The following is a 56,571-nucleotide window of genomic DNA, read 5'->3' on the forward strand; positions in this document are numbered from 1 at the left end:
CCGTGGCCGGCGCGGTGATCTCGACCTTCGTGGTGCCGTCGACGGGGTCGATGCCCGCGGGCGGCACGCAGTGGGTGGTGTACGACACCTCGGCGGCCTGCGCGGGCCCGGCGGCCACGCCGAGCAGGACGCCCGCCCCGGCCAGCAGGAAGGCGGCGCTCGCGGCGCCCGCTCTCGATCCGCGTCCGGCAACCGGTGTGACTCTCCTTCGCGTTCTCACGTGGGTCCCTTCGTGGTGGGAGTCGTAGGACTCGTCGGGCTGTCGTGGTGCGGTGCGGAGAGCCGACCGGCCGTGCCCGGACCGGAGTCCGGGGTGAACCACGGCAGGGCCGAAGTCGTGGAAGTCGGCGTGGCCGTACGGTCGCCGGTGCGCAGCCTCGGGAGTCGCCACCTGAGTGGCAGGAAGTCCCGGACCGGCCGGCCCGCCCGTCGCGGCCGGACACGGTCCACCACGGCCATCCCGACGCGGAACACCGCGGCCGGCACGACCAGGCAGAGCAGGATCCAGAACAGGGTCACGCCCCAGGGCCGGCCCACGCCCCACGGCTGCTCGGCGAGGACCCGGCCGCCGTACTTGAGCGAGACGGTGTAGTCGCCGTGCGCCCCGGCGGTGAGCTCGACCGGCAGTCTGATCTGCGCCTTCTTGCCGGGTGCGATGCTGCCGCGCCACTGCTGGTCGTCCCACTGCGGGGCGAACACGCCGTGCGAGGTGCCGACCTGGAAGACCGGGTTCTTCACCGGCTCGGAGCCGACGTTGCCGACGGTGAAGACCAGGGTGCGTGAGGGCGGGGCCCCGAACCAGGTCAGCAGCCCGCTCGAACCGTCGAGCCGGGTGTCGGTGAGGACGGACAGCCGTCCCTCGGCCGTCTGCGCGGGCAGCGGCTGCACCGCGTGCCCGGCCACCTGGAAGACGGCGTCGGCCTGCGCCGTCGCGCCGGTCACGGTGGCGACGTGCACCACACACGGGCATGGCACCGGCGGCTCGGCCACCGGCAGCTTCCGGCTGAAGCGGCCCTTCGCGTCGGTGGTGACGGCCCGGCCGTCCGCGTTGGCACAGGAGTTGGTGCCGCCGATCACGCCCCGCGACGGCTCGGACTGCCCGCAGATCAGCAGCATCAGCAGCGCGTGCGACCGCCAGCCGCCGCTCACGGTGATCGAACCGCCGGTCCCGGCCTGCGACTTGGACAGCTCGACGGTGGGCCCGTCGGCCGCCACCGCGGGTCCCGTCAGGGGCAGCACGAGCAGCGCCGCCACCGCCACCAGCGCCGAAATCCGCAACCTGCCGCTCACCGCACCGCTCCCGTCAACTCGACGTCCGTGAGCGGCTCCCCCGCCACAGGACGATCCGCCATGCGAAGCCTGCGCCGCCACCCGACGAGGAAGCCGGCGCAAGCCGCTCCCGCGGCCCCCGTCCCCGCGACCGCGTCCCACGGCACGAACCGCGCCGACGCGCTCGCGGTGTCCCGCGCACCGCCCGCCGCCGTCACCGTCAGCCGTACGTCCACCGCGTCGAGGGCGGGCCGGCCGGGCCAGGGTTCGCTGAGCTTCAGGCGGCGGCCCGGCGCCAGTTCGACGGGCAGGGCGCGCGGGGGCCGGTCGAGGAGGCGGCGGCCGAACACGCCGTCCGCGCGCACGGCGAGCCGCGGGGCGAGGACGGTGGTACCGCGGTTGACCAGCTCGTACGTGATGCGGTCGCCGCGCACGGCGACGTGTTCGACGGTCACCGCGGACAACTCCGCTCCACCGACGCGCAGTCGGATCGGCACGGTCGCCGTACGGCCGTCGGCGTCCCGCACGACGATCGCGCCGGTGCGGTCGCCGGGGGCCGCATCCGCCGGGACGGTCACCGTGAAGGGGACGTCGGCGCGGGTGCGGGCGGGGATCCGTACCGCGGACCCGGCGAACGTGACCGGCACGCCGGTGCCGCGCAGCCGTACGGCGACCGTCCGCCCGCCGCGGTTGGTCAGGGACACCGTGTCCTGCAGGACGGTACCGGGCGTGCCCTCCGCGTAGAAGGACGGGCGGCCGGCGCCGGAGGGCGCGGCCGACCAGTCACCGGCGGAGGGGGCGGCGCCCAGCAGCAGGAGAACGGACAGGGGCAGGACACGGGCGGCGTACGACATCGGCGGCTCCATCAGGCAGGGGCGGCGCGGAGCGCCTCGTTGCGGGGTGGCGGCCGGGCGACGGGCGGGCGGCGCGACGTGCGGTCAGCGGCCTGCCCGCGCCGCCTGGTTCCTCCGCGTCAGCCACAGCGCGCCCGCCGCGCCGGCGAGGAGCACCGTGCCGCCGAGCGTGCCGAGGGCGATGACCGAGTCCTCGGGTCCGGTCTGCGGGAGTGCCGCCCCGGAGCCGCTGTCACTGCCGCTCTGTGTGCTGCCGCCCGCCGCCGTCACGTCGAGGGTGAGCGACGGTCCGGGGCTGTTGGTCGGCGTGCACGTGGTGGTGGTGCCGAGCGCCTTGATGGTGAGCACGCCCGCCGTGAAGGTGACCTTGCCGGTCTTCTTCGGGGTGTACGTGCCGCTCAAGTCGTTGATTTTGATGGGGGTGTCGGCCGGGATCGCGGCCTGGTTGGCGGAGCCGGTGACGGTGAAGGTGCCACTGTCGGCGCCGCCCAGCTTGACGGTGGCGCTCGGGTTCATCGAGCCCTTGCCCAGTTCGACCGGGCTGGACGAGACGCCCTTCTGCCAGGACATGGTGATCTTGTAGCCGCTGCCGCTCTTGACACCCTTGATGTCGATGGGCGAGACGGCACTCTTGTCGCCGATGGGCGTCTTGCAGTGGTAGTTGACGTTCACGACCTCGGCCCGGGCCGCCGGGGCGGCGAGCAAGACCGCCGAGCCGGCCAGGGCCGCGGCGGACGCGAACACGGCGGTTCGTTTCTGGTACGACACGGTCCCCTCATTCCTGACGGCACATCAGATCGGCCGTCAAGGTACGCCCGGGGCCGCAAGGAGGGAAGACAAGGCGCACACCGGAGTTGTGACGATCCGGCGCGCGCTGACGGGGCTTCGGGTGGAGGCGTGGACCTGAGGGTAACCCCGGGTAACGTGCGGGCGGTTCCTCACCGGCTCACGCCGGTGCCCCCAGTTCCGCCCATACGGTCTTGCCCGCGACGCCCGGTGTACGGACGACCCCCCAGTCCAGGCACAGCCGCTGCACGATGAACATGCCGTGTCCGCCGGGGCGGCCGGCGCGGTGCGGGGTACGCGGGGCCGGCTGGCCCGCGCCACGGTCGGCGACCTCGACCCGGATGGCCTTGTCGTCGCAGGCGAGCCAGAGCGACTCCGGTCCCTCGGCGTGCAGACAGGCGTTGGTGACCAGCTCGGACACGACGAGCAGCACGTCCTCGGCGGCCGCCCGCTGGTCCGCGGTGGCGGCCGGCAGCCAGCCCCACGCGTACAGCGCCTGACGGGCGAAGTCGCGGGCGAGCGGAACGACACCGCTCTGGCCGTCCAGGGTCAGCCGGCGTACCTGACGACCCGTCGGCGACGCGGCCGCGCCCTCCCCGGACGCACCGGCACCTGACGCGCCCCCCTCGGACGCCCCTGAAGCACCGCTCGGCTCCGGGCCGCGGTCACCCGTCGAGCAGGGCCGGGTGGTGCTCATCAGCGCTTCACCTCACCGATTCACCAGTTCACGATTCAAGAGTCAGTACGTAGATCGACGGGGGATCCGTCGACGTGGCGCCGACACATTCAGGATGTCTCCTGCCCGACCGGACCGACGGAACACCCCCTGTTGGCGCGGGCGATGTCACACGGGGGCTGACGCACGGACGGGCGGGCGGTTCACTGCAGGAGGGACGGCCGGGAGACGAGGGCCGGGACACGACGACCAGCGGACGGCGGACCTGTTCAGCCCGATTCGCCGGCCTCCCCCGCCACGCGGCCGCCGCCTGTGTCCCCCGCCACACCGCCACCGCCGTCACCGCCGTTCGCGTCATTCACGCCGTTCGCGTCATTCGCATCGTCCGCGCCGTCGTCGGCCAAGGCCGCCTCGACCGAGTCGTGGACGGTGAAGACCGCCTCCGCCCCAGTGATCTCGAAGACGCGCGCCACCACGGGCAGCATCCCCGCGAGGTGCACTCCGCCCCCGGCGGCCTCCGCCTTCAGCCGCGCACCGAGCAACACGTTCAGCCCGGTCGAGTCACAGAACTCCAGACGCGAGCAGTCCACGACCAGTCGGCTGAAGCCCCTGGCGAGGCAGTCCTCGAGTGGCCCACGCAACAGATCGACGGTGTGGTGATCGAGCTCACCCGCCGGAGTCACGACGGCACTGGAGCCCTCTTCCCGCACCTCCACCAGAAGCCGGCCCGACTGTGCGCTGCCGACCGTCCCGCGGTCCATGCGTCTCCCACTCCCGAGATCGTGACTGCTGACAGATGCCCTCGAACACTACGCCGTCCCTACACACTCTGACACCCGAACAACCACCCACAAACGGACATTTGCTAATGAAACGGACTTGCGGTCAGCTCCGTAAAGCGGGTAGGGCTAGTAGGGACACGTACTCGACACGGCCGGCTTTGGAGGCGCCGCACACCGCTGTGCAGCAACTGGCTTCGGCAGCCATATGCCGAGAACGATGGAGGACATCATGTCACCCCGGCTCGACGCCTCGCATACCCAGCAGGCGACGTCGACACCCCTTCCGGAACATCTGGATCCCATCGAGCAGAACAACGGCGTACGCGCTCCACAGGACGACGTACTCGCCGGGCTTCCGGAGATACCTCCGTACGAAGAGGTCGGCCCCGTCGACGCGCGGGCCCTGTCCAAGACCCTCTTCGAGCGCCTGGAGTCGCTCGAGGAAGGCACGCACGAATACTCGTACGTCCGCAACACCCTCGTGGAACTCAACCTCGCCCTGGTCAAGTTCGCCGCCTCCCGCTTCCGCTCCCGCAGCGAGCCGATGGAGGACATCATCCAGGTCGGCACCATCGGCCTGATCAAGGCGATCGACCGCTTCGAACTCACCCGCGGCGTCGAGTTCCCCACCTTCGCGATGCCGACCATCATCGGCGAGATCAAGCGCTTCTTCCGCGACACCTCGTGGTCCGTGCGCGTCCCGCGCCGGCTGCAGGAGCTCCGGCTCGACCTGGCGAAGGCCGGCGACGAACTGGCCCAGCAGCTCGACCGCGCCCCGACGGTGGCGGAACTGGCCGAGCGCCTCGGCATCACCAACGACGAGGTCGTGGAGGGCATGGCGGCGTCGAACGCGTACACCGCCTCGTCGCTGGACGCGCAGCCCGAGGAGGACGACGCCGAGGGCGCGCTCGCGGACCGCATCGGGTACGAGGACCACGACCTCGAAGGCGTCGAGTACGTCGAGTCGCTGAAGCCACTGATCGCCTGTCTCCCGTCCCGGGACCGGCAGATCCTCTCCCTCCGCTTCGTCGCCAACATGACCCAGTCGGAGATCGGCGAGGAACTCGGGATCTCGCAGATGCATGTGTCGCGGCTGCTGTCACGGACGCTGGTGCGGCTGCGGAAGGGTCTGACGATCGAGGAGTGACGGAAGCGTGGGAAGTCGGCGCCAGCCGCCGGTCCTCTCTGCTTTCGGATGTCACGGAGACCTTCCGCGGACTTTTCGATTACCCGGAGATAACCCTTTCCCCAAAGGCCCTCCTCCCTCACCACGGGCACCCCAAACTGGCCGGTACGTCAGGAAAGGCGGGCGACCGCAGCGGTGTGAGGAGGCCGGAGGATGACTCAGGGCGGCGGTGTGCACACGGGGGCGTCCGACGCCCGGCTGACCGAGCTGCTGCGCGCCGACACCGCGACCGCGTACCCGGCGCTCCAGGAACTCCGCGCCCGCCACCGTCCGTCGGTCCTCGCCTACGCCCGTCTGTCCACGACGAGCGAGTCCACGGCACGGCAGCTGACGGCGCAGACGTTCACCGTCGCGGCCCGCGAGACGGCGCGCGGCACCGACCCGGATGTACCCCTGCGGCACCGGCTCCTGCTGCTCACCGGCCGGCTGGCCGCGGCCTGGGCCGCTGAAGAGCGGGCCGCCGGCCTCGACGCCGCGCTGCTCCTCGTCCTGAACACGGCCGGGCCCGACGGGCCGGTCCCGCCCATGCTCGCCGCGTTCCGTTCCCTGCCGTCCCGTGCGCAAGGCCTGATCTGGTACGGCATCGTGGACGGGGAGCCCGAGGACCGGACGGCCGGCTTCCTCGGCCTCACCCGCCCGGACGTGCGGCACGGCACACCCCAGGCACTCCAGACCATGGGCCAGGCCTGTCTGCGGTCCCGCCTGGCCGCGTCCGACGACCCGCGCTGCGGGGACTTCCGCCGCCTGATCGAGGAGTCCGTACGGCCGCACAACCCCCGCTACAGCGCGGACCTGCACGCCCACATGGCACGCTGCGCGCACTGCACGGCCGCGTACGAGGAACTGTCCGCCCTGCGCGACAACCCGCGCACCGCCCTCGCCGAGGGCCTGCTGCCGTGGAGCGGAACGGCGTACGTCAGGACCGACGCAACCGCTACGCGCGTCAAAGGGCTTCCGGCGCAGCAGACATGGCCCCGGTCCCGGCGCCTCGTCCTGGCCTCGGCGGCGCTGGGCGTGGCCCTGGCACCGCTCCTGCTGTTCCTGCTGTCGTCGGGCGGCTCGCAGGGCCGGCAGCAGTCGACGGGCGCGGCAGGCACCCCGCCCAACCCCCCGGTGACGGTGACGGCGACCGCCACGCTCTCCCCGCCGCCCCCATCCCCCTCACCCACTGCTGATTCCCCTTCCCCCACCCGGAGTTCGTCCCGCCCGAAACCGACCACCCGGAAGCCGACCCCGACCCCCTCCCCGACCCTGCACCCGCCGACCGCCGCCTACGCCCAGGTCGTGAACGTCTCCACGGGCCGCTGTCTGGACGTCGCCGGTGACTTCGACAACGGCACGGACGTGGTCACCGCCCCCTGCACCTCCGCCTCCACCCAGCGCTGGCGGGTCGACTCGGGCCGCGGCGTCCTGCAGTCGTACGCCGACCCCGACTTCTGCCTCGACAGCCGCGGCGACGTCGACAACGGCGTCGGCATCTGGAACTGCGGCTCGATCGACGGCGACCACGGCGAGAACCTGCGCTTCACCGTGGATGCCGACGGAGTCATCCGCCCGGCGATCGCGATCGAGACCGGACTGACTCCGGCGGGCGGCGGTGACGGGGTGTCGCTGGAGTCGCTGAGCGGGGGTGCGGGGCAGCGGTGGCGGGCGGGGGGCTAGGGCCTCTCTTTCGGATCTTGTCGGGGTCGCGGGGTGTGGCACGCTGACAACTCCCGCGGACCGGAGCCGGCCTGATCTGAAAGAAAGGCCCTGGTGCTGCGCTGCGGAAATTCCGTGGCGCAGCACCAGGGACCGGCAGCCAGGGGCCCCGAGGGAACTCGCCGGGGGCGACGGGCGAAGGAGAGATGAAAGCCCAAGCCTTCGAAGCGTTCCCCAGGACAAAAGGAGCCCCGATGACCGTCGAGCCAGGCATCCGCACGGGGGCGGAGAGAGATGCCTCGGTAATTGCGCGGTCCCGGGATGAACCCGAGGCATTCGCCGTGCTCTTCGACCGGCACGCGGATGCGGTACACCGTTATCTGGCCCGTAGGCTCGGCGGCGAACCGGCCGACGACCTCATGGCGGAGACCTTCACCACTGCTTTCCAGCAGCGGCACCGGTACGACCCCGCGCGGGCCACGGGCGACGACGCCCTGCCCTGGCTGCTCGGCATAGCGACCAACCTGGTCAGCCGGCACCGTCGGGCCGAGGCCCGCCGGTTCAAGGCCCTGGCCCGCATCCCGGCTCCCGCCGACCACGAGGAGCCGCTGGCCGACCGGGCTGCGGCCCGGGTAGGGGCACAGGCCGTACGCCGCGAGCTGGCGGCGGCACTGGCCGCACTGCCCGCGCGGCACCGGGACGTGCTGCTGCTGGTGGCGTGGGGCGGTCTCGGCTACGAGGAGGTGGCCCAGGCCCTCGGTGTCCCCATCGGCACGGTCAGATCACGGCTGCACAGGGCTCGCAGCAAGCTACGCGAAGCGTTGGGCGGATCCGATCCGACGACACTGCGAGAGGTATCCGGCCATGACTGACGAACTCGAACTCCTGCGGGACTGGAACGCGGACGCGTCCCCGCTCACCGAACCGACCCGAGCGCAGGCCCGCCACCGACTGCTCAACACGATTACGCGCACGGAGCGACACCCCGACGCCGCACCCAGCCGCCGCCACGCGCTGCGCCTCGCGACAGCCGCGCTGGTCACCATGGCGGTTACGGGCGCGGCGGTACTGATCACCGAGGACGGAGCCGACGAGGGCGGCCGCACCAACCGCGCGGGCACGAACGCTCCGCAGATGCGCAACGCCGCCGCCGTGACGGTGCTGAACGGAGCGGCAGCGCGGGCGAGTAGGCACGAGAAGCCCGTGGCTCCGCGCGACGACCAGTTCATCTACTCGAAGCGGATCATCAAGGAGACGGAGCGGAAGACCGGCGCGGTCAAGACCTATGTGGACGTGAACTGGGACTCGGTGGACGGCTCCAAGCGATCTTTGACCATGGAGCTCGGCCGGGTGATCTGGGAGGAGCCCATGGGGAAGAACGAGGGCGTGTGGCCGCCTCGGGAGTGGAGCAAACTGAAGAAGCTGCCCACCGACCCGGAGAAGCTCATCCAGGGCATCATCGGCGTCGGCACGTCCGACAAGTCGATCGACGCCTTCACCGCGTGGGACTGGTACGAGGCCTACTTCATGCTCGGCGAGCTCCTGAAGTGGCCGGTGCTGCCCGAGGGACTGCGCCCCGCCGCGTACGAGGCGCTGGCCCTGGTGCCCGGGGTCAAGGCGACCCCGGGGATGAAAGACTCCGCCGGGCGCACCGGGGTGGGGATCTCCTACCCCAAGCGCGCGTCCGAGAAGGGCAAATACCTCATCTTCGACCCAGAGTCGTATGAATTCCTGGGCTTCCGCGCCGAGCGGACTTCGCGTTCCGGGAAGAAGACGTACATCCAGCTGTCGCACGTGGCGGACTGGGCGATCGTCGACCGCTTGAAGCAGCGCCCCTAGGCTCGTTTGGATTGGTCGGTCGTTGGTCCGGGTGTGCCGCTAACAGATGCACAGTGGGCGCGGATCGAGCCGTTGCTCCCGGACCGGACGCCGAAACGTGGTGGTCGGTGGCGGGACCATCGTGAGGTGATCGATGCGATGTTCAGCGCATGACCGCCCGTGCACCCCGCCGCCACACCTCGCTGACGAGCGGAACCCCCGGCCGGTAGGCCAGATGCACATGGCTCGGCGCGTCCAGGAGCATCAGGTCGGCATGCGCCCCCGGCGTGAGGCGACCGATGTCCTCCCGACGCAGCGCCCGCGCCCCACCCGCCGTCGCCGACCACACCGCCTCGTCCGGCGTCATCCCCATGTCCCGTACCGCCAGCGCGATGCAGAAGGGGACCGAGGAGGTGAAGGACGAGCCCGGGTTGCAGTCCGTCGACAGGGCGACCGTGACGCCCGCGTCGAGGAGGCGGCGGGCGTTCGGCCACTCGGCTCGGGTGGAGAACTCGGCGCCGGGGAGCAGGGTCGCGACCGTCCGACCGCTCGCCAAGGCATCCACGTCGGCGTCGGTCAGGTGCGTGCAGTGGTCGGCGCTCGCCGCGTCCAGTTCGACGGCCAGCTGGACGCCCGGGCCGTACGACAGCTGGTTGGCGTGAACGCGCGGGTGCAGGCCCTTCGCCTTGCCCGCCGTGAGGATCGCGCGGGCCTGGTCGCCGTCGAAGGCGCCCTTCTCGCAGAAGACGTCGATCCAACGGGCGTACGGAGCACAGGCGTCGAGCATCTCGCCGGTCACCAGGGCCACGTACGCGGCCGGGTCGTCGGCGTAGTCGGGCGACACGATGTGGGCGCCCAGGTACGTCACCTCGTCGGTGTGCCGGGACGCGATGCGCAACGCGCGGGCCTCGTCCTCGACGGTGAGTCCGTAGCCGGACTTCGTCTCGAAGGTCGTGGTGCCCTGGCGGAGGGCCTCGTCGAGGTAGCGGGTGAGGTTGCGCTCGAGGTCCTCGTCGCTCGCCGCCCGGGTCGCCGCGACCGTCGTACGGATGCCGCCCGCGCTGTAGGCCCGGCCGGACATACGGGCGTTGAACTCCTGCGTGCGGTCGCCCGCGAAGACCAGGTGGGAGTGGGAGTCGACGAAGCCGGGCAGGACCGCGCGGCCGCCCGCGTCGACGCGATTGTCAGTGGCGGGTGCTTTGCTTGATTCACCGGTCCACACGACGCGGTCGCCGTCGATGACGACGGCCGCGTCCTGGACCAGACCGAGGGGGGAGCCGTCACCGAGGGAGGGGTCGTTGGTGACCAGCGTGGCGATGTTGGTGATGACGGTGCTGCTGCTCATGGTGTCCTCGTGGGTGGCCGAGTGGGGGGCGATGGCCGGGGTGGTGGCCGTCAGGCGCGCAGGGCTTCGACCGCTGCCGCCAGCGCCTGCGGGACATCGGGGACGAGCGTGTGCGCCCCGTCCCGTACGACGTGCCGCCCACCGACGATCGTGTGACGTACGTCCGCTGCCGTCGCGGCGAATACGGCCGTCTCGGCGCCGAGCCGCGGCACGGGTCCCGCTGTCCTGACCGAGTCGAGGGCGATCGTCGTGAAGTCGGCGAGCGCACCCGGTTCCAGAAGGCCCGCGCCGTCCCAGCCCAGGGCTGCGTGACCGTCCGCCGAAGCCGCGCGCAGCAGCGCCGCGGCCGTCCAGTGGCCGCGGGTGCGGGTGCGCAGGCGCTCGTTCAGCTCCATCGCGCGTGCCTCTTCGAGCAGGTCGATGACGGCGTGGCTGTCGGAGCCGAGGGAGAGCGGGGAGCCGGCGCGCTGGAGGGCGACCGCGGGGCCGATGCCGTCGGCCAGGTCGCGTTCCGTCGTCGGGCACATGCAGGTGCCGGTGCCGGAGCCGCCGAGCAGCGCGATGTCGGTGTCGGTGAGGTGCGTGTTGTGCACGCCGGTGGTGCGCGGGCCGAGCACGCCGTGGTCGGCGAGGAGCTGGGCCGGGGTGCGGCCGTGGGCAGCCTGGCAGGCGTCGTTCTCGGCAGTCTGCTCGGACAGGTGCACATGCAGCGGGGCCCGCCGCGCCTCGGCCCACCGCGCCACCGTCGCCAACTGGTCCGCGGGCACGGCTCGTACGGAGTGGATCGCGGCCCCGATCCGTGCGTGATCCCGTTCCTTGAGAACTGAACAGCGTTCGGCCCAGGCGTCCGCGCTGCCGTCGGAGAAGCGGAGCTGGTGGGTGTTGGGCGGCTGTCCGAAGCCGGAGGAGAGGTAGGCGGTGTCGAGGAGGGTGATGCGGATACCGGCTTCGGCGGCGGCCGCGATCAGGGCCTCGCCCATCGCGTTCGGGTCGGCGTAGGGGGTGCCGCCCGGGGCGTGGTGCACGTAGTGGAACTCGCCGACCGCGGTGATGCCCGCCAGCGCCATCTCGGCGTACACCGCGCGGGCGAGTGCGTGGTAGGTGTCCGGGGTCAGTTGGTCGGCGAAGGCGTACATGAACTCGCGCCAGGTCCAGAAGGTGCCGGAGCCGACCTGGACCGTGCCGCGCAGGGCGCGGTGGAAGGCATGGCTGTGGGCGTTGGCGAGGCCGGGGAGGGTGAGGCCGCGGAGGATCTCGGCGCCGGGGGGCGGGGAGTCGACGCCCTTACGGACGGCGCTGATACGGCCCTCGGACACCTCCAGGGCCACGCCTGGCTCGACATGGGTGTCGAGCCAGGCGTGCTCCAGCCAGTACGTCCGCGTGTGGGTATGCGCGTCGGTCTGCGCGTGGGTCTGCGTCACCTGCGGGCCAGCCCTTCCAGTACGTCGGCGAGTGCGCTCACCCCGGCCACGCAGTCGTCCTCGGCCGCGAACTCGGCCGGGGAGTGCGAGACGCCCGTGGGGTTGCGCACGAACAGCATGGCGGTCGGGATGGTCCCGGAGAGGATCCCGGCGTCGTGTCCCGCCCCGGTACCGAGGACGGGGACCTTGAGGTCGGTGTCGTTGCCCAGGATGCGGGCGAGCTCGTCGCGCAGGGCGTGGTCGAACTCGACGACCGGCGTGAACGACTCGCGGACGACGTCCAGGTCGATGCCGTGGGCCGCCGCGTACTCCCGGGCCGCCCTCTCGATGCCGGTGACCACGGTGTCGAGGGTCTCCTGCCCGGCGGCGCGGGAGTCGAGCCAGCCGCGCACCAGGGAGGGGATGGCGTTGACGCCGTTCGGCTCGACGGAGATCTTGCCGAAGGTGGCGACGGCTCCGGCGAGTTCGGCCTCGCGACGGGCGGCGAGGACGGTCTCGGCGTACGACAGCATGGGGTCGCGCCGGTCCACCAGGCGGGTGGTGCCGGCGTGGTTGGCCTCACCGCGGAAGTCGAAGCGCCAGCGTCCGTGCGGCCAGATGGCGCTGGCGATGCCGACGCGGTCGCCGGACAGGTCCAGCGCCCGCCCCTGCTCGACGTGCAGCTCGACGAAGGCGCCGATGCGGGCGAGCCGCTCCGGGTCGGGGCCGATGGTGTCGGGGTCGTAGCCGGCTGCCTCCATGGCCTGCGGCAGGGTGATCCCGTCGCCGTCGGTGAGGCGGTGCGCCTGCTCCACGGTGAGCTGACCGGCGGTGAGCCGGGAGCCGACGCAGGCGAGCCCGAACCGGGCGCCCTCCTCGTCACCGAAGTTGACGAGGGCGAGGGGCCTGCTGAGCTGCGCGTTCCTGTTCCGCAGTTCATCGAGGGCCGCGAAGGAGGACACCACGCCCAGGGGCCCGTCGAAGGCCCCGCCGTCGGGCACGGAGTCGAGGTGCGACCCGGTGACGACGGCGTCCCCCTGGGCCGGGTCCCCGAGCCAGGCCCACTGGTTGCCGTTCCGGTCGACCTCGTAGGTCAGCCCGCGGGAGCGGGCCTGCTCCTCGAACCAGGCCCGGCACTCGGCGTCGGCGGCGGTCCAGGCGAACCGGCGGTAGCCGCCGGAGTCGGGGTGCCGGCCGATGGGCAGCAGGTCGCGCCACATCTGGTGGAAGGACGCCGCGGCCGGACCCGTGGCCGTCGCCGGGGCGCCGGCTCCCACCAGGGAGTTGCCGCCCGACGCCGCCTCCGTGCGCTGCGTCACGCGTCGTCACCCTCGCGCATGGGAACCCGCACGCCCCGCTCGTCCGCGACCGACTCCGCGATGTCGTACCCGGCGTCCACGTGCCGGATGACGCCCATGCCGGGGTCGTTGGTGAGCACGCGGCGGATCTTCTCGCCGGCGAGCTTCGTGCCGTCGGCGACGGAGACCTGGCCGGCGTGGATGGAGCGGCCCATACCGACGCCACCGCCGTGGTGGATGGAGACCCAGGACGCGCCGGAGGCGACGTTCACCATGGCGTTCAGCAGCGGCCAGTCGGCGATCGCGTCGGAGCCGTCGAGCATGGCCTCGGTCTCGCGGTAGGGCGAGGCGACGGAGCCGCAGTCGAGGTGGTCGCGGCCGATGGCGAGGGGGGCCGCCAGTTCGCCGCTCGCGACCATGTCGTTGAAGCGCTCACCGGCCTTGTCGCGCTCGCCGTAGCCGAGCCAGCAGATACGGGCGGGCAGGCCCTGGAAGTGGACGCGCTCGCGGGCCATCTTGATCCAGCGGTGGAGGGACTCGTTCTCCGGGAAGAGGTCCAGGATCGCCTTGTCGGTCTTGGCGATGTCCGAGGCCTCGCCGGACAGGGCCGCCCAGCGGAAGGGGCCCTTGCCCTCGCAGAACAGCGGGCGGATGTAGGCGGGGACGAAGCCGGGGAAGGCGAACGCCCGGTCGTACCCGGCGAGCTGGGCCTCGCCGCGGATGGAGTTGCCGTAGTCGAAGACCTCGGCACCGGCGTCCATGAAGCCGACCATGGCCTCGACGTGCCTGGCCATGGACTCGCGGGCGCGGGTGGTGAAGCCGGCCGGGTCCTTGGCGGCGGCGGACGCCATGTCGTCGAAGTCCACACCCACCGGCAGGTACGACAGCGGGTCGTGGGCCGAGGTCTGGTCGGTGACGATGTCGATGGGGGCGCCCTCGGCGAGCATGCGGGGCAGCAGTTCGGCGGCGTTGCCGAGGAGGCCGATGGAGAGCGGCTTGCGCTGGTCGCGGGCCTCGACGGCGAGCTGGAGGGCGTGCTCCAGGGAGTCGGCCTTCACGTCGAGGTAGCGGTGCTCGATGCGGCGTTCGATGGCGCGCGGGTCGCAGTCGATACAGATCGCGACGCCGTCGTTCATGGTGACGGCGAGCGGCTGGGCGCCGCCCATGCCGCCGAGGCCGGCGGTGAGGGTGATCGTGCCGGCGAGGGTGCCGTTGAACTTCTTCGCGGCGACGGCTGCGAAGGTCTCGTAGGTGCCCTGGAGGATGCCCTGGGTGCCGATGTAGATCCACGACCCGGCGGTCATCTGCCCGTACATGGTCAGCCCCAGCTGCTCCAGCCGCCGGAACTCCTCCCAGTTGGCCCAGTCGCCGACGAGGTTGGAGTTGGCGATGAGGACGCGCGGGGCCCACTCGTGGGTCTGCATGACGCCGACCGGACGGCCCGACTGGACGAGCATCGTCTCGTCCTGCTTCAGCGTCCGCAGCGTCCGCACCATCGCGTCGAAGGAGCGCCAGTCACGGGCGGCCTTGCCGGTGCCGCCGTAGACCACGAGCTTGTCGGGGTGCTCGGCGACCTCGGGGTCGAGGTTGTTCTGCAGCATCCGGAGGGCGGCTTCCTGCTGCCATCCCAGGGCGCTCAGTTCCGTACCACGCGGGGCTCGTACGGGGCGGGGTCCTGACATGGTCTGCCTCCTAGCGGATTGTTGCTGCCGTTATTCACATCCTGACTACCTGAATAGAACTAGTCAATACATGAGTCCGTCCGCGCGAGCAGGTCGTGGGTGTTTGGCTGGATATATGGGCGCGGACATCGACATGACGGGGGATGTTGTGGGCAACGGCAAAGACGGCACCAGCGGGACCAACGGCATCGACAGCAGCAGCGGCAGCCACGGGAGCGAGTCCCGGAGCGACTCCGGCGCCGAGCGGGCCGCGCGGCGCGACGAGGCGGTGCGGGCCGCCGTGGAGCAGGGGCTGCTCACACCCGGTGCTCCCATCGTCGGGCTGCTCGACGTCATCGGCATCCGCGAGTCGGCGGCGGAGCTGCGTGCGGCGTTCGACGCGGTCACGGCACCCGGCACGCCGGTGCTGCACGCCTTCGCGGTGAAGGCGACCCCGCTGGTGCCGGTGCTGCGGCTGCTGCGCGAGGAGGGCATCGGCGCGGAGGTGGCGAGCCCGGGCGAGCTGGCGCTGGCGCGGGCGGCCGGGCTGCCGCCGGCCCGTATCGTGCTCGACTCGCCCGCGAAGACCCCGGCCGAGCTGCGCGAGGCGCTGGCGCTGGGCATCGCCGTCAACGCGGACAACCCGCAGGAGTTGGACCGCATCGACGGTCTCATGCGGTCGGCCACCAGCCGCTCCCCGCTCGGCATCCGGGTGAACCCGCAGGTCGGGCCGGGTTCCATCGAGGCGCTGTCCACGGCCACGGAGACCTCGAAGTTCGGGGTGGCGCTGCGCGACGAGGGGGCGCGCGAGTGGGTCGTACGGGCGTATCTGGACCGTCCATGGCTGAGCCGTCTGCACGCGCACACCGGGTCACAGGGCATCCCGCTGTCACTGATGGTGCGCGGCGTGGCGGAGACGTACGCACTCGCCGAGGAGATCAACCGGCGGCTCGGGCGGCCGCAGATCGACACGATCGACATCGGCGGCGGACTGCCGGTGAACTTCGGCTCGGACGTGACGGCTCCGACGTACGCGCAGTACGCACGACTGCTGAGCGAGGCGGTGCCCGGGCTGCTCGACGGGCGGTACGGACTGGTGACCGAGTTCGGACGGTCGCTGCTGGCCAAGCACGGGACGGTGGTGGCCCGGGTGGAGTACACCAAGAGCGCCGGCGGGCGGCCGGTCGCGGTCACGCACGCGGGCGTGCAGGTGGCGACGCGGACGGTGTACGCGCCGGCGTCCTGGCCGCTGCGGATCGCCGCGTACGACGCGAAGGGGCGGCCCAAGGAGGGGCCGGCGGTCGTGCAGGACGTGGCCGGGCCTGCCTGCTTCGCGGGCGACCTGCTCGCCCAGGGCCGCCCGCTGCCGCTGCTGGAGCAGGGGGACTACGCGGCGGCGCTGGACACGGGCGCGTACTACTTCGCGCACCACTACGCGTACAACTCGCTGGCGCGGCCGGGGATTTACGGCTTCGCCCCGGACGGCGGCGGTACCGTCTTCGCGACGGTGCGCGAGCCGCAGACGATCGAGGAGATCGTGGCCGAGTCGGGAGGGGCGCATGCGTCGGCGCTCACCACTCTGCGCGCGCCCGGCCGCCATTGACGCACACCGGCGGACATGCGGGTCATCTGATATGAGAACCAGCACAGCCGACCCACCTTAGCCATCCGCCGCATGTTCCACCGGAAAATGCCAGAACCCTCACCCGTCACCCACACGGTGCGTAGTTTCGGCGTCACTCAGCCGGACCCCAGGCGGGAGGGGAGCGACGGTGCCCGGAATCGACGAGTGCTTACTGGAAGCGATGCGGCTGCCCGGTGCCCGGGGCGCGGCGTTGGTGGACTGGACGAGCGGACTGGCCCTGGGGGTGGTCGGCGAGTCACCGGGCGGCGACCACGAGGCGGCGGCCGTCGAGGCCGCGGAGCTGGCCCGGCTGGCCGCCGAGCACGGCGCGTTCGCGCCCGGTGACGGCACGGGCGGAGGACCGGACGACGGCACGGCCCCGCCGGTCGAGGATCTGATCCTTTGCAACCGGGACAGCTACCACCTGCTGCGGTTCGTGCCCACGTCCTTCGACAGCAGCGTCTTCCTGCACGTGTGGCTGGCCCGGGCGGAGGGCAACCTCGCGCTGGCCCGCATCCGGCTGGGCGAGATGGCCGGACGGCTGGTGCTGGGATGACGGTGGTCGGCACCACTGAGCCGCCCCGGCTGCCGGTGCGGGACAAGGCGGCGGCCCGCGAGGGGGCGGGCGGCGAATGGGCGGGCGGCCTTTCTCCGATGCTGACCCGGCTCGCCGCCGAGCGGGCCACCGGCGTCCTCGTCCGCGAGCACGGCACGCTCCACCTCGCCGAGGGCGAGGTCGTGCACGCCGAGAGCCCGTACGCGCCCGGTCTCGACGTGCTCCTGACGGCGCACGGCACGGTCGACGCCACGGTCTGGCAGGAAGCACTGACCCGGACCGACAGCCGGCCCGGCGTGAGCCGGCTGGTGGTCGACGGCGGCCGGCTCAGTGCGGGCGCGCTGGAGCTGTGCCAGTTGGGGGCGCTGTACGACGCCGCGTACTTCGCCCTCGCGCCGAGCAGTACGCCGGGCCGCTTCCGCTACGGGAGCGGGCATCCGCCGGCCCCCGTCCGCCCGGTCGCCGTGGCCGCGGTGGAGCGCGAGACGCTCCGCCGCCGCGAGCTGCTGCGGCGCGTCTGGCCGGATCCGCTGACCGACAGCGCGCCGCTGGTCCGGGCCGACCCGGCCGCGGCGCCCGCGGTCACCGCCCGGCAGGCGGCCGTGCTGGCCCGGGTGGACGGTGTGCGCACCGCGACCGACATCGCGCGGGAGCTGGGCAGGCAGGCGTTCCACACGCTGGTGGACGTACGGCGGCTGGCGGCGGCCGGGCTCGTGGCCCCGCACCCGCCGCCCGCGCGGGTGTCGTCCTCGGCCGTTCCCTCCGTTCCCTCCGTCGCCTCCGTCCCTGATCCCGACATCACGCTGCTGAAGAGGCTCAGGGATGCGCTGGAGGCCCTTTGAGCGGCAGAGCCCGCGGCAGCGAACCCGCGCCGAGAGGAGAGAGCTGATGGCGGCCGAGCCCGACATACGCGAGGAGCTGCGCCGGCTGAGGGCCCGTGTGCCCCAGCTGACCGGCGCGCTCGCGACGAGCGTGGACGGCGTCGTCCTCGCGCAGGACACCCCCGGCGTCGCGCCGGAGACCGTGGCCGCGCTCACCGCCACGGCACTCGACGTCGCGGCGCGGCTGGCGGACGCGACCGGTCAGGGCGACCTGCGCGAGCTGCTCGTGCGCGGGGTGTACGGCTACGTCGCCACGTACGCGGCGGGCCGCACCGCCGTACTGACGCTGCTCGCCCAGGACCGCGTCAACGTCGGCCGACTGCACCTGGAGGGCCGCCGGGCCGGCACCCGTATCGGCGAGCTCGTCGACGCGGAGGCGGCGGCCGCGGCCGCTGCCCCTACCGGAGCACCTGCCGAACCACCGGCTGAACCGCAGGCCCCCGAACTGCAGGTCTCGAAACCACAGGCCTCCGAACCGCAGGTCTCGGAACCACAGGCCCCCGAACCACAACCCAAGCCACAGCCCAAATCACCGGCCGCCAAGTCCACGGCCGCACGCGCCAGAACCCCCCGCGCGCCACGCACCACTTCCACCAACGCGCGCACCACCACCGAAAGTTGAGAGAACGAGGAGACTCAGCCATGACCAACACCGAGACCGCACTGAAGGAAGCGCTCGCCTCCATCGAGGGTGCGACCGGGGTCGCGCTCGTCGACTACACCAGCGGGATGGCGCTGGGCACGATGGGCGGCAGCAAGGGCTTCGACCTGAATGTCGCGGCCGCCGGCAACACCGACGTCGTGCGCGCCAAGATGCGCACGATGGAGCACCTGGGGCTCAAGGGACAGATCGAGGACATCCTGATCACCCTGTCCGACCAGTACCACCTGCTCCGGCTGATCAGCGGGCGCGGCGGCAACGGCCTGTTCCTGTACCTGGTGCTCGACGCCAAACGGGCCAACCTGGCGATGGCCCGCCACCAGCTGAAGAAGATCGAGGAGGACCTCGAAGTCTGAGCCCGGGTGCCCGGGCGCGTGTGAAAGACCCGCTACACCCGCTAGATCGGGTGGATCCGCTGGATCCGCTACACCAGCGCCGCGGTGTGGCGGCGGGCCCCGCCCGGGGCCGCGTCGCCCGCCGCGATGCCGGTGCCGCGGTAGCCCTTGACCGCCTTGCCCGCCGGACGCCCGCCGCGCGCGTCGAGCCAGTCGACCCGCACCCACAGCAGCGCCTCCTCGGCCCGCTCGCGCCGCCCGAGCCAGGCGGCCTTCAGCCGCAGCCCGGTACCGGCGCCGGCCAGCAGCATCCCGCCGGCCGCGGGCACCGCGAGGGAGCTGCCCAGCGCGACCACGAAGGCCAGCAGCAGCCACCAGCGGTGGCCGTGGCGCCAGTTCCGTACGGTCACCGCGCGATCCTGGAGCACATCGTGCTTGCCGGCCCGGGCGGCGCCGCGGGCGAGGGCGGTGTAGCGCCTGCGGCGACGGTACGACACGACGGCGGCGGCGATGATGAACAGCGCCGCCCCCGCCATGACCCCGATCCGGCGGCCGGTGATGCCCGGCACCAGCACACCGACACCCGCCGCGAACACACCGGCCCACCACAGCGGCGCCGCTCCGGCCCGTACGACGACGGCCACCCGAGCCAGCCCCTGACCTCCGCGCGCCACGTCCCGCCTCCTCGTCACCCGGCACAGTCCCGTAGTGCGGACACGCTAGCGAGCGAACGTGAGACGAATCTGAGAGCACCCGCACGCGCCGGGCGGCTCAACTGGCGGGCTCATTCCACGAACAGCCCCCGCGCCGCCGCCCGCGCGTCGAACTCCTCCAGCCGGGCCTGCGCGTCGGGCAGGTCGTCGCACATGGCCTCCAGCAGCACCCGCCCGAGCAGCATCGGCGCGCACGCGGTGTCGAACGCGAGCCCGGTACCGACGGCGGCGGGCAGCAGCAGGTCGGACACCTTGGCGACGGGCGCGAACGCGGAGTCGGCGACGCTCACCACGGTCAGGCCGGCCTCCTTCGCGTAGGCGAGGGTGTCCACCACCTCGCGCGGGTGCCGCGGCAGCGCGAAGCACAGCAGCGCCGAGGCGCCCGCCCGTACGGCGGCGTCGATCCGGTCGTGGATCATCGTGCCGCCCTCGTGCAGCAGCCGTACGTCCGGGTGGACCTTGGCGGCGAAGTACGCGAAGCCGTACGCCTGGGAGGCGGCGGCGCGCAGCCCGAGGACGAGCAGCGGACGCGAGGCGGCGAGGATCCGGCCGGCCTTCTGCACGGGCCGCGGGTCCGCGAGCACCTGGGCGAGGTGCTTCAGGTTCTCGATCTCCGCCTCGACGGCCTGCTGGTACTCGTTGTACGCCCTGGAGTCAGCCGTCTGTTCGACGGGCGCGACCTCGCGCAGGTGGCGACGGAGGGCGGGGTAGCCGTCGAAGCCGAGGGCGACCGCGAAGCGGGTGACGGACGGCTGGCTGACCCCGGCCAGTTCGGCCAGCTCCACGCTGGACAGGAACGGCACGTCGGCGGCCCGCCGCACCATACTGTGCGCGATGCGCCGCTGGGTCGGCGTCAGCCGGTGCCCCTCGAAGAGCGCCTGCAGCCGCGCGGCGGGACTGTCCGGCACGCCCGCCCCCTCGTCCGCGCTCGTCTGCGCACCCCTGTCCGCACTCGCGTCGGCGCTCATCCCCGCACCCCTGTCCACACTCGTCCCCGCGCTCACGTCCGCACTCGTCTCGGCGCTCGTCCCCGCACCCCTGCCCGCACTCGTCCCCGCACTCTCGTCCGTGCTGGCGTCCGCACTCGTCTCGGCGCTCGTGTCGGCGGTCATCACTCGCTCCCCCTCCAGATCTGCGTGAACCGGTCGAGCAGGCGGGCCGCCGCCGTCACGTCGTTCGTGAGCGGCCGGTCGGCCATGTCCTCGTCGAGCACCGACTCGGCGAACGCCAGCGCCCGGCCCACCGGAAGCTCCGGTTCGGGCCGGAGGTCACGCAGCCGCAACGCTCGTACGGCGGCGACGAGTTCGCAGCCGACGACGAGACGGTACGCGCCGCAGGCACGAAGCGTCTGCCGGGCGGCGAGCGAGGCGAAGCTGGCCTGTTCCTCGACGCCCCGGGAGAGTACAGCGTGGCCGAGCGAGGCGGGTGCCGAGCAGGCGCGCAGCTCACCGAGGGCGGCTGCGGCGGAGTACTCCAGGATCATCACGCCGGACGAGGCGGGCTCGTGGTCGGCGAGGAAGGGCTGGAGGCGGGTGAAGGCGGGCTCGTTGAGGGTGGACAGCCGGGACGTCGACAGCCGGGCCACCTGGGTCACCGCCAGCCGGAAGTGGTCCAGGGCGAGGGCCAGTTGGGTCATGTAGAAGCCGCCGTGGTGGTAGGCGGCCATGCCCTCGGGGGAGATGAGGGGGTTCTCGGCGGCCACGTTGAGCTCGAGGGCGAGCACCTCCTCCAGCGCGTCGGCCGCGTCCTGGGCGGGCCCGTGGATCTGAGGCAGGCAGCGGAAGCCGTACGGGTCCTGGATCCGGCCGAGCGGAGGCGTCGGCCGGTCGTCGGCGCCGATCAGCTCCCGCATCCGCCGGGCGACCTCGCCGGACCCCCGGTGCGGGCGGGCCGCGTGTACGGGTGCGGCGTACGGCTCGTGCGAGCCGTCGACCGCGAGCAGCGAGAGACCGGCGACGACCTGGGTGGCCTCGATCAGCCCGCGCAGCTCGTGCAGGGCGAGCGCCGACTGGCCGAGAGTGAGGGCGTTGCTGCTGATGAGGGCCAGCGCGTCGTTGTTGTCGAGGGGCTGGGCCTTCGGCGCGCCCGCCCCCCGCCACGGGTGCTCCCCCGCGAGGGCCAGCCCGAGCTGGGCCAGCGGCGCGATGTCGCCGGTGCCGACCGAGCCGAACTCGTTGACGACCGGGTAGGCGCCGCTCTCCAGCGCCTCGCACAGGGCCGTGATCACGCTGGGCCGCAGCCCGGCGCCGCCCGCCAGCAGCTGGTTGGCGCGCACGGCGAGCATCGCCCGCACCTGCCGGGCCGGCAGCTCCTCGCCTATGGCGCCGGCGTGGCTGCGCAGCAGGCGCAGGCCGTGTCCGGCGGCCGCCTCGGTGGGCACGGCCTCGTTCCGGTTCGCGCCCACACCGGTCGAGCGACCGTACACGCGACCGGTCGCCGCGATCTGCCGGGCGGCGTCCCAGGACGCCTCGGCCCGCCGCATCGCCTCGCTTCCGGGGACCGGCCGGGCGGTCCCGTCGGCGAGGCGTACGACGTCCTCGATGCCGAGGCCGACCCCGTCGAGGACCACGAGGCTGGAAGGCCCGGAGCGCACAGCATCCGACGCGTCCACGATCCGAGACGACATAAGGCCCCAAACTCCCCTCAATACGGACACTCGATCTTGACTGTCAGTAATCAGTAACCTCGGATTAACGCCCGAGCATTGACAACCTATTCAGACACCAAGAACTCTGCATGACGTTATACAGCCGGGCAAGGGACATCTCATGATCCAGTTCGACACGGTCCACAAGCGCTTCCCGAACGGCACGACAGCGGTCCACGATCTCTCCCTCGAGATGCCGGAAGGCGGCGTCACCGTCCTGGTCGGATCCTCCGGTTGCGGCAAGACGACCACTCTGCGGATGATCAACCGGATGGTCGAACCGTCCTCCGGCACCATCCGGGTCGGCGGCAAGGACGTCACCGCGCAGGACGCCGCCGAGCTGCGCCGCTCCATCGGGTACGTCATCCAGCAGGCGGGCCTCTTCCCGCACCGCACGGTGCTCGACAACATCGCCACCGTGCCGCTGCTGCTGGGCTGGGGCCGCAGGAAGGCACGGGCGAGGGCGGCCGAGCTCCTCGAGACCGTCGGTCTCTCCGCCGACGCCGGGAAGCGCTATCCCCACCAGCTCTCCGGTGGCCAGCAGCAGCGCGTCGGTGTCGCCCGCGCGCTCGCAGCCGACCCGCCCGTCCTGCTCATGGACGAGCCGTTCGGCGCGGTCGACCCGGTCGTGCGCACCCAGCTCCAGGACGAGCTGCTGCGCCTCCAGAAGGAGTTGAGCAAGACCATCGTCTTCGTCACCCACGACGTCGACGAGGCGGTCCGCCTCGGCGACCAGATCGCGATCTTCCGCACGGGCGGCCATCTGGTGCAGTGCGCCTCGCCGGCCGAGTTGCTGGCCCGCCCCGCCGACGACTTCGTGGCCGACTTCCTCGGCGCCGAGCGCGGCCTGAAGCTGCTCTCGCTGAAGACCCTCGCGGACGTCCCGCAGGCCCCGGCCCCCGAGGGCGGCACCTGGACCCTCGTACTCGACGCGGCGAACAAGCCCCTGCACTGGGCCTCGAAGGCATCGGAGGCCTCGAAGGGCACAGAGCTTCCCGTACGCCCGCTGAGGGACTCCGACTCCCTCCTGTCGGCCCTGAACGAGTCGATCGCCTCGCCCACCGGCCTGATCGCCCGTGTCGACGCGGCCGGAACCCTCACCGGCGTCTCGTCCCGCGACGACATCCACGAGCACGCGGGCCGGGCGCACGCAGCCGCAGGGGTCGCCGCATGACCATCGACTGGTCGTGGATATCCGGCCACACCGACGACCTGACCACCCTCACGATCTCCCACCTCCAGGCGGCCCTGACCGCCGTCTTCCTCGGCCTGTTGATCTCCCTCCCGCTGGCCGTGGTCGCCCACCGGGTCCGCCCCCTGCGCGGCTTCCTCCTGGGCCTGTCCAACGTCCTGTTCACGATCCCGTCGATCGCGATCTTCGTCCTGCTGCTGCCGATCTCCGGCCTGACCCGCACCACGACCGTGATCGGCCTGACGGTCTACACCCTGGTCGTCCTGCTGCGGAACACCGTCGAGGGCCTCGACTCCGTCCCCGCGAGGACGAAGGAGGCCGCGAAGGCGATGGGCACGCGCCCGCTGCGCACGCTCCTCACCGTCGAACTCCCCCTCGCCCTCCCCGTGATCATGGCGGGCGTCCGGATCGCGACGGTCATGTCGATCTCGCTGGTCTCCGTGGCGACCTACATCGGCGACGGCGGCCTGGGCCAGCTGTTCACGGACGGCTTCCAGCGCAACTATCCGACACCGGTGATCGTCGGCGTGGTCCTGACCCTGCTCCTGGCCGTGGTGGCGGACGCGCTGCTGGTCGCCCTCCAGTACGTCCTCACCCCGTGGAAGAGGCGGCGAGCCTGAGATGTACGAACTCTTCAAGAACCTCGGCACCTGGCTGGTCAGCGGCGACCAGTGGGCGGGCTCCGACGGCATCGCCCACCGCCTCGCCGAACACCTCCAGTACTCGCTGCTGGCCACGCTCATCGCGGCCGTGATCGGCCTCCCGCTGGGCCTGCTGATCGGCCACACCGGCAAGGGCGCGTTCCTCGCGATCAACCTCGCGTCCTTCGGCCGCGCCCTCCCAACCGTCGGCCTGGTCGTCCTGGTCTTCCTGGCCAGCGGCCTGTCCATGACGCCGGTGTACATCGCCCTGGTCGCCCTCGCGGTCCCGGCGATCGTCACCAACACCTACGCGGGTATGACGGCCGTCGACCCGGACGTGAAGGACGCGGCGCGCGGGCAGGGCATGCGCGGCCATCAGGTCCTGTTCCAGGTGGAACTCCCCCTCGCCCTCCCGCTGATCATGACGGGCCTGCGCCTGGCGCTGATCCAGGTGGTCGCGACGGCCACGATCGCCGCGTACGTCTCCTTCGGCGGCCTGGGCCGCTACGTCTTCGACGGCCTGGCCCAGCGCGACCTGGTGCAGGTGCTCGGCGGTGCGGTCCTGGTCGCCGTGGTCGCCATCGCCCTGGACCTCGCGCTCTCCGCCCTCCAGCGCCTCCTCTTCCGACACCGCACCGCCTAGGCCTTAGGGACCCACCGAAATGAACCGTCGTACTCTCCTCGGCGCGCTCGCCGGCGCGGCCGTCTCCGTCCCCGTCCTCAGTGCCTGCGGCAGCGGCGTCACCTCGCTCGACGGCAGCGGAGGAACCACCTCCGGCGGCGGCTCCAGCAAGGGCGGAGTCACCATCGGCACCGCCAACTTCACCGAGAACCAGGTGCTCGGCTACCTTTACGCGGCCGCTCTGGAGGCGGCCGGTGTCAAGACGAAGGTCCGCCCGAACCTCGGCACCCGGGAGATCGTGATCCCCGCCCTCAAGAGCGGCGACATCGACCTCCTGCCCGAGTACCAGGGCGCCCTCCTCAACTACCTCGATCCGAAGGCCACGACCGCGGAGGAGGGCGCGATGCAGAACGCCCTCACCATCGCCCTCCCGTCCGGCCTCCAGATCCTGCCGTACGGCGTGGCGGAGGACTCCGACGCCTTCGTCGTCACCCGCGAGACCGCGAAGAGGTACGGCCTGACCTCCCTCGCCGACCTGAAGAAGCAGAACGGCAAGCTGGTCATCGGCGCCGCGCCCGAGGTGAAGAAGCGTCAGGTCGGCGCGGTCGGCCTGAAGGAGGTGTACGGGGTCGAGTTCAAGGAGTTCAAGTCCCTCGACTCCGACGGGCCGCTGGTCAAGGGCGCCCTGAAGAAGGGCGACGTGGACGTGGCGAACCTCTTCACCACCGACACCGACATCGAGGCCAACGACTGGGTGGTCCTGGCCGACCCGGAGAACCTCATCCCCAGCCAGCACATCGTCCCCCTCATCGCCGACCGAAAGGCCGACTCCACGGTCCGCAAGGCGCTCGCCAAGCTCGGCAACATCCTGACCACGGCCCAGCTCACCGAGCTCAACCGCCAGGTGGACAAGGACAAGAAGGACCCCGAGGACGTCGCGAACGCCTACGCCAAGCAGCACGGCCTCACCAAGAAGTAGCCCGGCAGTAAACCGCCGGCGGCAAGACGGCGGAAAGTCGACAGAAAGGGAATCCGGATCATGGCCCAGGGCCTCGTGGAGCTCCGCTCCATCGACGTCGTACCGGACGAGGAACGGCACGGCACCGCGTTCAGCCAGTTCACGCTCTGGCTCGGCGCCAACCTCCAGATCACCGCCGTCGTCACCGGCGCCCTCGCGGTCGTCTTCGGCGGCGACGTGGTGTGGTCGATCGTCGGGCTCGTCCTCGGCAATCTGCTGGGCGGCGCCGTGATGGCCCTGCACTCGGCACAGGGTCCGAAGCTCGGGCTGCCGCAGATGATCCAGTCCCGCGCCCAGTTCGGCGTGCGGGGCGCGGTCGTGCCGCTGCTGCTCGTCGTCCTCATGTACGTCGGCTTCTTCGCGAGCGGCAGCGTGCTCGCCGGACAGGCCGTCGGCGAGCTCACCCACACCGGCGACACCACCGGCATCGTGGTCTTCGCCCTCGTCACCGCCGTGACGGCGACCGTCGGCTACCGCGTCATCCACACCCTGGGCCGGGTCGCGAGCGTCGTCTGCGCGGTGGCCTTCGTCTACCTCGGGATACGCCTCCTCGACCACGCCGACGTCTCGGCGCTGCTGGACAACGCGCACTTCTCCCTGCCGATGTTCCTGCTCGCCATGTCCCTCTCCGCGTCCTGGCAGCTGGCGTTCGGGCCGTACGTCGCGGACTACTCACGCTATCTGCCGCGTACGACGTCCACGCGGGCCACGTTCTGGTGGACCCTGTCGGGCTCGGCGCTCGGCTCGCAGTGGTCGATGACGTTCGGCGTGCTGGTCGCCGCGACGGCGGGCGAGAAGTTCCTCGACAACCAGGTCGGCTATGTGGTGGGCCTCGGCGGCACCGGCCTGATCGCGTCGTTCCTCTACTTCGTGATCGCACTCGGCAAGCTGACCGTCAACGTGCTCAACACGTACGGCGGCTTCATGTCGATGGTCACGAGCATCAGCGGCTTCCGCGGGCAGCGGGTGCTCTCGCAGCGCGGCCGCGCCCTCTACATCGCCGTGATCATGGTCGCGGGCACGGCGGTGGCTCTTCTCGGCAAGGACAGCTTCCTCGCGTCCTTCAAGGACTTCCTGCTCTTCCTGCTGACCTTCTTCACACCGTGGTCGGCGATCAACCTGGTCGACTACTACCTGATCTCCAAGGAGCGCTACGACATCCCGGCTCTGTCCGACCCGGGCGGCCGCTACGGAGCCTGGCGCTGGGACGCCCTCGTCGTCTACGCGGTCGGCGTGCTCGCCCAGCTCCCCTTCCTCGCCACGACCTTCTACACCGGCCCGCTGGTCGAACAGCTGGGCGGCGCGGACATCTCCTGGATCGTGGGCCTCGTCGTACCGGCGGCTGCCTACTGGGCGGTGGCGCGCCGGCACCGCGACGGCGGCGACCGGACGGGTGAGGGGACTGAGCCCAGGACGAAGAGGGGGGCTAGCCCCACTGTCTCGGGGGCGTCGGCCTCGTAGCGTAAGGCGGTATGGAAGCCGGCGAATCCGAACTCAAGAAGGAACTCGACGCCACCCTGCACGCGCGCAGAGAACTCGGCGAGGAGTACGAGTCAGCGCTGGTCGACTCGTTCCTGGAGAAGGTCGAGCAGCGCCTCGACAGCGTGGTCGACCGGCGGGTGCGACGCCGGCTCGCCGAGCAGCAGACGGCCGCGGCCCGAGGTGCCCGCGCCCCCGGGTCCGGCGACTCGTGGGGCGAGCGCTTCGGCTTCGGCGTGATCTCCCTGATCCTCGCCATCCCGCTCTCCTCGATCGGCGCGGCCCAGGCGGGCATGTCCGGCCTCTTCGTCTCCTGGGCGGGCATCGTCGGCATCAACACGGTCCAGGCCTTGCGCAGCCGCCCGCACCTCGGGAAGCGACGCGAGAAGTCCTCGGACTGGGAGGAGTAGGCCTGGAAGCCGGGCCGGGAAGGGATTTGGGGCCGTCCGGCACACCGGCCGATAATCGCGGTGTGCCCGTGTCAGTCGCCGATCTCCTCGCCGAGCCCAAGCTGCAACTCCGGGCCCTGACCAGCCACTGCCATCAGCCGGACCGGCAGATCGGCTGGGTTGCCACCACCGAGCTGCCCGATCCGCTGCCGTTCCTGCGCGCAGGGGAGCTGGTGATGACGACGGGCATGTTGGCCCGGGATGACGCCGAGTGGCGCCGCCTGGTCCGGGGGCTGGCGGAACTGCCGGTGGCCGGAGTGTGCTTCGGCACCGGACTGGTGCACCAGGAGGTGCCGCCCACGGTGGTCCGGGCCGCCGAACAAGCCGGTCTCGCCCTGCTCGGCTCCCCGGTCGAGGTGCCGTTCGTGCAGATCAGCCACTGGGTGGCGGATCAGATCTTCGCGGAACGCTACGACACGGTGCGCACGGTCGTCGCGCTCCAGGACCAACTCGTCCAGGAGCTGCTGTCCGGCGGCGGACTGCCCGGGCTGCTGCGTCGAGTGCACCGGCAGCTGGGGGCCGGCGCGGTCGCCGTCGTCGAACCGGACGGCCGGGTCCTGGCGACGCATCCCGCCAGGACCCGTTGGAACCGTGCGGACGAGGGGGGCCGTCCGCCCGTGGCCGCGGCGGCGTATCTGCCGATCGCCGTGGACGGTGTGCCGGTCGCATGGCTGTGCACGCAGCGTGCCACACCACGGCAGGACGTCCTGTCCTTCGCCGCCAACATCCTCGGGCTGGAGGTGGCACGTCATCAGGCTGTGCTCACCGGGCGGCGGGAGCTGCTGGGCCAGGTCCTGGAGGACGTGCTGCACAGGACGATCTCCGAGAGCGACGCCCGGCGGCGCCTGGCCGCGCACGGACTGACGCTGGACGGCGCCTGCGCGGTCGTGGTCGCCCGGGTCGGCGGCGGCCCGGACCGGCTCCGCAAGCTGCCCTGGACGCTGGGCCCGCTGCTGGAACGCACCGGCGACCGGCTGCCCACCGCACTGATCGACGACACCGCGATGGTCGTCGTGCCGGAGGGCACCGACGCGATGGCCGGCGCCCGGACCGTCGCGGCCCATCTGTCCGCCCTGGACCCCCAGGTCCGGGTCGGGGTGAGCGAGGCGCGCCGGGGGGTGTCCGGGCTGCGGATGGGGTACTTCGAGGCCCGGCAAGCCGCACAGGCCGGCCCCGGGGTGCACCGGGCCGTACCGCTGAGCATCACCGGCCTGCTGTTGGGCAATCTGGACCTGCCCCTGCGCGAGCTGGGCCACACCGTGCTGGCACCGCTGCTGCAGCACGACGAGGCCCACCACGCCGAGCTGGTGGCCACCCTCCGCTCCTACCTCGCCCATGACTGCGCACCGGCCGCCACCGCCACCGATCTGGTGCTGCACCGCAACAGCCTGCGCTACCGGCTTCAGCTGATCGAGCGTCTGACCGGCCGCGACCTCGACCGCCTCGCCGACCGTACGGAGCTGTGGCTCGCGCTGATGGCGCTGGACGGCGGCCCCACCAGCGCACCGCGCGAGGACTGAACTCCGCCGGTCCGCACGTGATGCGGACCGGCCGCCCACGAAGGGCCGGCCGCGGCGCCGGACGCCGTCGGCGCGCACCAGCCGCACACATGCACAGACCGGCGCGCACAGCAGCGGATGCCGGGTCAGGGCGTGCGCAGCAACTGCCGGGCCATCACCATCCGCTGGATCTGGTTGGTCCCCTCGTAGATCTGGGTGATCTTCGCGTCCCGCATCATGCGCTCGACACCGAAGTCCTTGGTGTAGCCGTAGCCGCCGAGCAACTGCACGGCGTCGGTGGTCACGGACATGGCCGCGTCGGAGGCCAGGCACTTGGCGGCCGCCCCGAAATACGTCAGGTCGGGCGCCTTGGCGGTGCTGCGCGCCGCCGCGGCGTACACCATCTGCCGCGCCGACTCCACCTTCATGGCCATGTCCGCCAGCATGAACTGCACGCCCTGGAAGGACGAGATCGGCTGTCCGAACTGCTTGCGTTCCTGTACGTAGGCGGTGGCGACGTCGAGGGCCCCCTGGGCGATGCCCACGGCCTGCGCGCCGACCGATACCCGGGTGTGGTCAAGGGTGCCGAGGGCGACGGAGAGCCCCCGGCCGCGCTCGCCGAGCAGCCGGTCCGCGGGAATCCGGCAGTTCTCGAAGTACACCTCGCGAGTGACCGAACCCTTCAGGCCCATCTTCCGCTCGGGTTCTCCGTAGGAGATCCCGCCGTCGTCGGCGTGCACGACGAAGGCGGAGATGCCGCGCGAGCCCGCATCCGGGTCGGTGACCGCGAAGACGATGAGGTACTTGGCCACGCCGGCCGAGGTGATCCAGGTCTTGACCCCGTCCAGCACCCAGCTGTCCCCGTCGGCCACCGCCCGGCAACGCATCGCCGCGACATCGCTGCCGGCCTCCCGCTCGCTGATCGCGTAGGCCATCAGTGCTTCCCCCGAGGCGACTTCGGGCAGATACCGCTGCCGCTGCCGCTCGGTCCCGGCAAGGAGCAGCGGCGTCACGCCGAGCTTGTTGGAGGTCTGGATGGTGGACGAGGAGGCGCACGCCCGGGCGACCTCCTCGACGGCGATCGCCGCCGAGAGGGCGTCGACACCGTCGCCGCCGTACTCCTCCGGGATTCCGGGGGCGTGCAGCCCGGCGGCCACCAGGGTGGCGTACGACTCGTCCGAGAACTCGGCCCGCTCGTCGACCTCCGCGGCTCGCGGCGCCAGCTTCCTGGTGGCGACCTCACGGGCCGCGGCGCGGAACTCGGCGTACAGCGGGGGCAGCAGATACGGCGTCATGTCAGGCGTCATGCGTGTGTGCTCCTTCTGACCTGCTGGGCAAGGGAACGGCCGGACGCTCCGGGGAGCGGGACCGGCCCCACCCCATCTCCGCCTACCGAGAGCCCCTGGGGCAATGTGCGCCTGCACGAAGACCGTGAGCCGGTTCATGCGGCTGCACGTCGACGCCCGCGCGTGCGCCTCATACCTTCCTGACTGACCTCGACGCGGGCTGATGCGTCGGCCATGGATCGAAAAGGATGTGAACCGGTGACCGTTCTCGACGGCCTGCGTGTGCTCGACCTGAGCCGAGTACTGGCCGGCCCGTACTGCACCGCCCTGCTGGCGGATCTCGGGGCCGATGTGGTCAAGGCGGAGGCGCCGGGTGGCGACGACGCCCGGCATCTGGGCCCGTTCCTGGACGGCGAGAGCGTGTACTTCGCCCAGCTCAACCGGGGCAAGCGCAGCATCGTTCTCGATCTGAAGAAGCCCGACGACCATGCGCTGCTGTTGCGTCTGGCGGAACGGGCCGACGTCCTGGTGGAGAACTTCCGGCCCGGCGTCACCGAGCGGCTCGGCATCGACCACCGCACGCTGGAGAAGTGCAATCCTCGCCTGGTGTACGCGAGCATCTCGGGCTTCGGGCAGGACGGGCCGCTGCGCGGGTCGCCGGCCTACGACCTGACCGTCCAGGCGATGTCCGGGCTGATGGCCTCCACCGGAACGCCCGACGGAGGGCCCACCCGAGTCGGGGAGTCGGTCGGTGACCTGATGGCCGGGCTGTTCGCGTCCTGGGCCATCTGTGCCGCGCTGTTCGACCGGGAGCGCAGCGGCCGCGGACGGTACATCGACGTGGCCATGCTGGACTCCCTCGTGTCGATGCAGGTGACCACGATGAGTCTGCTCACCGCGACCGGGACCCTGCCCGGCCGGGTCGGCAACCGGCACCCCGTCTCCACCCCGTTCGACACCTACCGCACCACGGACGGGCTGCTGGCGATCGCGGTCGCGAGCGACACGGTCTTCGCACGGTTCTCGGGACTGGTGGGCCGGCCGGAGCTGCCCACCGACCCGAGGTTCGCCGACGACACCGCCCGGGCCCAGCACATCGACGAGGTCAAGCGGATCACCGAAGAGTGGTCCACCCGGCTGACCACGGCCGAGGCCCTCGAGCAGGCACGGTCGGCGGGGGTTCCGGCCGCGCCGATCCAGGACCTCGCAGAGGTGACGAACAGCGAGCAGATACGTCACCGCGGCCTGCTCGGGGAGTTCGAGCATCCGGTGCTCGGCCGCATCCCCTTCCTTCGCCAGCCCGTGCACTTCCGCACCGGTGCGGAGGGCGGGCCGGACACGGACTCCGGCACCGGCCGGGTCACGGCGCCGAGCCCGGTGCTCGGCGAGCACACCGAGGAGATCCTCGATCAGTGGCTCTCCCGGCCTCCGGCCTCAGCCGCTTTCCCGGTGAGCGCGGGCGACCGACAGGGCGGGCTTCGCTGAAACCGGATCACCGGGCGCAAAGGGTTGTGCGCGGGGACCGCCGCACCCCCGTTACCGGGGGGCGGGACGACGGCGGTCCCCGCGAGGGACGCGTGCCGGGTCAGGGCCGGGCGTGCGCGTCCTAGGCGTCGGTGGAGGTCCGGGAGCCGCTCCGGAGGTCCGTGACGCCGTTTCGGTGCCGGCCGGGGCGGGGAGCCGCTCCCGCCCTGCCGACACCCACTAATGTGCCGGACGCGTGTTAAGCGGGTGCTGCGCGGACGTGACGCCCTCGTACCACTTCCGCGAAGTTCCCCGCCGAAAGGGCCGGAAGATCACTCTTGGGAGGTTCGGGGGGCACTTCGGACGGCTCGCTACTGCTTGGCGCCGCCCTTGGCGAGGAAGGACAGCAGGTCCTGGCGGCTGACGACACCGGTGGGCTTGCCCTCGACGAGGACGATCGCGGCGTCGGCGGAGCCGAGCACGGCCATCAGGTCGCCGACCGGTTCGCCGGAGCCGACCTGCGGCAGCGGCGGCGACATGTGCTTCTCCAGCGGGTCCTCCAGGGAGGCCCTCTTGGTGAACAGCGCGTCGAGAAGCTCGCGTTCGACCACCGAGCCCACCACCTCGGCGGCCATCACGTCCGGGTGTCCGGCACCCGGCTTGACGATGGGCATCTGCGAGACACCGTACTCGCGCAGCACCTCGATGGCCTCGCCGACGGTCTCGTCCGGGTGCATGTGGACGAGGGAGGGGATGGAGCCGCCGACCTTGTCGTTCAGTACGTCGGCGACGCGCGCGCTCGGGCCCGAGTCCTCCAGGAAGCCGTAGTCGGCCATCCACTCGTCGTTGAAGATCTTGCTGAGGTAGCCGCGCCCGCTGTCGGGGAGGAGGACGACCACCACGTCGTCCGGCCCGAGCCGCTCGGCCACCCGCAGCGCGGCGACGACGGCCATGCCGCAGGAGCCGCCCACCAGCAGGCCCTCCTCCTTGGCGAGGCGGCGGGTCATCTGGAAGGAGTCCTTGTCGGACACGGCGACGATCTCGTCGGCGACGGTCCGGTCGTAGGCGGTCGGCCAGAAGTCCTCGCCGACGCCCTCGACGAGGTACGGCCGTCCGGAGCCGCCGGAGTAGACGGACCCCTCGGGGTCGGCACCGATGACCTGGACCTTGCCGTCGCTGGCGTCCTTCAGGTAACGCCCGGTGCCAGAGATGGTGCCGCCGGTGCCGACGCCCGCCACGAAGTGGGTGATCTTCCCCTCCGTCTGCTCCCACAGCTCGGGGCCGGTCGAGTGATAGTGGGAGAGCGGGTTGTTGGGGTTGGAGTACTGGTCGGGCTTCCAGGCGCCGGGCGTCTCACGCACGAGCCGGTCGGAGACGTTGTAGTAGGAGTCCGGGTGCTCCGGGTCCACCGCCGTCGGGCACACGACCACTTCGGCGCCGTACGCCCGCAGCACGTTGATCTTGTCCGTGGACACCTTGTCGGGGCAGACGAAGATGCACTTGTACCCCTTCTGCTGCGCCACGATCGCCAGCCCCACACCGGTGTTCCCGCTGGTCGGCTCCACGATGGTCCCGCCGGGCCGCAGCTCGCCGCTCTTCTCGGCCGCCTCGATCATGCGCAGGGCGATGCGGTCCTTCACGGATCCGCCCGGGTTGAAGTACTCCACCTTGGCCAGGACGGTCGCCTGGATCCCCTCGGTCACGGTGTTGAGCCTCACCAGCGGGGTGTTGCCGACGAGACTGATCATCGAGTCGTGGAATTGCACCGTTGTCTCCGGTTGCTTGCAAAAGATGTGGTCGTAGTGGTTCCGCCAGCCTACGGCCCGGCGGGATCGTTCACTGTCGGTTGAGATTGGCCGACGGTCCGTACGGGGCAAGGAGTGGATGTACGGCTACGAGGAGGTGGCGGTCACGCATGACGAGCATGTCGAGGGCGCGGGTGGCCCGGCGTATCGCGGCGGGCGCCGCGTACGGCGGTGGCGGCATCGGCCTGGCCGGTGCCGCGGCCGTCGGTCTGCTGCTGGCCGAGGTACAGCTGGCCCGGCGCCACGTGGGGAACGGCGCGCAGAACCACGTGCCGAGTGCGGAGGGCCGCTACGGCCACGCCTACGACATCCCCGGCGAGCCGCCCCTGCACCTGACGATGCTGGGTGACTCCACGGCCGCGGGCCAGGGCGTCCACCGGGCCGGCCAGACGCCGGGCGCCCTGCTGGCCTCGGGCCTGTCGGCGGTGGCGGAACGCCCGGTGGCCCTGCGCAACGTGGCCGTGCCCGGCGCGCAGTCGGACGACCTGGACCGCCAGGTGACCCTGGCCCTCTCCGACCCGGCCCACGTCCCCGACATCTGCGTGATCATGATCGGCGCGAACGACGTGACCCACCGGATGCCACCGACCCGCTCGGTACGCCACCTCTCCTCGGCGGTACGGCGTCTGCGCACGGCCGGCGCGGAGGTGGTCGTCGGCACGTGCCCCGACCTGGGCACGATCGAACCGGTGCAGCAGCCGCTGCGCTGGCTGGCCCGGCGGGCCTCCCGTCAGCTGGCGGCCGCGCAGACGATCGGGGCGGTCGAGCAGGGGGGCCGGACGGTGTCGCTGGGCGACCTGCTGGGCCCCGAGTTCGCGGCGAACCCGCGCGAGCTCTTCGGTCCCGACCACTACCACCCCTCCGCGGAGGGGTATGCCACGGCCGCGATGGCCGTCCTGCCGACGGTCTGCGCCGCTCTGGGGCTGTGGCCGGCGGAGGAGGAGCGTCCGGACGTGTCCCGCCGCGAGGGCTTCCTGCCGGTGGCCCGGGCCGCGGCCGAGGCGGCGTCCGAGGCGGGCACGGAGGTCACGGCCGCGATGCCGACGGGCCCGCGGGGCCCATGGGCCCTCCTCAAGCGCCGCAGGCGCCGCCGCGTCCGGGAAACGGCCCCGGCGCCGGTGCGCACTCCCGGGTGATGTGCCGTCACCGGGCCCCCGCTTCGCCGAAAACGGTCCCTCCGGCGTTTGCTGAAAACAGCCCCTCCGGCGTTTGAGGAGCGGGGGTCCAGGGGGCAGAGCCCCTGGCGGGGTCGAAGGGGCAGCACCCCTGGGTATGGGACGGGCAGGGGCGGCGGGGGCGCGAAAAAGCAAGCGCTTAGAAAGTGCGGTCAGGGTCACACCGCCGCCCCCGTGACCCAGGCCATACGGACGGGTAACTTCCCAAGCAGCCTTGCTGAAACAAACCCTCATCCCCCGTACGCCAATGGAGCCGTGATGCCCGAAGCCGTCATCGTCTCGACCGCCCGCTCCCCCATCGGCCGCGCCTTCAAGGGCTCCCTGAAGGACCTGCGCCCGGACGACCTCACCGCCACCATCATCCAGGCGGCCCTCGCCAAGGTCCCGGAGCTGGACCCCAAGGACATCGACGACCTGATGCTCGGCTGCGGCCTCCCCGGCGGCGAGCAGGGCAACAACCTCGGCCGCATCGTCGCCGTTCAGATGGGGATGGACCACCTCCCCGGCTGCACCATCACCCGCTACTGTTCCTCGTCCCTCCAGACGAGCCGCATGGCCCTGCACGCCATCAAGGCCGGCGAGGGCGACGTCTTCATCTCGGCCGGCGTCGAGATGGTCTCCCGGTTCGCGAAGGGCAACTCCGACAGCCTCCCGGACACGCGCAACCCCTTCTTCGCGGAGGCCGAGGCCCGCACGGAGGCCGTCGCGCAGCAGGAGGGCACGACCTGGCACGACCCGCGTGAGGACGGCCTCGTCCCGGACGCGTACATCGCGATGGGCCAGACCGCGGAGAACCTCGCCCGCTGGAAGGGCGTCACCCGCCAGGACATGGACGAGTTCGCCGTCCGCTCGCAGAACCTCGCCGAGGAAGCCATCAAGAACGGCTTCTGGGAGCGCGAGATCACCCCGGTGACCCTCCCCGACGGCACGGTCGTCAGCAAGGACGACGGCCCGCGCGCGGGCGTCACCCTCGAAGGCGTCCAGGGCCTCAAGCCGGTCTTCCGCCCCGACGGCATGGTCACCGCCGCCAACTGCTGCCCCCTGAACGACGGCGCCGCCGCGCTCGTCATCATGTCCGACACCAAGGCCCGCGAGCTCGGCCTCACCCCGCTCGCCCGCATCGTCTCCACCGGCGTCTCGGGCCTGTCCCCCGAGATCATGGGTCTCGGCCCGGTCGAGGCCTCCCAGCAGGCCCTGCGCCGCGCCGGTCTGACCATCGGCGACATCGACCTGGTCGAGATCAACGAGGCGTTCGCCGCCCAGGTGATCCCCTCCTACCGCGACCTCGGCGTCGACCCCGCCAAGCTGAACGTCAACGGCGGCGCCATCGCCGTGGGCCACCCCTTCGGCATGACCGGCGCCCGCATCACCGGCACGCTCATCAACTCCCTCCAGTTCCACGACAAGCAGTTCGGCCTGGAGACGATGTGCGTCGGCGGCGGCCAGGGCATGGCGATGGTCATCGAGCGCCTCAGCTGAACCCGGCAACCCCGCTGAACCCGGTGAGCCGCTGCTGAAATGCTGTCAGTAGCCATCGGTGGACCCAGCGTCACTCAACGGCCCAGAACCCGGAAACCGCCACGGTTCTGGGCCGTTTTGTGATCCAATCTCCCCCAGGATGTGACCTATCTCCTTCAGGGGAGGGATCAATGCAGGTCAGCGCCGTTCCACCACTAAACCCCGGGGCCAAAGTCATGCCCGTTTCGTGACGTTACGCACTGACAGCTGGATGGTTCGCCCTTCAAGCTGATGTAGGAAGTCGGGGGTCGACTTTGAACCGGGAGTACGTCAGTGAGCGCCATGCCGATCGCCTTGCTGCTCACCACGGCCGCCACAGGCGCCGTGGGCGTCGCCGTCCTGCGCACCCTCATGGTGCTGCGCCGACAGGTCGCGGCCCTGCATGCCGAGCTCGCGCAGAACAACGCGCCCGCGGCACGGGGACTCGTCCCCGCCGCCCGGCACTCCGCCGACGCCGATGAGATACGCGCGGCCGTCGCCGAGGCGCTCGCCGAGGAGCGGGAGCGGGAGCTGGCCGAGGCACGGGCGTTCTGGGCCGCCCAGGAGGCCCGTGACGCCTCCGACGCACCCTCCCTGCTGGGCCTGCCGGACAGCGAGCTGTTCATGCCCCGCCAGGCCGATTTCCTGGGCCTGGAGTCCCTCGAGCCGGTGGCCGAGCCGGGCGCCGACGCCGACGAGTTCGCCGGGGACTCCCCCGAGCTGGCCGCGGCCCGCCGCCGCCACCCCTCGCACCCCGACTTCGTGCCGGTCCAGTCGCCGGTCGTGAACGACCACGAGCGCACGGTCGCCACCCTTGAGGACCTGGCCTCCTCCGGCATCGAACTGACGGACGTCCGCCCGGGCCCGCTGGGCACTCTCGACGTCTACGTCTTCGCCGACGGTACGACCCTCTGCATGACCCCGGGCCACCGCGAGACCGCGGAACGCCTGGCCACCGCCCTGCGCGCGGGCGAGACCCCGGTCCTGCTCGGCGGCTCGGGCATCTCGGGCGCGTACACCCTCACGTTCGCCTGCGGCGAGGAGACGGTGTACATCCTGGCGGACCGGGTCATAGCGTCGCTGTAGGGGCGGGAAAGGGCGCGGGGAAACCGCGTCACACCCCCGCCCGCTTCTGCGCCTCCTCCACCAGCCCCACCACTTCGGCCACCTCGGCCTCCGTCCGCAGCACGATCACCAGATCGTGCACCGCGACGGTGATCTGATCAGCGACGGCGAACATCCCGGCGTCCGGCATCTCCCGCGGCTCGGCGCCGGGTTCCTCCACGAGCTGGGCCCGCCGCGCCATCTCTCTGGCCAGCCCCAACGCCTCCGCCGCAGCGCTGCGCTGCAGCCGACTCTGGGGCGCAGCCCTCAAACGATCGGCGAAGTGCTCCACCGCACGGGTCACAGGCGTCGTATCAACCACGCCGCGAGAGTAGGGCCTCTCCGGCCGATCATGCCAGCGACGCGGGGTCCGCCACGCGCATCCGCCGGAAAGGCGCTACGCGCCGCCCCGGGACTGTTGCCAACACGCCAACGCTCAGGCACCGTGACGTGAAGGACCGGCTTACACCCGATGCGTCCGGAGGCGCCGATGTCCCACGTCCTCTCCGAGGAGACCCACCGCAACATGCTCGCCCGCATCCCCCATTGCACCGGTCGTGAAGTCTCCGACTGGCTCCGCACCGTCGACGACGGCCCGGCACTCTTCCGCTTCGAGGAGAAGGTCAGCTGGCTCCGTCACGAGTACGACCTGGCGTACGGCCACGCCAAGGCGATCGTTCACGAGTACGACCTGAGGAGGGCCGCGCGCAAACTGCTCTAGGCGCGCACGTAGGACACGACGAAGGGCCCCGGGGTGAACTTGAGTTCTCCCCGGGGCCCTTCCGCCGTCGGTCTACGACTAGTCGTTGCTGTTGAGGATCGCGATGATCCGCAGGAACTCCATGTAGATCCACACCAGCGTCACCGTCACACCGAAGGCGGCCAGCCAGGCCTCCTCGCGCGGGGCGCCGTAGGCGATGCCGTCCTCGACCTGCTTGAAGTCGATGGCGAGGAAGCAGGCGCCGAGGATGATGCCGATGACGCCGAAGGCGATGCCGAGCCCACCGCTGCGGAAGCCGAGGCCGTCGCCGCCGCCGAAGACCGCGAACAGCAGGTTCACCGTCATCAGCAGGATGAAGCCGAGCGCGGCCGCCATCACGAAGCCGACGAAGCGGCGGTTGACGCGGATCCAGCCCGCCTTGTACGCCACCAGCACACCGGCGAACACCGCCATCGTGCCGAGCACGGCCTGCATGGCCGCACCGCTGGCGATGCGGTTGTCGACGATGCTGGAGACGACGCCGAGGAAGACACCCTCGAGACCCGCGTAGGTCAGGATGAGGGCGGGCGAGGCCTTGCGCTTGAAGGACTGCACGAACGCCAGCACCATCGCCACCAGCGCGGCGCCGATCCCGATGCCGTACGAGCGGCTGATGTTGGCGTCGTCGACCGGCAGCAGCGCCCAGGAGAGCGCGGCCGTGACGATCAGGAGACCGAGCGTGCTCGCGGTGCGCAGGACGACGTCGTCCATCGTCATACGGCCGGCGGTGGTGACCGGGGCCTGCGGCGCGCCGTACTGAAGGTCCTGCTGGGCGTAAGGGTTCTGCGCGTAGGGGTTGCCGGACGGCTGGGCGTACGGATTGCCCTGCGCGTACGGGTTGCCCTGCGTGCCGACAGCGGGTCCCCCGGCCTGCGGCGCGGTGTTGAAGCCCGCGTAGCCGCTGTCGCGGCTGAACCCCCGTCGCGAGAAGACCGGGTTTCTGCTCCTCATTTCACTCCTCCATGGCCACTCTGCGTGGGCCTTGGCTCAAGAGTAATAGGTAGGCAAAGGATTGACCCTACTGCTTGGGGAGGATCTTTCCCTCGTCGTGCTGCGCAACACGCTACGCGGGTCCTTGATTCCCGGGGGCGGAGGACCTCATTCATGACCAACCTGCGACACGCCCGGAACCGGTCGGAGATCAGCCGCTCACCTCACCCGAACAGGGAACACCCTCACCCGAACGGGAACCCGGTGTATCCCTCGGCCAGATCGGTCTCGGCCGCGCGCGACCCCGCGATCCGCTCCAGGCGGGCGAGCTGGAGACGCTCCTCGAAGGGGGTGGCGTCGGGGAGGCGGTGCAGGAGCGTGGTCATGTCGTAGGAGAACCGCTCGGCCTGCCAGACGCGGCGCAGGCAGGTGGCGGAGTAGGCGTCGAGAAGTTCCGGGGAGCCCGTCTCCTTCTCGTGCGTCAGTGCCCGCGCGAAGGTGACCACGTCGCCGACCGCGAGGTTCAGCCCCTTGGCGCCGGTCGGCGGCACGATGTGGGCGGCGTCGCCGGCGAGGAAGAGGCGGCCGTGCCGCATGGGCTCGTGCACGTAGGAGCGCATGGGGGTGACCGACTTCTGGGTGATGGGCCCGCGCGCGAGCGTCCAGTCGTCGTCGGTCTCGAAGCGCCGCTCCAGCTCGGCCCAGATCTCGTCGTCGCTCCACGCCTCGGCGTCGGTGCCCTCGGGCACCTGGAGGTAGAGGCGGGAGACGGACGGGGAGCGCATGGACAGCAGGGCGAAGCCGCGGTCGTGGCGGGCGTAGACGAGCTCGTCGTGCGACGGGGCGACGTCGGCGAGGATGCCGAGCCAGCCGAAGGGGTACGTCCGTTCGAAGGCCTGGCTCAGTTCGGAGGGGATCGCCTTCCTGGCGACCCCCCAGAAACCGTCGCAGCCGACGACGTAGTCGCACTCCAGGACGTCCTCGCTCCCCTCGTACCGGAAGCGCACACGCGGGTTGCCGGTGTCGGCCCCCTCGACGGCCAGGGCCTCCGCCTCGAACAGCAGCGGGCCGCCCTCCTTGAGTTGGAGGGCGATGAGGTCCTTGCAGACCTCGGTCTGCGCGTACACCATCACCGAGCGGCCGCCGGTGAGGGCGGGGAAGTCGACGCGGTGGCGCCGCTTGGCGAACCGCAGCTCGATGCCGTCGTGACGCAGCCCCTCACGGTCCATGCGCTCCCCGGCACCGGCCGCGCGCAGCACGTTCACCGTCCCCTGCTCCAGGATCCCGGCCCGCTGCCGTTGTTCGACGTAGGCCCGGTCCCGGCTCTCCAGGACGACCGAGTCGATGCCGGCGTTGCGGAGCAGCCGGGCGAGGAGGAGGCCGGCCGGACCGGCGCCGATGATGCCGACGGTGGTGCGCATCGGACTTTCCCTTCGGGTGGGCTTCATTGCCGTTTGGTTCACGCGGAGCACGCTTGTTCGCCTAGTGAAATTTTCTTCACTTTGCTTGGATGTGAGTCTGCGCCCGCGTCCCCCCGGTGTCAACGGTCGCGCGGTGAAGTCCTCAATGAACGATGCAGGGATCCGATCGACGTCGGAGATGCCCGGAACCGGACTCGAACCGGTACGCCCGCGAGGGGCAGCGAGGTTTAAGCTCGCCGTGTCTGCATTCCACCATCCGGGCAGGCCATGGGCTCCGCGTCGAGGTCCCGAGCCTATCGGGACACGTCCCCCGAACAGCGGACGGGCGGACCGATGTTGTCTTATTTTATTGACGTCTGAGGGAGCATCAGCCCACGGAACGAGCCATCCGCACTTGCCAATAGCCTTGCGTGCGCAGCGTGACCGCGTATGTGGAATGACGGAATTTCACCGCCCGAACGAGGGTGCTCCACCCGTTCTCGACACACGGCGCTGTCAGGGGCGGCCCTCATCCCCAGGTATGACACGGCGGCGCGTGGTCCGTCCGAAGTCTGCCTTCGGAACCGGAACAGCGGCTGATTACACGGCGACAGGTGGAGGGGACGATGGTTCACGTCCCCGAGAAACATCGTCGTCCCGCGAGGAGCACCTTCCCGTGACCACCACACCCGTCGCCGGCCGGACCACCGCCGTGGCCGCGCGCGCCACTGAGCTGTCGAAGATCTACGGCCAGGGCGAGACCCAGGTGGTCGCCCTCGACCGGGTCTCCGTCGACTTCCAGCAGGCCGAGTTCACCGCGATCATGGGCCCCTCCGGCTCCGGCAAGTCCACGCTGATGCACTGCGTGGCCGGACTGGACACGTTCAGCAGCGGCTCTGTGCGCATCGGCGAGACCGAGCTGGGCTCTCTGAAGGACAAGCAGCTCACCAAGCTGCGCCGGGACAAGATCGGTTTCATCTTCCAGGCGTTCAACCTGCTGCCGACGCTGACGGCGCTGGAGAACATCACCCTCCCGATGGACATCGCGGGCCGCAAGCCGGACCAGCAGTGGCTGGACACGGTGATCCGGATGGTGGGGCTCGCCGACCGGCTCGGCCACCGGCCCTCCCAGCTCTCCGGCGGCCAGCAGCAGCGTGTCGCCGTCGCCCGCGCGCTGGCCTCCCGGCCGGACATCATCTTCGGCGACGAGCCGACCGGAAACCTCGACTCGCGGTCCGGCGCCGAGGTGCTGGGCTTCCTGCGCAACTCCGTGCGCGAGCTGGGGCAGACGGTGGTGATGGTGACCCACGACCCGGTGGCGGCGGCGTACGCGGACCGGGTCGTGTTCCTGGCGGACGGACGGATCGTCGACGAGGTGTACGGGCCCACGGCGGACTCCGTCCTCGACCGCATGAAGCAGTTCGACGCCAAGGGCCGCACCAGCTGACGGCCCCTCATCCTCCCTGCCCTGGACTGCTCGTACACCTGGACTGAGACAACCCATGTTCCGTACCGCCTTGCGCAACGTACTCGCGCACAAGGCCCGGCTCCTGATGACCGTGCTCGCCGTGATGCTCGGCGTGGCGTTCGTGTCGGGGACCCTGGTCTTCACCAACACCATTTCGGACGCGTACCAGAAGAGCTCCGCCAAGGGCTTCGACCAGGTCGACGTGGCCGTGCAGCCCGAGAGCCAGGAGGACAAGGGCGACACGGTCGGCAAGACGCCCGAGCTGACGCAGGCGCTGCTCGACAGGAGCGCGCGGGTGCCGGGCGCCGCGTCCGCCGTAGGCGTCGTCAGCGGCTTCACCGCCCTCGCCGACAAGGACGGCAAGCTCATCGGCGGCGGCTTCCAGTCGCAGGGCGGCAACTACTGGGGGACGAAGGATCCCCGGTACCCCCTCGTCAGCGGCCACGCCCCGAAGGGCGAGGGCGAGGTCCTCATCGACGCCGAGACCGCGAAGCGCGCCGGCTACGAGGTCGGCGACACCGTGCGCCTGTCGGTCGACGGCCCCGTGCTGAAGCCGACCGTCACCGGCATCTTCACCACCGACGACGGCAACGTCGCCGCCGGCGGCAGCCTCGCCCTCTTCGACACGGCGACCGCCCAGCAACTGCTGGGCAAGACCGGCACGTACGACGAGATCGACGTGACGGCGAAGACGGGCATCAGCCAGTCGGCACTGAAGGCCGAGCTGGACAAGGCGCTGCCGGCGGACATCACGGACACCACCACCGGCAGGCAGCTCGCCGACGACCAGGCCGAGATGATCTCCACGTCGATGAGCGGGCTGAAGCAGGGGCTGCTGGTGTTCGCCGGCATCGCGCTGTTCGTCGGCACGTTCATCATCGCCAACACCTTCACCATGCTGGTCGCCCAGCGCACCAAGGAACTGGCCCTGCTGCGCGCCGTCGGCGCCTCCCGCCGCCAGGTCACCCGGTCCGTGCTGATCGAGGCGTTCGTGGTCGGCACGGTGGCCGGGGTGACCGGTCTGGTCGCGGGCATCGGCATCGGGGCCGGGCTGCGGTCGCTGATGAGCGCGCTCGGCGCGACCGTCCCGGACGGGCCGCTGGTCGTCTCCCCCGGCACGGTCGCCGCGGCCCTCGTGGTGGGCGTCGTCATCACCATGCTCGCCGCCTGGCTGCCGGGCCGCCGGGCCGCGAAGATCCCGCCGGTGGCCGCGATGAGCAGCGTGCACGCGAAGGCGACCACCAAGTCGCTGGTGCTGCGCAACACGATCGGCGCCCTGTTCTCGGCCGCGGGTGTCGCGGTGGTCCTCGCGGCCACGACGATGGACGGCTCGGACGGCCAGGCCCCCATGGGTCTCGGCGCGGTGCTGCTCATCATCGGCGTGTTCATCCTGACCCCGCTGCTGTCCCGCCCGCTGATCGCGGCCGCGGCTCCGGTGCTGCGCGCGTTCGGTGTGGCGGGCAAGCTGGCCCGTCAGAACTCGGTGCGCAACCCGCGCCGCACGGCCGCCACGGCCTCCGCGCTGATGATCGGGCTGACCCTCATCACCGGTATGACGGTCATGGCGGGCAGCCTCCAGCACTCGATCGACAAGATGGCGTCGTCCGCGATCAAGGCCGACTACGTGGTGTCGATGGCGAACGGCAACTCCCTCTCCCCGGACGTCGACAAGAAGCTGAAGGCCACCGACGGGGTGACCGCCACCAGCCCGCTGCGCAACGCGCCCTCGCGCATCGACGGCAAGACCGAGTACCTGACCGGCGTCGACGGCTCCGCCATCGGCAAGCTGACCGCGCTGACGCTGGACAGCGGCGCGTTCGAGGTCGGCGGCACGCGGGTCGTCGTCGACGACGACACCGCCACGTCGCACGGCTGGAAGGCCGGTTCGGGCTTCACCGTCAACTACGAGGACGGCAAGAAGCAGCAGCTGACCGTCACCGGTGTCTACCAGGGCAACGAGATGATGCGCGGCATCATGCTCGACAACGCCACGCTCTCCCCGCACCAGTCGGACGCGACCGACATGCAGGTCATGGTGAAGACGTCCGACGGGGCGTCCGACGCCACCAAGGACAGGCTGGAGAAGGCCCTCGGCTCCAACCCGGCCATCAAGGTGCAGAGCAAGAAGGACATCTCCGACGACATCGCGCAGATGTTCACACTGATGCTGAACATGCTCTACGGACTGCTCGCCATGGCGGTGATCGTCGCGGTCCTCGGTGTCATCAACACCCTGGCCATGTCGGTCTTCGAGCGCTCGCAGGAGATCGGGATGCTCCGCGCGATCGGCCTCGACCGCAAGAACATCAAGCGGATGGTCCGCCTGGAGTCCCTGGTCATCTCCCTTTTCGGCGGCGTGCTCGGCATCGGTCTGGGCGTGTTCTTCGGCTGGGCGGCCGGTCAGCTGATCGGCACGAAGATGCCGACGTACGAGCTGGTCCTGCCGTGGGCGAGGATGGCGGTGTTCCTGCTGCTGGCCGCGACGGTCGGCGTGCTGGCGGCGCTGTGGCCGGCCCGGCGGGCGGGCCGCCTGAACATGCTGGCGGCGATCAAGTCGGAGTAGCGGTACGAGCGTGGGGCCCCGTTCCGCTGCGGAACGGGGCCCCTTGTGCTGTGCGGTCAGTTCCAGGTGCGTGCCCTGAGCGGCATCCCGGAGGCGCCCGACCCGGGGGTGCGTACCGCGAGGACCTGGTTGACGCCGATGCGGTTGCGTTCGAAGGACACCGCGGAGGCCGCCATGTACAGGCGCCAGACGCGGGCGCGGCCCGGGCTGGTCAGCTGCGTGGCCCTGGTCCAGTCGGCTTCCAGGTTGGCGACCCACTGGCGCAGGGTGAGGGCGTAGTGCTCGCGGATGGACTCGACGTCGCGCACCTCGAAGCCGGCCCGTTCGAGCTGGGTGACGGTGGTTCCGACGGGGGCGAGTTCGCCGTCCGGGAAGACGTAGGCGTCGATGAACTCGTCCACCTCGTACGCCGATTCGTCGCGGTGCGGGCGGCGGGCGATCTGGTGGTTGAGGAGGCGGCCGCCGGGCTTCAGCAGGGCGTGGAGGCTCTCGGCGTACTCCAGATAGCGCTCGGCGCCGACGTGCTCGGCCATACCGATGGAGGAGATCGCGTCGTAGGGGCCGTCGCGGACGTCCCGGTAGTCCTGGACGCGGATCTCCACCCGGTCCGTCAGACCCTCGTCGGCGACCCGCTTGCGGGCGTAGGCGGCCTGCTCCTGGGAGAGGGTGATGCCGACGACGCTCACGCCGTGCTCGCGGGCCGCGTGGATGGCCATGGAGCCCCAGCCGCAGCCGACGTCGAGGAGCCGCTGACCCGGGGTCAGGCGGAGCTTGCGGCAGATGAGTTCGAGCTTGTCGCGCTGGGCGTCCTCGAGCGTGGCATCCGGTTCGGAGGACTCCCAGTACGCGCACGAGTAGACCATCGACGGGCCGAGGACGAGCTCGTAGAAGTCGTTGCCGACGTCGTAGTGGTGGCTGATGGCGTGCCGGTCGGTGCGCCGGGTGTGCAGGTGGCCGCGGGGCCTGCGGACCTCCTCACGGGGCGGGGCGGGCGGCAGCGCGGGGCCGGCCAGCTTCACCAGGCCGCGGACGGCGGCGCGCACCTGGGGGTCGCGCAGGGCCTGGGTGAGGGTCCTGGCGTCCTCGCCGCGCTCGAAGAAGAGGCCGGAGAGCAGGTCCAGGGTGGTGTAAAGGTCGCCCTCGATGTCCAGGTCACCGGCGACCCAGGCGCGGGCCAGGCCCAATTCGCCCGGTTTCCAGAGCAGTCGGCGCAGGGCGCGGCGATTGCGCACGACGAGTGTCGGCGCGCCCGGCGGACCCGCCTGCGAACCGTCCCAGGCGCGGATGCGCACCGGGAGCGGTTCTCCCAGCAACTGTTCGACGAAGCCCTTGAGCCGCAGCGCGGCGTCAGCCATGGCGCACACCTCCGTGAGAGCTGATCCCGGATGTCCCAACACCACGTAAACATCAGCATGCCCACGGCGCAGTCCCGCATTGGAGTTACAAACAAGCAAAATAGATGTAGCCAGCACTCACATTGCCGGGTGGGCCACGGTCGGGGAACGCCGAAGGGGCCGCCCGCACCACGGATGGCGGGCGACCCCTTCGGGGTGGTTCAGCGACCGGAGGTCAGGAGGCCTTGGCCTTCTCCTCGGTCTTCCCGGACTTCGGCGCGGCGGCGACCGGCGCCGGCTTGGCGGCCTCGTAGAACTCCTCGCGCGGGGACTCCAGCGCACCGAGCGCCACGACCTCGCGCTTGAGGAACATGCCGAGGGTCCAGTCGGCGAAGACGCGGATCTTGCGGTTCCAGGTCGGCATGGCCATACCGTGGTAGCCGCGGTGCATGTACCAGGCCAGACGGCCCTTGAGCTTGATCTTCGTCTTGCCCAGGACGATCATCGCGACGCCCTTGTGGAGGCCGAGACCGGCCACCGCACCCTTGTTGGAGTGCGCGTACTCCTTCTGCGGGAAGCCCCGCATGCCGGAGACCACGTTGTCGCCGAGGACCTTCGCCTGACGCAGCGCGTGCTGGGCGTTCGGCGGGCACCAGGCGTTCTCCACGCCGGCCTTGCGGGCGGCGACGTCCGGCACCTGGGCGTTGTCGCCCGCGGCCCAGATGTAGTCGGTGCCCTGGACCTGCAGGGTGGGGGCCGTGTCGACGTGACCACGGGGACCCAGCGGCAGGCCGTAGCGGGACAGGACCGGGTTCGGCTTGACGCCGGCCGTCCACACGATCGTGTTGGAGTCGACCTCGAGGCCGTTCTTCAGCACCACGTGACCGTCGACGCAGGAGTCCATGGAGGTGGAGAGGTAGATCTCCACCCCGCGGCCCTCCAGGTGCTCCTTGCCGTACTGGCCGAGCTTGGGGCCGACCTCGGGAAGGATCTTGTCGGCGGCGTCGACGAGGATGAAGCGCATGTCCTCGCGGGACACGTTCTTGTAGTACTTGGCCGCGTCGCGGGCCATGTCCTCGACCTCACCGATGGTCTCCGCACCGGCGAAGCCGCCGCCGATGAAGACGAAGGTGAGCGCCTTGCGGCGAATCTCCTCGTCGGTGGTGGAGTCGGCCTTGTCGAGCTGCTCGAGGACGTGGTTGCGCAGGCCGATGGCCTCCTCGATGCCCTTCATACCGATGCCCTGCTCGGCGAGGCCGGGGATCGGGAAGGTGCGCGAGACCGCGCCGAGGGCGATCACCAGGTAGTCGAAGGGCAGCTCGTACGCCTCGCCGACCAGCGGGGCGATCGTGGCGACCTTGCGGTCCTGGTCGATGGTGGTGACCCGGCCGGTGAGGACCTCCGCCTTCGGCAGCACGCGTCGCAGCGGGACGACGACGTGGCGCGGGGAGATGTTGCCGGCGGCGGTTTCGGGGAGGAAGGGCTGGTAGGTCATGTACGACCGGGGGTCGACGACCGTGACGGTCGCCTCGCCGTAGCGCATCTTCTTGAGAATGCGCCGAGCTGCGTACAGGCCTACGTACCCACCGCCTACTACGAGGATCCTGGGACGCTCCGTGGTGCTCATGGCATCGAGTATCCACCTGCCCCAGGGGGGTCGCTCGTGCGCCCCTTCACAAGCTCCGGCAGGGGGTGTGTTATCCTCCGCGGCTCACGTGATCCACGTCATGGCGGCGACCGGGAACCGGCGTCCGGGGCGGACCGTTGTCAATGCCGCGTGAGCTGCCTCTCCGGGCTTCCGGGCCCGCAGTGAGCCCCCTGAATGGACCTCCCGCGAAACCCTCGCGCGACACCCTCGTCATGCTCCCCTGAGCACGCCCGCAGGACCGTTGAGCCCCCGAAAGGGCCAACCGGGACCCTCGGATCCTCCACCAGGACCGAATTCCTTGTGAAGAACTTCACGAAGTTTTCCGGCGGCGTGTCACCGGGGGGCGTTTCACGCCCCCCGGACCCGCTCATACGTTATCCGGCCTGCTCAGCAGAGTGCCGCTGAGCAGGAGGAACCGAGGCCTACGCCACCGACCAGGCGATCCCGTCGAGGATGTCGTGCTCGCTCACCACGACCTCCTCGGCCCCGATCCGCTCCATGATCGAGAGCAGCACGAGGGCGCCCGCCGCGATCACGTCCACCCGGCCCGGGTGCATCGAGGGGATCGCCGCGCGCTCGGCGTGGGTGGAGCGCAGCAGCCACTCGGTGATCTCGCGGACCTTGTCGCGGGAGACGCGGGAGTGGTGGATGGCGGCCGAGTCGTACTCGGGCAGGTTCTGCGCGATCGCCGACACAGTGGTGACGGAACCGGCCAGGCCGACCAGGGTGCGCGCCTGACGCAGCGGGACCGTCTCCTCGGCGAGGTCGAGGGCCCGCTCGATGTCGGCCCGCATGGCCGCGACCTGTTCCTCGGTGGGCGGGTCGGTGACCGCGCCGTCCCGTACGAGGTGCCGCTCGGTCATCCGCACGCAGCCGACGTCGACCGAGCGCGCCGCGCGCACGTGCTCCTCGCCCACGACGAACTCGGTCGAACCGCCGCCGATGTCCACGACGAGGTACGGCTTGGCCAGGTGGTCGCCGCCCGTCAGCTCCTTGGTCGCACCGGTGAAGGAGAACTCGGCCTCCTGCTCGCCGGAGATGACCTCGGGTTCGACGCCGAGGATGTCCACGACGCCGCGCACGAAGTCGTCACGGTTCGAGGCGTCCCGCGAAGCCGACGTGGCCACGAACCGCACCTTCCCGGCGCCCTTTTCACGGATCACCTCCGCGTACTCGCGGCACGCCGCGAAGGTCCGCTCCAGCGCCTCGGGGGCGAGCCGGCCGGTCTTGTCGACGCCCTGCCCGAGCCGCACGATCGTCATCCGCCGGTCGAGCTCCAGCAGTTCACCGGTGGCCGGGTTGACGTCGGCGACGAGCAGCCGGATGGAGTTCGTACCGCAGTCGACGGCGGCGACGCGGCTGAAGCCCGCGGGCACCAGCGGCTGGTACGCGAAGTAGCCGCTGCGGACCTCGGCGGGGTCGGAGACGGGGCCCTCCTCACCGGGGTGTTCGTCCGCCGGGTCGGGCGCCTCGAGCGGCTGCACGCACGGCCCCTTGCGCCACCACTCCGGCAGCATCGCGATCGCCTCGTCGCCCAGCGGGTTGACGCCAGGACCCGCGGCCAGGGAGTGCCCCACCAGCACATGCAGGCACTTCACCCGGTCCGGCATACCGCCCGCGCTCGGGAAGCCCTCCAGGACCTCGATGGCGTCACGGCGCGCGATGTAGTCCTCGTGCGCGGCACGGTACGCGGCGGCGAGCTCCGGGTCGGTCCCCAGCCGCTCCGTCATCTCCTTCATGACGCCGTTCGCCTCCAGCGTGCCGATCGCCGAGGCGGCACGCGGGCACGTCAGGTAGTACGTCGTCGGGAAGGGCGTGCCGTCGGGCAGGCGGGGCGCCGTCTCGACGACGTCCGGCTGCCCGCACGGGCACCGGTGCGCGATGGCGCGCAGCCCGCGCGGCGGCCGTCCGAGCTGCTGCTTGAAGGCCTCGACGTCCGCGTCGGTGGGCTCGGTGCGCGGGGTGGGCGGCGGGGGCGTTTCCATGCCTGTCTTTCTGTCCGTTCACTGGTCGGAGGCGTCGGACTTGTCGACTCCGTCCCAGACGTTCGAGTACCAGGGGCGGTGGGCCGCCCCCGCGTCGGCGCGCGACTGTTTGGCCGCGTCCGGGTCGATCACGACGTAGCCCGTCTCCCCGGGCATCACGTAGTGCAGCCGCTGCCGGATCTGCTGCTGGGCGTACGCGTCGTCCTGCCAGCGTGCCTTGAGGTCGCGCAGCTGCTCCACGCGCTCCTTGGCCTGCTGCTTCTGGCGCTCCAGGTCGGCGATCTCGGCGCGCTGGGAGACGTACTGCCTTATGGGATAGGCGAGGGCCACGATCAGCGAGCACAGGACGAGGGCGAGCAGCGCGGCCCGGCCGGTCAGCCGGGAGCGGCGGGCCTGCCGCTTGGTCTGGGAGCGGTAGACGCGGGCCGCCGTCTGCTCGCCGAACAGCCGCAGCCTGGTCGCGGTGGAGAAACGGTCCCGGTCCTTCACGGCCATCTGGCTCTCCCGCCTCCCCTTCACACCCGTCATACGTGCGTACGTCCCCGGACACGGTACGGGACCGGGTACGGGGACGTACGGACGACTGGCTGAGGCTTGGCCCGGGTTGGGTCAGCCCTTGGAGACCTCGACGTTCCCCTTGAAGCGCGGGAAGGCCGAACGGCCGGCGTACACCGCGGCGTCGTCGAGGATCTCCTCGATGCGCAGCAGCTGGTTGTACTTGGCGACGCGGTCCGAGCGGGCCGGGGCGCCGGTCTTGATCTGGCCGCAGTTCACCGCGACGGCGAGGTCGGCGATGGTGACGTCCTCGGTCTCGCCGGAGCGGTGGGACATCATGCACTTGAAGCCGTTGCGCTGGGCCATCTCGACGGCGTCCAGGGTCTCGGTCAGCGAGCCGATCTGGTTCACCTTCACGAGCAGGGCGTTCGCGGAGCCCTCCTCGATACCGCGGGCGAGGCGCTCGGGGTTGGTGACGAAGAGGTCGTCGCCGACGATCTGGACCTTGTCGCCCAGCTTGTCGGTGATGACCTTCCAGCCGGCCCAGTCGTCCTCGAACAGCGGGTCCTCGATGGAGACGAGCGGGTAGGCCGCCACGAGCTCCTCGTAGTACTCCGTCATCTCGGCGGCCGAGCGGGACTTGCCCTCGAACTCGTACTTGCCGTCCTTGTAGAACTCGGACGCGGCGACGTCGAGCGCGAGCGCGATCTGCTCGCCGGGGACGTAACCGGCCTGCTTGATGGCCTCGACGATGAGGTCGAGGGCGGCGCGGTTGGACTCCAGGTTCGGGGCGAAGCCGCCCTCGTCGCCCAGGCCGGTGGACAGGCCCTTGGTCTTCAGCACCTTCTTGAGGGTGTGGTAGACCTCGGCGCCCCAGCGCAGCGCCTCGGAGAAGGACTCCGCGCCGATCGGGGCGATCATGAACTCCTGGATGTCGACGTTGGAGTCGGCGTGCGACCCACCGTTCAGGATGTTCATCATCGGGACGGGCAGCAGGTGCGCGTTCGGGCCACCGAGGTAGCGGAACAGCGGCAGGTCGGACGCCTCGGAGGCGGCGTGCGCGACGGCGAGGGAGACGCCGAGGATGGCGTTGGCGCCGAGCGAGCCCTTGTTGTCGGTGGCGTCCAGGTCGAACATGGCCTGGTCGATCAGGCGCTGCTCGGTGGCGTCGTAGCCGACCAGCTCCGGGCCGATCTGCTCGATGACGGCGAGGACGGCCTTCTCGACACCCTTGCCCTGGTAACGGTTGGGGTCACCGTCGCGGAGCTCGATGGCCTCGAAGGCGCCGGTGGAAGCGCCGGACGGGACGGCGGCACGACCCGTGCTGCCGTCGTCGAGGCCGACCTCGACCTCGACCGTGGGGTTGCCTCGGGAGTCCAGGATTTCCCGGGCTACGACGACGTCGATGGACGGCACGAGCATCTCCTTCTGGGATGTGACGCGGGTATGCGGGCCTGTGGTGGCCCCGCGAGACTGAGCCTAACCGGCTCCGGGCGATCGGCCAGCCGTTGACCGGCCGGTGGACGGAACCGAGAGTAAATTGTTTCCGAACGGAACAAAGCCGGTTCGCGAAAAGAGGCCGGATCGCAAAAAGGCCCCGCTCCGGTGCGTACGGGGGAACGCGCACCGGAGCGGGGAGCCCGTGGGGACGGGGGGTGGCCCGCACGAGGCCTTCACTATGGAAGGCACGGATGTGAGGGCGCTGTGGTTCAGCTACGAGCCGGGTGTCACTTCAGGTGCAGCTGCTGGCCCGGGTAGATGAAGTCGGCGTCGTCGACGATGTCCTTGTTCAGCTTGAACAGCTGCTGCCAGCCGCCCTTGACGCTGTACTTCTCGGCGATGGAGCTGAGGGTGTCACCCGTGACGACCTTGTACTCGCCGTCGCCCTTCTTGACCTTCTCGCCGGTCGGGGTGGTGACGGTCGTCGTGGCGGCCGGGCGCTCGGCGGAGCGGGAGGCGGCCTGCTCGTCGGTCGAGCGGGTGGTGGTGCCGGTGCTCGTGGTGGTGCTGGTGCTCGCGCTGCCGTTGTAGGCGGCGCTGGAGAGGCCCGTGCCGCAGGTCGGCCAGGCACCCTTGCCCTGCGCGGCGAGGACCTTCTCGGCGACCGCGATCTGCTGGGCCTTGGAGGCCTTGTCGGCGGTGGCGGCGTACTGCGTGCCGCCGTACGCGGCCCAGGTGGAGGCGGAGAACTGCAGACCGCCGTAGAAGCCGTTGCCGGTGTTGATGGACCAGTTGCCGCCGGACTCGCACTGGGCGACGGTGTCCCACTCGGAGGCGGTGGCGGCGGAGGCGTTGCCGGCCGCCATCAGCGGGGCGGCGATGGCGACGCCGGTGACGCCGGCGAGCGCGGCGACGCGGGTGGCCTTGAACGGGCGACGGTGCTTGCCCTTGCTGGAAAACAGCATGGTTGGATCCCCTCACCGACGCCTGCGAGGTGAGCTGTCGGGTTCGGGCCGGTTGAGTTGCCCGGCCGCGCCCCTCACGGGACACGGCTTCACCCCAAGCCGGAACCAGCCTCAACTGCTGGGCCCGGCACTTACCTTGGGTCCCCCGCTCCTGCCTACGGCGCTTGACGCGACGACTGTTCCCGTGCGGCCGCTGGCAGGATTCGGCGTTGCGGCAGCCGGGGCTCGCAGTGGCGAGCGGTCCTGACCGTAGGCAGGCGATCCGCCGTTTTTCAAAGACGATCAGGGCTTCTGAGACTCATCCCACACTTTCGCCAAATCGGACATTTAATGGCGAAACAGGACGTCAACTCCCGTCGCTTTTCGCCCGTTTAGGCACCGACTTCCAGGGTCTGACCGGGGACGATGCGGCTCGGATCGGTACCGATCGTCTCTTTGTTCTCCTCGTAGAGCGCGCGCCACCCGCCGTCGAGGCCAAGGGAGTCGGCGATGGACACGAGACTGTCCCCGACACGGACGACGTACGAGCCGTCGGCGGCGTCGGCGGGCGAGGCGTGCCGGCCGGTGGAGGAGGCGGTAGCGCCGGTGCCGGACGCACCCTCGTCGGCGCTGCCGCCGCGGTGGCGGCCGGTGCCGAGCGCGCCGGTGTCGACGAGGTTCGAAGAGCCGACGCTCTGCTCGGAGTTGCCCGAGTCATCACCCGTCGCCTCATCCGCGGGCGAGCTGTCCGCGCCCTGCGAATCGCTCGCACCGGAGCCCGAGTCCGAGCCGGAGTCGGAGTTCGTGTCGGACTTGGTGGAGTTGTCCGTGGTGTCCGTGCTGTCCGCAGAAGCGTCGGAAGAGGATGTTTCGTCGGAGGGCTCGGCGGACGAGTCGGCGGAAGCCTCGCCGGAGGACTCCTCGGACGAGTCGGACAAGCCGTGCGAGTTGGATGATGCGGAGGAGTTGGACTTTCCGTGCGAGGAGTCGTCCGCCACGCCTGTGTCGACGTCCGCCGACGCGGAGTCCTGGGAGAGCCCCGAGAGCAGTCCGCACGTGGACCAGACGCCGACCCCCTGGTCGGCGAGGATCTTCTCGGCGACCGCGATCTGCTGGGACCGGCTGGCCAGGTCGGCTCTGGAGGCGTAGTCGAGACCGCCGTACTCCTCCCAGTCCGCCTGGGTCAGATGGAGGCCGCCGTAGTACCCGTTGCCGGTGTTGGCGCTCCACGAGCCGCCGGTCTCGCACTCCGCGACGTGGTCCCACGTGCTGCCCTCGGCCGCGCTCGCGCCGGTGGCGGCGAGGAGCGGGATGGCGATGGCGGAGCCGGTCACTCCGGCCGCGACGAGGAGGGCCGGCGCCTGGCGGGGGCGACGGTGACGACCGTTCCCGGAGAGCATACGGAGACCTTTCACACGACAGCAGTGACCGGCACGGCGGGTGACGCTGGGCACCGTGCTGATGGGTGAACGTATCGGCAGACGATCACTTGTCACAAGTTAATGCCGCACAGATCACGTGAAGATCACAGAGTTGAGGGCGTGTCATGTTTCCCTCGGTGAACGGGACTCCCACGGACCAGCCTCCAGGCGGTGCATCCCGGGTCCGCGGCCGCGCACCGACCGAACGGCTCCCGTTACGGTCGTGTCGTGAACGTCCCGAACCCTGCACCCGAACTCTTCACCTGGGAGTTCGCCACCGACCCGTACCCGGCCTATGCCTGGCTGCGTGAGCATGCCCCCGTCCATCGGACAAGACTTCCCAGCGGAGTCGAGGCATGGCTGGTGACCCGCTATGCCGATGCGCGCCGGACCCTCGCGGACGGGCGGTTGTCGAAGAATCCCGCTCACCATGCCGATGACGCTCAAGGCAAGAGCAGGACCGGCATCCCGGGCGAGCGCAGCGCCAATCTCATGACGCACCTGCTCAACATCGACCCGCCGGACCACACCCGGCTGCGCCGTCTCGTCTCCAAAGCGTTCACCCCGCGCCGTGTAGCCGAATTCGCTCCCCGAGTGCAGGAGTTGACGGACGGTCTCATCGACGGCTTCGCGGCCGACGGCAAGGCCGACCTCATCCACGACTTCGCCTTCCCCCTCCCCATCTACGCGATCTGCGACCTGCTCGGCGTCCCGCGTGAGGACCAGGACGACTTCCGCGACTGGGCGGGGATGATGATCCGCCACGGAGGAGGCCCGCGCGGCGGTGTCGCTCGCTCCGTCAAGAAAATCCGCGGCTACCTTGCCGAACTCATCCACCGCAAGCGCAACGACCCCGGCGACGACCTGATCTCGGGCCTCATCCGTGCCTCCGACCACGGCGAGCACCTCACCGAGAACGAGGCCGCCGCCATGTGCTTCGTGCTCTTGTTCGCGGGTTTCGAGACGACCATCAACTTGATCGGCAACGGCGTGTACGCGCTCCTTCGCAACCCTGAGCAGCGAACCCGCCTCCAGAAGTCGATCGACCGTGGTGAACAGGAGCTGCTCGACACCGGCATCGAAGAGCTGCTCCGCTACGACGGCCCCGTGGAACTCGCCACGTGGCGCTTCGCCACCGAACCTCTCACCATCGGCGGGCAGCACATCGCCACAGGCGACCCGGTGCTGGTCGTGCTCGCCGCCGCGAACCGCGACCCCGCGCGTTTCGCCGAGCCGGACAGGCTCGACCTCTCCCGCCAGGACAACCAGCACCTCGGATACGGCCATGGCATCCACTACTGCCTCGGTGCGCCTCTGGCCCGCCTCGAAGGCCGTACCGCCCTCGAGACACTGCTGCGCCGACTCCCCGACCTCCGTCTTGCGGCCGACCCTGCCGACCTGCGCTGGCGGGGCGGGCTGATCATGCGTGGGCTACGAGAGCTTCCGGTGGAGTTCTCCACGCCCGGGTGAAGTCGACTCTGTCAGCCCTCACCCTCCGGCGCCGGCGCCGTCTCCGTCTCCGTCTCCCGGATCGCGTCCCGATAGGCCCGTGCCGCCGCCCTCAGCGCCGCCTCCGGGTCCACGCCCTCCGACTCGGCCCGCGCCGCCAGTGCCAGCAGCTCGTAGCCGACGCCCTCGGTCTGCGGGAGCGGGACGTCCAGGCCGGCCGTGCGGACGCGGGAGGCCAGCTTGGCGGCGAGGGCCAGGCCGGGCTGGTGCAGGGGGATGCCCTCGGTGACGGAGGTGCGCCGCTTCTCCTGGGCCTTCGTGCGCAGCCAGTGCTCCTTGACTTCCTCGGGGGTGGAGGCGGTCTCGTCGCCGAAGACGTGCGGGTGGCGGTGGATGAGCTTGGTGACGATGCCGGCGGCCACGTCGTCGATGGAGAAGGGCGCCTCCGGATCCTCTTCTGCGATGCGGGCGTGGAAGACGACCTGGAGGAGGACGTCGCCGAGTTCTTCGCGCAGCTCGTCCCGGTCGCCGTCCTCGATCGCCTCGACGAGCTCGTACGCCTCCTCGATGCCGTACTTGGCCAGGCCCTTGTGGGTCTGCTGGGACGACCACGGGCACTCGACGCGGATGCGGTCCATGACCTGCACGAGGTCGAGGAGGCGGGCGCCCGGGAGGTCGTAGGAGGCGGGGAGCAGCTCCAGCTCCGGCATCGCCACGCGGCCGGAGCCGGCGAGGCGGGCCAGGCCGTCGGTCAGCGCGGGCTCGCCCTCGCCGGTCGCCACGACCACCACCGTGCGCCCGCCGGCGCAGGCATCGACCAGCTCCTCGGCGGAGGGGGACGCCTCGTCGACGGCTATCCCCGCCTCGCGCAGATACGGCAGCTGCGGGTGCGCTCCGTCCGCGCACAACACTCGGTCGGCCGCGCGCAGCGCCTGCCAGGCGGGCCAGGACAGCAGGCCCGGGGCGACTCGGTGGCTGGTGGTGAGCAGGACGATGCGGCCGGTGGCGGCTTCGGGGCTGGGTGTGTTCACGCTTCGAACGTAACGCACGGCGCCCACAGCCCCGGGAGTCCTCGGCGTGGAACGACCGGGGGTGCGAGTCGGATCGCCGCCCAGTCCGACGCGGCGGCGGCCTGCCGCGGCCAGGCGGCTTCGGGGAAGGCGGAGGCTAGGTAGGGAACGTACGGATGTTCGGTGAACGGGAGTTGGCTGGACGGTAGGGCGACGGTCAAGCCGGTCTCCCGTTTTGACCAGCCCCGACCTGGGCGTGCGTCCGTACGTCTCGGCGGGCGGCTCGAAGAAGGCCTTCCTGGGCCTGCAGTACGTCACCCACCTGTCGGTGGCCGGCCAGGAGCAGAGCCTCAAGGTCAC

General features: G+C 71.0%; 50 protein-coding genes, 1 tRNA gene, 3 pseudogenes and 1 riboswitch (2 of these 55 cut by a window edge). Of the genes and pseudogenes, 26 read left to right on the forward strand and 28 right to left on the reverse strand.

What is annotated here, in order from left to right; translation table 11 throughout:
- The 6 genes and pseudogenes from ABT114_RS20755 to ABT114_RS20780 all read right to left on the reverse strand — a co-directional run.
- Positions 1–148, reverse strand: partial view of a hypothetical protein gene (locus tag ABT114_RS20755; RefSeq protein ID WP_351144525.1) — the beginning only. 1,082 nt of this gene lie to the left of the window's left edge; the window shows 148 of its 1,230 coding nt (coding positions 1–148); its start codon is at positions 146–148; the stop codon falls past the left edge of the window.
- Between the two features lie 68 nt (positions 149–216).
- The gene (locus ABT114_RS20760; protein ID WP_351144276.1) at positions 217–1,290 is read right to left on the reverse strand and encodes a hypothetical protein; all 1,074 of its coding nucleotides are present in this window, start codon (positions 1,288–1,290) and stop codon (positions 217–219) included.
- Complete coding sequence (locus tag ABT114_RS20765) at positions 1,287–2,123, reverse strand: COG1361 family protein (protein WP_351144277.1); 837 nt, start codon at positions 2,121–2,123, stop codon at positions 1,287–1,289. The genes ABT114_RS20760 and ABT114_RS20765 overlap by 4 nt, the downstream gene beginning before the upstream one ends.
- A gap of 84 nt (positions 2,124–2,207) precedes the next feature.
- Positions 2,208–2,891, reverse strand: coding sequence for an LPXTG cell wall anchor domain-containing protein (locus ABT114_RS20770; protein ID WP_351144278.1), 684 nt, complete (start codon positions 2,889–2,891; stop codon positions 2,208–2,210).
- 178 nt (positions 2,892–3,069) lie between these two features.
- On the reverse strand, positions 3,070–3,606 hold the full coding sequence (locus ABT114_RS20775) for an ATP-binding protein (protein WP_351144279.1): 537 nt from the start codon (positions 3,604–3,606) through the stop codon (positions 3,070–3,072).
- Between the two features lie 371 nt (positions 3,607–3,977).
- Positions 3,978–4,346, reverse strand: a pseudogene (locus tag ABT114_RS20780) (STAS domain-containing protein); the annotation flags it as partial.
- Positions 4,347–4,584: 238 nt separating this feature from the next.
- On the opposite strand from ABT114_RS20780, the gene ABT114_RS20785 reads away from it, so the two are divergent.
- The 5 genes and pseudogenes from ABT114_RS20785 to ABT114_RS20805 form a co-directional block, all read left to right on the forward strand.
- Positions 4,585–5,514 (forward strand): RNA polymerase sigma factor SigF, encoded by a 930-nt coding sequence (locus tag ABT114_RS20785; protein ID WP_351144280.1) that lies wholly within the window; start codon positions 4,585–4,587, stop codon positions 5,512–5,514.
- A gap of 192 nt (positions 5,515–5,706) precedes the next feature.
- Positions 5,707–7,215 carry a ricin-type beta-trefoil lectin domain protein gene (locus ABT114_RS20790; protein ID WP_351144281.1) on the forward strand — a complete coding sequence of 503 codons (1,509 nt, stop codon included), beginning with the start codon at positions 5,707–5,709 and terminating at the stop codon, positions 7,213–7,215.
- A gap of 233 nt (positions 7,216–7,448) precedes the next feature.
- A complete protein-coding gene (locus ABT114_RS20795; protein WP_351144282.1) occupies positions 7,449–8,066 on the forward strand; it encodes an RNA polymerase sigma factor in 618 nt (205 codons plus the stop codon).
- Positions 8,059–9,033 carry a CU044_5270 family protein gene (locus ABT114_RS20800; protein WP_351144283.1) on the forward strand — a complete coding sequence of 325 codons (975 nt, stop codon included), beginning with the start codon at positions 8,059–8,061 and terminating at the stop codon, positions 9,031–9,033. The genes ABT114_RS20795 and ABT114_RS20800 overlap by 8 nt, the downstream gene beginning before the upstream one ends.
- Before the next feature lie 6 nt (positions 9,034–9,039).
- Positions 9,040–9,174: pseudogene (locus ABT114_RS20805) on the forward strand (transposase); the annotation flags it as partial.
- A gap of 1 nt (position 9,175) precedes the next feature.
- On the opposite strand, the gene hutI reads toward ABT114_RS20805, so the two are convergent.
- From hutI to hutU, 4 genes are all read right to left on the reverse strand, one after another.
- Positions 9,176–10,357 (reverse strand): imidazolonepropionase, encoded by a 1,182-nt coding sequence (hutI, locus tag ABT114_RS20810; protein WP_351144284.1) that lies wholly within the window; start codon positions 10,355–10,357, stop codon positions 9,176–9,178.
- Positions 10,358–10,407: 50 nt separating this feature from the next.
- On the reverse strand, positions 10,408–11,778 hold the full coding sequence (locus ABT114_RS20815; RefSeq protein ID WP_351144285.1) for a formimidoylglutamate deiminase: 1,371 nt from the start codon (positions 11,776–11,778) through the stop codon (positions 10,408–10,410).
- Positions 11,775–12,977: an allantoate amidohydrolase gene (locus tag ABT114_RS20820; protein ID WP_502988359.1), complete on the reverse strand. Its 1,203-nt coding sequence runs from the start codon at positions 12,975–12,977 to the stop codon at positions 11,775–11,777. Before ABT114_RS20820 ends, ABT114_RS20815 begins: the two co-directional genes overlap by 4 nt.
- A gap of 95 nt (positions 12,978–13,072) precedes the next feature.
- Positions 13,073–14,737, reverse strand: coding sequence for a urocanate hydratase (hutU, locus tag ABT114_RS20825; RefSeq protein WP_351144286.1), 1,665 nt, complete (start codon positions 14,735–14,737; stop codon positions 13,073–13,075).
- A 133-nt stretch (positions 14,738–14,870) separates the two neighbouring features.
- Here hutU and ABT114_RS20830 point away from each other — a divergent pair, with 133 nt between their 5' ends.
- From ABT114_RS20830 to ABT114_RS20850, 5 genes are all read left to right on the forward strand, one after another.
- Positions 14,871–16,319: a type III PLP-dependent enzyme domain-containing protein gene (locus tag ABT114_RS20830; RefSeq protein WP_502988351.1), complete on the forward strand. Its 1,449-nt coding sequence runs from the start codon at positions 14,871–14,873 to the stop codon at positions 16,317–16,319.
- A 169-nt stretch (positions 16,320–16,488) separates the two neighbouring features.
- Entirely contained in the window at positions 16,489–16,896 is a 408-nt protein-coding gene (locus ABT114_RS20835; protein WP_351144288.1) for a hypothetical protein, read from the forward strand.
- Positions 16,893–17,738, forward strand: a complete 846-nt coding sequence (locus tag ABT114_RS20840; RefSeq protein WP_351144289.1) for a transcriptional regulator — start codon at positions 16,893–16,895, stop codon at positions 17,736–17,738. The genes ABT114_RS20835 and ABT114_RS20840 overlap by 4 nt, the downstream gene beginning before the upstream one ends.
- A gap of 46 nt (positions 17,739–17,784) precedes the next feature.
- Entirely contained in the window at positions 17,785–18,399 is a 615-nt protein-coding gene (locus ABT114_RS20845; protein WP_351144290.1) for a roadblock/LC7 domain-containing protein, read from the forward strand.
- 20 nt (positions 18,400–18,419) lie between these two features.
- Positions 18,420–18,794: a roadblock/LC7 domain-containing protein gene (locus ABT114_RS20850; RefSeq protein ID WP_351144291.1), complete on the forward strand. Its 375-nt coding sequence runs from the start codon at positions 18,420–18,422 to the stop codon at positions 18,792–18,794.
- A gap of 68 nt (positions 18,795–18,862) precedes the next feature.
- On the opposite strand, the gene ABT114_RS20855 is transcribed toward ABT114_RS20850, so the two are convergent.
- The 3 genes from ABT114_RS20855 to ABT114_RS20865 form a co-directional block, all read right to left on the reverse strand.
- Positions 18,863–19,447 carry a hypothetical protein gene (locus ABT114_RS20855; RefSeq protein WP_351144292.1) on the reverse strand — a complete coding sequence of 195 codons (585 nt, stop codon included), beginning with the start codon at positions 19,445–19,447 and terminating at the stop codon, positions 18,863–18,865.
- 110 nt (positions 19,448–19,557) lie between these two features.
- Positions 19,558–20,454, reverse strand: coding sequence for a MurR/RpiR family transcriptional regulator (locus ABT114_RS20860; RefSeq protein WP_351144527.1), 897 nt, complete (start codon positions 20,452–20,454; stop codon positions 19,558–19,560).
- A gap of 143 nt (positions 20,455–20,597) precedes the next feature.
- On the reverse strand, positions 20,598–22,112 hold the full coding sequence (locus tag ABT114_RS20865) for an aromatic amino acid ammonia-lyase (protein WP_351144293.1): 1,515 nt from the start codon (positions 22,110–22,112) through the stop codon (positions 20,598–20,600).
- 142 nt (positions 22,113–22,254) lie between these two features.
- Here ABT114_RS20865 and ABT114_RS20870 point away from each other — a divergent pair, with 142 nt between their 5' ends.
- From ABT114_RS20870 to ABT114_RS20900, 7 genes are all read left to right on the forward strand, one after another.
- Positions 22,255–23,307: an ABC transporter ATP-binding protein gene (locus ABT114_RS20870; protein WP_351144294.1), complete on the forward strand. Its 1,053-nt coding sequence runs from the start codon at positions 22,255–22,257 to the stop codon at positions 23,305–23,307.
- Positions 23,304–23,945 (forward strand): ABC transporter permease, encoded by a 642-nt coding sequence (locus ABT114_RS20875; protein ID WP_351144295.1) that lies wholly within the window; start codon positions 23,304–23,306, stop codon positions 23,943–23,945. Before ABT114_RS20870 ends, ABT114_RS20875 begins: the two co-directional genes overlap by 4 nt.
- A 1-nt stretch (position 23,946) precedes the next feature.
- A complete protein-coding gene (locus ABT114_RS20880; RefSeq protein ID WP_351144296.1) occupies positions 23,947–24,609 on the forward strand; it encodes an ABC transporter permease in 663 nt (220 codons plus the stop codon).
- A gap of 19 nt (positions 24,610–24,628) precedes the next feature.
- Positions 24,629–25,567: an ABC transporter substrate-binding protein gene (locus ABT114_RS20885; RefSeq protein WP_351144297.1), complete on the forward strand. Its 939-nt coding sequence runs from the start codon at positions 24,629–24,631 to the stop codon at positions 25,565–25,567.
- Between the two features lie 60 nt (positions 25,568–25,627).
- Positions 25,628–27,067, forward strand: coding sequence for a purine-cytosine permease family protein (locus ABT114_RS20890; protein ID WP_351144298.1), 1,440 nt, complete (start codon positions 25,628–25,630; stop codon positions 27,065–27,067).
- 11 nt (positions 27,068–27,078) lie between these two features.
- The gene (locus ABT114_RS20895; RefSeq protein WP_351144299.1) at positions 27,079–27,495 is read left to right on the forward strand and encodes a hypothetical protein; all 417 of its coding nucleotides are present in this window, start codon (positions 27,079–27,081) and stop codon (positions 27,493–27,495) included.
- Positions 27,496–27,557: 62 nt separating this feature from the next.
- Positions 27,558–29,054: a PucR family transcriptional regulator gene (locus tag ABT114_RS20900; RefSeq protein WP_351144300.1), complete on the forward strand. Its 1,497-nt coding sequence runs from the start codon at positions 27,558–27,560 to the stop codon at positions 29,052–29,054.
- 125 nt (positions 29,055–29,179) lie between these two features.
- Here ABT114_RS20900 and ABT114_RS20905 read toward each other — a convergent pair whose 3' ends face one another.
- Positions 29,180–30,340, reverse strand: a complete 1,161-nt coding sequence (locus ABT114_RS20905; RefSeq protein WP_502988352.1) for an acyl-CoA dehydrogenase family protein — start codon at positions 30,338–30,340, stop codon at positions 29,180–29,182.
- A 237-nt stretch (positions 30,341–30,577) separates the two neighbouring features.
- On the opposite strand from ABT114_RS20905, the gene ABT114_RS20910 reads away from it, so the two are divergent.
- Positions 30,578–31,804, forward strand: coding sequence for a CaiB/BaiF CoA transferase family protein (locus ABT114_RS20910; protein WP_351144301.1), 1,227 nt, complete (start codon positions 30,578–30,580; stop codon positions 31,802–31,804).
- A gap of 350 nt (positions 31,805–32,154) precedes the next feature.
- Here the strand turns inward: ABT114_RS20910 and ABT114_RS20915 are convergent, their stop codons facing one another.
- Positions 32,155–33,549 (reverse strand): cystathionine beta-synthase, encoded by a 1,395-nt coding sequence (locus ABT114_RS20915; RefSeq protein WP_351144302.1) that lies wholly within the window; start codon positions 33,547–33,549, stop codon positions 32,155–32,157.
- Positions 33,550–33,698: 149 nt separating this feature from the next.
- Here ABT114_RS20915 and ABT114_RS20920 point away from each other — a divergent pair, with 149 nt between their 5' ends.
- The 3 genes from ABT114_RS20920 to ABT114_RS20930 all read left to right on the forward strand — a co-directional run bounded on the left by ABT114_RS20920 (position 33,699) and on the right by ABT114_RS20930 (position 37,346).
- Positions 33,699–34,724 (forward strand): SGNH/GDSL hydrolase family protein, encoded by a 1,026-nt coding sequence (locus tag ABT114_RS20920; RefSeq protein ID WP_351144303.1) that lies wholly within the window; start codon positions 33,699–33,701, stop codon positions 34,722–34,724.
- Positions 34,725–35,021: 297 nt separating this feature from the next.
- Positions 35,022–36,242, forward strand: coding sequence for an acetyl-CoA C-acetyltransferase (locus tag ABT114_RS20925; RefSeq protein WP_351144304.1), 1,221 nt, complete (start codon positions 35,022–35,024; stop codon positions 36,240–36,242).
- 312 nt (positions 36,243–36,554) lie between these two features.
- A complete protein-coding gene (locus ABT114_RS20930; RefSeq protein ID WP_351144305.1) occupies positions 36,555–37,346 on the forward strand; it encodes a hypothetical protein in 792 nt (263 codons plus the stop codon).
- A gap of 28 nt (positions 37,347–37,374) precedes the next feature.
- On the opposite strand, the gene ABT114_RS20935 is transcribed toward ABT114_RS20930, so the two are convergent.
- Positions 37,375–37,686, reverse strand: a complete 312-nt coding sequence (locus ABT114_RS20935) for a hypothetical protein (protein WP_351144306.1) — start codon at positions 37,684–37,686, stop codon at positions 37,375–37,377.
- Positions 37,687–37,854: 168 nt separating this feature from the next.
- On the opposite strand from ABT114_RS20935, the gene ABT114_RS20940 reads away from it, so the two are divergent.
- A complete protein-coding gene (locus tag ABT114_RS20940) occupies positions 37,855–38,085 on the forward strand; it encodes a DUF4287 domain-containing protein (RefSeq protein ID WP_351144307.1) in 231 nt (76 codons plus the stop codon).
- Between the two features lie 78 nt (positions 38,086–38,163).
- Here ABT114_RS20940 and ABT114_RS20945 read toward each other — a convergent pair whose 3' ends face one another.
- From ABT114_RS20945 to ABT114_RS20955, 3 genes are all read right to left on the reverse strand, one after another.
- Positions 38,164–39,075, reverse strand: a complete 912-nt coding sequence (locus ABT114_RS20945) for a Bax inhibitor-1/YccA family protein (protein WP_351144308.1) — start codon at positions 39,073–39,075, stop codon at positions 38,164–38,166.
- Positions 39,076–39,299: 224 nt separating this feature from the next.
- Positions 39,300–40,475 (reverse strand): 4-hydroxybenzoate 3-monooxygenase, encoded by a 1,176-nt coding sequence (locus ABT114_RS20950; protein WP_351144309.1) that lies wholly within the window; start codon positions 40,473–40,475, stop codon positions 39,300–39,302.
- Between the two features lie 179 nt (positions 40,476–40,654).
- A tRNA-Leu gene (locus ABT114_RS20955) sits at positions 40,655–40,737 on the reverse strand.
- Between the two features lie 393 nt (positions 40,738–41,130).
- Here ABT114_RS20955 and ABT114_RS20960 point away from each other — a divergent pair.
- Together ABT114_RS20960 and ABT114_RS20965 are read left to right on the forward strand one after the other, a co-directional pair.
- Complete coding sequence (locus ABT114_RS20960) at positions 41,131–41,901, forward strand: ABC transporter ATP-binding protein (protein ID WP_351144310.1); 771 nt, start codon at positions 41,131–41,133, stop codon at positions 41,899–41,901.
- A gap of 55 nt (positions 41,902–41,956) precedes the next feature.
- Entirely contained in the window at positions 41,957–44,485 is a 2,529-nt protein-coding gene (locus ABT114_RS20965) for an ABC transporter permease (RefSeq protein WP_351144311.1), read from the forward strand.
- Positions 44,486–44,541: 56 nt separating this feature from the next.
- Here ABT114_RS20965 and ABT114_RS20970 read toward each other — a convergent pair whose 3' ends face one another.
- The 8 genes and pseudogenes from ABT114_RS20970 to ABT114_RS21005 all read right to left on the reverse strand — a co-directional run bounded on the left by ABT114_RS20970 (position 44,542) and on the right by ABT114_RS21005 (position 53,731).
- On the reverse strand, positions 44,542–45,840 hold the full coding sequence (locus ABT114_RS20970; protein WP_351144312.1) for a class I SAM-dependent methyltransferase: 1,299 nt from the start codon (positions 45,838–45,840) through the stop codon (positions 44,542–44,544).
- A gap of 214 nt (positions 45,841–46,054) precedes the next feature.
- Positions 46,055–47,446 (reverse strand): NAD(P)/FAD-dependent oxidoreductase, encoded by a 1,392-nt coding sequence (locus tag ABT114_RS20975; protein ID WP_351144313.1) that lies wholly within the window; start codon positions 47,444–47,446, stop codon positions 46,055–46,057.
- Positions 47,447–47,889: 443 nt separating this feature from the next.
- Positions 47,890–48,843, reverse strand: coding sequence for a Ppx/GppA phosphatase family protein (locus tag ABT114_RS20980; RefSeq protein ID WP_351144529.1), 954 nt, complete (start codon positions 48,841–48,843; stop codon positions 47,890–47,892).
- 207 nt (positions 48,844–49,050) lie between these two features.
- Positions 49,051–49,452, reverse strand: a pseudogene (locus ABT114_RS20985) (DUF501 domain-containing protein); the annotation flags it as partial.
- 18 nt (positions 49,453–49,470) lie between these two features.
- The gene (locus ABT114_RS20990) at positions 49,471–49,947 is read right to left on the reverse strand and encodes an FtsB family cell division protein (RefSeq protein WP_351144314.1); all 477 of its coding nucleotides are present in this window, start codon (positions 49,945–49,947) and stop codon (positions 49,471–49,473) included.
- Positions 49,948–50,061: 114 nt separating this feature from the next.
- Positions 50,062–51,369, reverse strand: a complete 1,308-nt coding sequence (eno, locus tag ABT114_RS20995; RefSeq protein ID WP_351144315.1) for a phosphopyruvate hydratase — start codon at positions 51,367–51,369, stop codon at positions 50,062–50,064.
- Between the two features lie 305 nt (positions 51,370–51,674).
- Complete coding sequence (locus ABT114_RS21000; RefSeq protein ID WP_351144316.1) at positions 51,675–52,352, reverse strand: transglycosylase family protein; 678 nt, start codon at positions 52,350–52,352, stop codon at positions 51,675–51,677.
- 4 nt (positions 52,353–52,356) lie between these two features.
- Positions 52,357–52,525: riboswitch (cyclic di-AMP (ydaO/yuaA leader) on the reverse strand.
- A 198-nt stretch (positions 52,526–52,723) separates the two neighbouring features.
- Complete coding sequence (locus ABT114_RS21005; RefSeq protein ID WP_351144317.1) at positions 52,724–53,731, reverse strand: transglycosylase family protein; 1,008 nt, start codon at positions 53,729–53,731, stop codon at positions 52,724–52,726.
- Between the two features lie 249 nt (positions 53,732–53,980).
- Between ABT114_RS21005 and ABT114_RS21010 the strand changes: the two genes are divergently transcribed.
- Positions 53,981–55,222: a cytochrome P450 family protein gene (locus tag ABT114_RS21010; RefSeq protein ID WP_351144318.1), complete on the forward strand. Its 1,242-nt coding sequence runs from the start codon at positions 53,981–53,983 to the stop codon at positions 55,220–55,222.
- A gap of 11 nt (positions 55,223–55,233) precedes the next feature.
- Here the strand turns inward: ABT114_RS21010 and ABT114_RS21015 are convergent, their stop codons facing one another.
- Entirely contained in the window at positions 55,234–56,232 is a 999-nt protein-coding gene (locus ABT114_RS21015) for a nucleoside triphosphate pyrophosphohydrolase (protein WP_351144319.1), read from the reverse strand.
- A gap of 214 nt (positions 56,233–56,446) precedes the next feature.
- Here ABT114_RS21015 and ABT114_RS21020 point away from each other — a divergent pair, with 214 nt between their 5' ends.
- Positions 56,447–56,571, forward strand: the 5' portion of a protein-coding gene (locus ABT114_RS21020; protein ID WP_351144320.1) for a hypothetical protein. It continues 64 nt past the right edge of the window; 125 of the gene's 189 nt are visible here — the first part of the coding sequence; the start codon lies at positions 56,447–56,449; the stop codon falls past the right edge of the window.

The organism is Streptomyces sp. NPDC002088 (assembly GCF_040296605.1).
Taxonomy (GTDB): domain Bacteria; phylum Actinomycetota; class Actinomycetes; order Streptomycetales; family Streptomycetaceae; genus Streptomyces.

Bases quoted from the DNA above. Each gene is read 5' to 3' on its own strand.
- ABT114_RS20800 (WP_351144283.1), top strand. From the start codon at position 8,059: ATGACTGACGAACTCGAACTCCTGCGGGACTGGAACGCGGACGCGTCC.
- ABT114_RS20880 (WP_351144296.1), top strand. From the start codon at position 23,947: ATGTACGAACTCTTCAAGAACCTCGGCACCTGGCTGGTCAGCGGCGAC.
- ABT114_RS20765 (WP_351144277.1), bottom strand. From the start codon at position 2,123: ATGTCGTACGCCGCCCGTGTCCTGCCCCTGTCCGTTCTCCTGCTGCTG.
- ABT114_RS20785 (WP_351144280.1), top strand. From the start codon at position 4,585: ATGGAGGACATCATGTCACCCCGGCTCGACGCCTCGCATACCCAGCAG.
- ABT114_RS20945 (WP_351144308.1), bottom strand. From the start codon at position 39,075: ATGAGGAGCAGAAACCCGGTCTTCTCGCGACGGGGGTTCAGCCGCGAC.
- ABT114_RS20905 (WP_502988352.1), bottom strand. From the start codon at position 30,340: ATGACGCCTGACATGACGCCGTATCTGCTGCCCCCGCTGTACGCCGAG.
- eno (WP_351144315.1), bottom strand. From the start codon at position 51,369: ATGCTCGTGCCGTCCATCGACGTCGTCGTAGCCCGGGAAATCCTGGAC.
- ABT114_RS20925 (WP_351144304.1), top strand. From the start codon at position 35,022: ATGCCCGAAGCCGTCATCGTCTCGACCGCCCGCTCCCCCATCGGCCGC.
- ABT114_RS20795 (WP_351144282.1), top strand. From the start codon at position 7,449: ATGACCGTCGAGCCAGGCATCCGCACGGGGGCGGAGAGAGATGCCTCG.
- ABT114_RS20970 (WP_351144312.1), bottom strand. From the start codon at position 45,840: ATGGCTGACGCCGCGCTGCGGCTCAAGGGCTTCGTCGAACAGTTGCTG.
- ABT114_RS20895 (WP_351144299.1), top strand. From the start codon at position 27,079: ATGGAAGCCGGCGAATCCGAACTCAAGAAGGAACTCGACGCCACCCTG.
- ABT114_RS20875 (WP_351144295.1), top strand. From the start codon at position 23,304: ATGACCATCGACTGGTCGTGGATATCCGGCCACACCGACGACCTGACC.
- ABT114_RS20860 (WP_351144527.1), bottom strand. From the start codon at position 20,454: ATGAGCGCCGACGCGAGTGCGGACAGGGGTGCGCAGACGAGCGCGGAC.
- ABT114_RS21005 (WP_351144317.1), bottom strand. From the start codon at position 53,731: ATGCTCTCCGGGAACGGTCGTCACCGTCGCCCCCGCCAGGCGCCGGCC.
- ABT114_RS20830 (WP_502988351.1), top strand. From the start codon at position 14,871: ATGACGGGGGATGTTGTGGGCAACGGCAAAGACGGCACCAGCGGGACC.
- ABT114_RS20950 (WP_351144309.1), bottom strand. From the start codon at position 40,475: ATGCGCACCACCGTCGGCATCATCGGCGCCGGTCCGGCCGGCCTCCTC.
- hutU (WP_351144286.1), bottom strand. From the start codon at position 14,737: ATGTCAGGACCCCGCCCCGTACGAGCCCCGCGTGGTACGGAACTGAGC.
- ABT114_RS20850 (WP_351144291.1), top strand. From the start codon at position 18,420: ATGACCAACACCGAGACCGCACTGAAGGAAGCGCTCGCCTCCATCGAG.
- ABT114_RS20870 (WP_351144294.1), top strand. From the start codon at position 22,255: ATGATCCAGTTCGACACGGTCCACAAGCGCTTCCCGAACGGCACGACA.
- ABT114_RS20790 (WP_351144281.1), top strand. From the start codon at position 5,707: ATGACTCAGGGCGGCGGTGTGCACACGGGGGCGTCCGACGCCCGGCTG.
- ABT114_RS20890 (WP_351144298.1), top strand. From the start codon at position 25,628: ATGGCCCAGGGCCTCGTGGAGCTCCGCTCCATCGACGTCGTACCGGAC.
- ABT114_RS20885 (WP_351144297.1), top strand. From the start codon at position 24,629: ATGAACCGTCGTACTCTCCTCGGCGCGCTCGCCGGCGCGGCCGTCTCC.
- ABT114_RS20990 (WP_351144314.1), bottom strand. From the start codon at position 49,947: ATGGCCGTGAAGGACCGGGACCGTTTCTCCACCGCGACCAGGCTGCGG.
- ABT114_RS20775 (WP_351144279.1), bottom strand. From the start codon at position 3,606: ATGAGCACCACCCGGCCCTGCTCGACGGGTGACCGCGGCCCGGAGCCG.
- ABT114_RS20940 (WP_351144307.1), top strand. From the start codon at position 37,855: ATGTCCCACGTCCTCTCCGAGGAGACCCACCGCAACATGCTCGCCCGC.
- ABT114_RS20865 (WP_351144293.1), bottom strand. From the start codon at position 22,112: ATGTCGTCTCGGATCGTGGACGCGTCGGATGCTGTGCGCTCCGGGCCT.
- ABT114_RS20845 (WP_351144290.1), top strand. From the start codon at position 17,785: ATGGCGGCCGAGCCCGACATACGCGAGGAGCTGCGCCGGCTGAGGGCC.
- ABT114_RS20840 (WP_351144289.1), top strand. From the start codon at position 16,893: ATGACGGTGGTCGGCACCACTGAGCCGCCCCGGCTGCCGGTGCGGGAC.
- ABT114_RS20920 (WP_351144303.1), top strand. From the start codon at position 33,699: ATGACGAGCATGTCGAGGGCGCGGGTGGCCCGGCGTATCGCGGCGGGC.
- ABT114_RS20975 (WP_351144313.1), bottom strand. From the start codon at position 47,446: ATGAGCACCACGGAGCGTCCCAGGATCCTCGTAGTAGGCGGTGGGTAC.
- ABT114_RS20820 (WP_502988359.1), bottom strand. From the start codon at position 12,977: ATGTGGCGCGACCTGCTGCCCATCGGCCGGCACCCCGACTCCGGCGGC.
- ABT114_RS20965 (WP_351144311.1), top strand. From the start codon at position 41,957: ATGTTCCGTACCGCCTTGCGCAACGTACTCGCGCACAAGGCCCGGCTC.
- ABT114_RS21000 (WP_351144316.1), bottom strand. From the start codon at position 52,352: ATGCTGTTTTCCAGCAAGGGCAAGCACCGTCGCCCGTTCAAGGCCACC.
- hutI (WP_351144284.1), bottom strand. From the start codon at position 10,357: ATGAGCAGCAGCACCGTCATCACCAACATCGCCACGCTGGTCACCAAC.